Consider the following 57,671-nt stretch of genomic DNA (forward strand, 5'->3'; position numbering starts at 1 on the left):
CTGGTTCTTCGCGGACCCGTCCGGCCCGCGGGGCGGTCCGGCGGAAGGCCCGGTCCCGGACCAGGCGGTGCGGTTCCTCGTCGCGACGTTCGTCGAGGGCAAGGTCTACCTGCTGTTCTCGCTGCTCTTCGGCTACGGCTTCGTGGTGCAGCGGGACTCGACAGCGCCACACACCGTCCGGGTGGTCGGCCGGAGACTCGCCGCCCTGGGCGTCCTCGGGTTCCTGCACGGTCTGACCCTGTTCTACGGGGACATCCTGGTGACCTACGCGCTTGCGGGGACGCTCCTGCTCGCCACCCGCACCATGACGACGAGAGCGAGGTGGGGAACTGCCGCCGCCATCACCGCGGGGGTCTCGCTGCTCATCATCGGATCGGCACTCCTCGTCCTGGCCGCCGGACCTGCGGGAAGCGGGGCGGCCGTCATCGGACCGGGGACCGCGTCGGACACGCCCGGCGAGGCCTTCGTCGCAAACGCCGGCATGTACGGTGCACTCCTGCCGTCCGTCGTCCTGTTCCAGGGGCCCCTCGCCCTCGCCGCATTCCATGCGGGTGCCGCCCTCGCGGAGCGGGGCGTCCTGCGGCCGCACCCACCGTCGCGCCGCGTCCTCGTGCGCGTGGCCGTGGTGGCTCTGCCGCCGGGCCTGGCCGTCTCTGCCCTGCAGGCCCATCTGGGCCGGCAGGGCGGCGAGGGGCTGTCACTGCTCGCCACGGGCCTGTCGGTCGCGGCCTCGCCGCTGGTGACGATCGGATACGCGGCGGCCTTCCTCCTCCTGCTCCGCAGCCGGCCGGGGCGTGCGCTCGGCAGGGCGATGGCCGATGCGGGCCGCATGTCGCTGAGCAACTACCTCGGGCAGTCGGTGATGCTGTGCCTCGTCTTCACGGGCTACGGTTTCGGCCTGGCGGACCGGATCCCCGTTCCGGCGGTGCCGGCGGTCGTCGTCGGGCTCTACGCACTCCAGCTGGGCGCGAGCCACCTCATCCTGGCGCGGTTCGGTACCGGCCCGGTGGAGGCGGTGCTGCGCCGGTTCGTGCGGCGCACCCCGGCGGGCTGAGCACCCGTCGGTGCACGACGGCGACGGCTCCCGATCCGTGGCGGCGGCGTCGGCGATCCGTCGATCTGACGGCGGTGGCAGAGGCGAGCGCCTCCCGATCCGTGGCGGTGGCGGTGGCGGAGGTTCAGCGGGTCAGAGGTTCCAGTGCACGATCGCCGGCGTGCGCTTGTCCCAGCCGAGCGCGCAGACGGCGGCGGTGCCGAGGACGAGGCGGCGTCCCTCGATCGCTCCGAATTGCAGCCACCGTGCAGCGACGATCCGCAGGAAGTGCCCATGGGCCACGAGCAGGGCGTTCTCGATCGGCTTCGCCCCGGGCTCACGGTCGGCGGGAGTACCGCAACCGGCCTGGATCCTGGCGATCACGCGGTCAGCGCGCTCGGACACCTGGTCGAGCGTCTCGCCGTTCGGCACGCCGTCGTCCCAGATGAGGTAGCCCGGATTCTCCTCGCGGACCGTCGCGCTGTTGCGGCCCTCGTTGTCGCCGTAGTCCCACTCATGGGCGAACGGAAGGATCTCGGCATCGGGGAAGCCGGCGAGCTCCGCCGTGCGGGTGGCGCGCTGGAGCGGTGACGTGACCACGAGGTCGAAGTCGACTCCCTCGAGATGCCCACGCGCGGCCAGGGCCTGCTCCTCACCGTGCTCGGTGAGCGGGAGATCCGTCAGGCCGGTGTAGCGGCCGTCCCGGGACCATTCCGTCTCGCCGTGCCGGAGGAGCCACAGCTTCGGCAGGGGCGTCCCGGCCGGGGTGAGATCCGGTGCTGCTGCGCCTGTCATGGGCTTCATGGTGTGCTCTCCTGGGATTCGGGCTGCTCGCTCCACCACCGGCGGAGCTTGGTCTCGGCGGCGGCCGGGTCGTGGGGGCCGTGCTCCATGCGTTCCTCGAGCAGGAACCGGTAGGCGCGGCCCACCACGGGTCCGGGCCGGATGCCGAGCAGATCCATGATCTGCCCGCCGTCGAGGTCGGGGCGGATGGCGTCCAGCTCCTCCTGCTCGGCCAGCGCGGCGATCCGGGTCTCGAGGTCGTCGTAGGCGAAGGCCAGGCGCTCGGCCTTCCGCCGGTTCCGTGTCGTGACGTCGGAGCGCGTCAGGCGGTGGAGGCGCTCCAGCAGGGGGCCGGCGTCGCTCACGTAGCGCCGCACCGCGGAATCGCTCCAGCCGGCCTCTCCGTAGCCGTAGAACCGCATGTGCAGCTCGACCAGACGGGACACGGCCTTGATGGTGTCGTTGTCGAACCGCAGCGCGCGGAGCCTCTTGCCCGTCAGCTTCGCTCCCACGGCGTCGTGATGACGGAAGCTGACCGCACCGCCCGGCTCGAACTTGCGGGTGGCGGGCTTGCCGATGTCGTGCAGGAGCGCGGCGAGGCGCAGGACGACGTCGGGTGCGGGAACCGGTCCGTCGTCGTCCGTCTCCAGCTCGCAGGCCTGCCGCAGCACCGTGAGGGAGTGCTGGTACACGTCCTTGTGGCGGTGGTGCTCATCCGTCTCGAGGCGCAGGGCCGAGACCTCCGGGAGGACATGGTCCGCCAGGCCGGTGCCCACCATGACGTCGATCCCCTCGTCCGGTGCCGCCCCCCGGATCAGCTTCACCAGCTCGTCGCGGACCCGCTCCGCCGAGATGATGGAGATGCGCTCCGCCATGGCGGTCATCGCCTCGGCCACGTCGGGTGCGACGGTGACGCCCAGCTGAGACACGAAACGCGCGGCGCGCATCATGCGCAGCGGGTCGTCGGAGAACGACGACGAGGGCGCGCCGGGTGTCCGGAGGATCCCGGCATGGAGATCACGGACGCCGCCGAAGAGGTCCACGAGCTCCAGGGACGGCAGGCGGAGGGCCATCGCGTTGATCGTGAAGTCACGCCGCACGAGGTCCTCGTCCAGGCTCGTGCCGAAGGCGACGGTGGGATTGCGCGACGCCGGATCATAGGCCTCGGCGCGATAGGTGGTGATCTCGATCTGGAAGCCGTCCTTGCGGAGACCGATGGTGCCGAAGGCGCGGCCGATCTCCCAGTAGGCGTCCGCCCAACGCCTGATGAGGGCGATGGTGCGGTCGGGGTCGGCGTCCGTGGTGAAGTCGAGGTCCGGTGACACGCGGCCGAGGAAGAGGTCCCGCACGGGCCCGCCCACGAGGGAGAGTTCGTGACCCGCAGCGTCGAAGAGCTCGCCGATCTCGAGGACAACGGGAGGAAGCGGTGCGGTGAGTGTCGAGGTGTCCAGCAGGTGCGCCATAGTCCCCTAAGGGTGCCAGATGGGGCGCGGTTTCCCACACCGTGGGCGGGTCCGCGACAGCTGCGGCCCGGGCTCGCCGGCGGCTTCGCACCGGGCTGCGCCGTCATCGCCTCCGCTTAAAGATCGTTAGAGTGGTCGGTATGGACCGGCCCGTTCCGAGTGCTCCGAAGCGCACCCCGTTGACAGTGTCAATGGGAACCACGGGTATGCCTGCCGTGCAGCACCAGCTCCCCACGGTGGAGGAGGTCTCGGCCGGCGGGATCGTCATCGACGCCTCCAGGGAGACCCTCGACGTCGCCATCATCGCCCGGCTCAACCGCGGTGGACGGCTCGAATGGTGCCTGCCGAAGGGCCACCCGGAAGGTGTGGAGAACAACGAGGAAGCGGCGGTCCGCGAGATCGCCGAGGAGACCGGCATCGAGGGCAGGATCGTCTCGGCGCTCGGGAGCATCGACTACTGGTTCACCGTCAGCGGTCACCGCGTGCACAAGACGGTGCACCACTACCTCCTCATCGCGACCGGCGGGTACCTGACGATCGAGAACGATCCGGACCACGAGGCCGTCGACGTCGCCTGGGTACCGCTGCAGGAGCTGGGCCGCCGGCTGTCCTTCCCCAACGAGCGCCGCATCGCCGACCTCGCCCGCGAAGTCCTTCCCGAACACCTCTGAGTCAGCCGCGCCCATACTGCCGCTCCCTGGCGACCCGCCGCGCAGTCGTCGTGCCCTGGGGTGAGACGATGGGAAGCGATGTCTGACACGAACACCGCCTCGATCCCCCTCCAGGACGCCGGAGAGCCTGTCCGCGACGATCCGTCCGCCCCCCGCAGCGGCTCGACCGCCCGGTCGAGCGCCATCATGGCCGCCGGGACGCTCGTCTCCCGGATCCTCGGTCTCGTCCGGGTGGCACTGCTCGCGACGGCCATCGGCGCCTCGGGCCAGGTCTCGGACCTGTTCACCTCGGCCAACAACCTCCCGAACTTCCTCTACCTCATGCTCGCCGGCGGCGTGTTCAACGCCGTCCTGGTCCCGCAGATCATCAGGGCCAGCCGCCAACCAGACCGCGGCGCGGACTACGTCAGCCGGCTCCTGACCCTCGCGGCCATGGCGCTCCTGGTCCTCGCCGTCGTCGCGACCCTCGCGGCCCCCGTCATCGTCGGGGTCACCACGAGCTTCACGGGTGAGAAGCTCGCCCTCGCCACCACCTTCGCGTTCTGGTGCCTGCCGCAGATCTTCTTCTACGGCATGTACGCGGTGACGGGGCAGATCCTCAACGCGAACGGATCCTTCGGTCCGTACATGTGGGCGCCGGTGGTCAACAACATCGTGTCGATCGCCTTCCTGGTGGTCTTCATCCTCCTGATGGGGAGCGAGCAGGCAGAGCGGCACAGTCCCGACACCTGGACGTCGACGCAGACCCTGCTGCTCGCCGGCGGCACCACCCTCGGTATCGTCATCCAGGCCCTCGTGCTGTTCATCCCCCTCAAGCGGCTCGGTCTCGGGCTGCGGCCGAAGTTCGGCCTGCGCGGAACGGGGCTCGGCCGCACCGGCAGGCTCGCTTCCGTCACGATCGTCACGATGCTGATCGGCAACGGCCTCTACCTCGTCAACCAGCGCGTCGCCACGATCGCCACCGATGCCCGCCCTGCCCTGCTCGCGCAGGATCCACCCGTCGAGATCGCCGGTCTGACCAACCTCGAGTTCGGCTCCATGGTGTACCAGCTGCCGCACGCGGTCATCGCCCTGTCCCTGGCCACGGTCATGTTCAACCAGCTGTCCTCCGCACACGCGGACGGCAACCTCCCCGCGGTCCGCGCGACCCTGTCCCAGGGGCTGCGGATCATCGGCGTCGCGACGGTGTTCGGGTCGGCCGCACTGCTGGCCTTCGCGGGACCCCTCGGCGTCCTCTTCAGCGAGTCCGCCGAGAGCGCCGCCCTGAACGGTGTCATCATCGCGATCCTTGCGATCGGGGCACCGTTCCTCAGCGCCAATTTCTTCCTCACCCGGGTCTTCTACGCCGGCGAGGACGTGAAGACTCCCCTGAAGATCCAGCTGGTCCTCTCTGTCGTCGGGGTGGTGCTGGCCCTCGTCGCCGGCATGTTCGACCCACGGCTGATTGTCCCCATGCTGGCCGTCGCCTACTCGCTGGGCAACGTCATCGCGGTCGCCGTGAGTCATACCTTCCTCACGCGGTCCATCGGCCGCTACGGTGCCGGGCACGTCTTCGACGTCCATGTCCGCCTGGCCGTCGCCGGGATCGTCGCCGCAGTCGCCGGTACGGCGCTGTGCTGGGCGTTCGGCGGCTACGACGCCGACGGCTTCCTCTGGCAGTCGAAGCTGAACGCCCTGCTGGTGCTCGCGATCGGCGGTGTGCTGATGGGAGTGGTGTACCTGGGCATGCTGAAACTGCTCCGGGTCCGCGAACTCGACGAATTCGCAGGCCCTCTCCTCGCGCGTTTCCGCCGGAGCGGCGCCTGACCCAGCCGCCCGGAAAACGCCGGGCTGACCGGTAGCATGGGTAAAAATCAGCCATGCTCGCGGGAGGAACACGTGCCAGAAGCAGTAGACGTCGGTTCAGTGCTGGGCGGCCGGTACAAGGTGACCGCCTACGTCCTGGCATCTGCTGAGAAGGATCTCGTGCTCGACGGCGTCGATCAGGTCCTCAACCGGCCCGTCAGTATTCTCGTCGCCTCCTCCGGCAACGCCTCGCAGGTGGCGGCCAGCGCTCGCGACCTGGCCACCGGTGACAGGAACAGTGCCATCCAGGTCCTCGATCTCGGCATCACGGACGCCGGCACCTACCTCGTCACCAACCGCACCCCGGCAGCGGACATGCTGGACCTGATCGTCCAGCAGGATCCCCCGCGGGAGGACCAGCCCTTCGTGGAGCCGTTCTTCACGGACACCCTCGGCTCGGAGATCTTCGGTGGCCCGCGATCCACCGAACCCGAGTCCTACGACGACGACCACGAGGACGACCACGACTCCCGGCACCAGCGAAGGCCACGTCTCTCGGGTCTCCGCGAACGCTTCGCACGCCACGGCGCGGAAGAATCCCGGCAGGACGACACCTCGGACCTTCCGCCCGTCGACGCGGAGCCGGCACCCGACCACCGACCGTCCTCCCACCGCGTCCCGCCGCCGCCGAACCGCCGCCCGGGAGGATCCTCCGTCGACGAGCCGCACCGGCGATCCGAGGACGCAGACCACCCATCGGGCGTCGGAGGAGCAGGTGCCGGAGCGGGAGCGGCAGGCCTGGCAGCCGGAACGGCCGCGGCCTCCTCGTCGCCGTCGTCGTCAGCCCGCGCGGCTTCCCTCTTCCCGCTCTCGGGCGACAGGGATGCCAGGGACGACAGGGACGACAGGGACGACAGGGACGGGCGCGACGGGAGCGACGGGAGCGACGGGAGCGACGGGTACGACGACACCGGTCGGGACGAGTACGACGACGAGGACAGCAACGGCCGCAGGTTCACCCGGGTCCTCGTGGGCGTCGTGCTGACCGTGGTCCTCGTCGTGGCGGTGGTCCTCGCGGCGACGCAGCTCGGATCCATCTTCAACGGCAACCCCGTCGCCGACCCCGCGACGGAGCGCTCCAGCGCCGCTCCCGCTACGGAGGACGCCACAGCGCCGGCCCCGGCAGAGACTGCCACCGCCGAACCCACCCAAGCTCCCGTCACTCCCGTCATCACCGGCATCACCCGTGTGGTGCCCGACAACCCGGGACTCGACGCGGCCAATGATGTCACCCTGCCGTCGATCATCGACGGCAACCCGGCGACCTTCTGGGGCAATCAGGTGTACGCGAGCGACAGCTTCGGCGGACTGGCGACCAATCTGGCACTGGTCGTCCAGCTCGAGGAGGAGTCGACCATCTCCCAGGTGACCATCGAGCAGCTCAACGGAGCGGGCGGGAGTTTCTCCGTGCTCGTCAATGATCAGCCGACGCTCGAGGGAGCGGAGCAGATCGCCCAGGGCGGATTCACGTCCCCTACCGTGTCGCTGCCCATCCCCTCCGGAGCAGACGGACCACCCACCGGACAATTCGTCATCGTGAACTTCACCCAGCTGCCGCGCCTGTCGAACATCCAGGCCCAGTATCCGTTCGGCCTCAGGATCGCCGAGATCCGGGTCAGCTGACCGCGGCGAGCACCGGACCAACCGCTCCCGACAGGGAACCGACGTCGAGCATCGGCCGGCGTCGTCGACGGAATAAGCGTATGTGTGGTTCCGTTGAGGGAAGTGTCCGCAGATGTGACCGGACCGGCCGTATCAGCGATGGAGAAGACAGAAAGGTCTTTCGAGAACGTGACAACCCACACCGAGGTCCAGTTGGACACGCCCACCGCTCACAGCACCGAAGGCGAGCAGAAGATCCACGACGTCATCATCGTCGGGTCAGGACCGTCCGGATACACGGCGGCCGTCTACACGGCGCGTGCGAACCTGAAGCCCGTGATGATCGCCAGCTCCGTCAAGGCCGGCGGTGAACTGATGAACACCACCGATGTGGAGAACTTCCCCGGGTTCCCGGAGGGTGTCATGGGCCCGGACCTCATGGAGCAGTTCGAGAAGCAGGCCCGCCGATTCGGCACCGAGATCCTCTACGAGGACGTCGTGAAGGCCGAACTCTCCGGAGACGTCAAGAAGCTCACCATCGCCACCGGCGAGGAGTTCCTGGCCCGCTCGGTGATCATCTCCACCGGATCCGAATACCGCGAGATCGGCCTGGACGACGAGAAGCGCCTGTCCGGTCACGGTGTCAGCTGGTGTGCCACATGCGACGGCTTCTTCTTCCGTGACCAGGACATCGCCGTCGTTGGCGGCGGTGATTCAGCCATGGAGGAGGCGCTCTTCCTCACCAAGTTCGCGCGGTCCGTGACGGTGGTCCACCGCCGCGACACCCTCCGCGCGTCGAAGATCATGCAGGACCGCGCCTTCGCCCACGAGAAGATCTCCTTCCTGTGGAACTCCGAGGTCGTCGGCATCCATGGATCCGACAAGGTCACCGGACTGAAACTGGCGAACGTCGTCGATGGTACGACGAGCGATATCGACGTGACCGGTGTCTTCGTTGCTATTGGTAACGATCCTCGTGTCGATCTGGTGAAAGACCAGCTCGAGTTGACGGTCGAGGGCACCATCGCGGTCCAGGGCCGGACGTCGAAGACCTCGGTCCCCGGCGTCTTCGCCGCCGGCGATGTCATCGACCCGACGTATCGCCAGGCAATCACCGCATCCGGCAGCGGATGCGTGGCCGCTCTCGACGTCGAGCACTATCTGGCAGACACCGTGAGCGCGTCCCAGACAGCGGCGCGCGTACCCACGCCGCCTGCAGAGGCCGTGTCCGAGAACGTTTCCCTCTGATCGATCAATCACAAGGAGTAATGCAATGAGCAACGCAAAGGATGTGACTGACGCGTCATTCGACGCCGACGTCCTGCAGGCGAGCAAGCCCGTCATCGTGGATTTCTGGGCAGAATGGTGCGGCCCGTGCCGCATGCTGTCGCCCATCCTCGACGACATCGCCGCCGAGCACGCTGAGAAGATCGATGTCGTCAAGGTGAATGTCGACGACAACCCCGCCATCGCTGCGAAGTACGGAATCACCTCGATCCCCGCCGTGTACGTCTTCAAGGGAGGCGAGGTCGCGGCGACTTCCATCGGCGCCAAGCCGAAGCAGGTCCTCGAGCAGGAGTTCGCGGCCTTCATCAACTGATGGCCTGAAGTACCGAGGGACCCGCCGACAGGCGGGTCCCTTTTTCATGCTGCGGAAGACAAGAGGCGTCACGGATGGCTCTCGAGACATACCGTCCACCCTCATCTAGCAGGACCGCCCTGGTACGCCGTCACCTGCCCCGACCCTCGATCGTCCACGTCGTTCACGCCACGCCGCACGTGGTGACAAGAAACCGTCCCCGAGCACGCGAGGAGTGGGGAAATCGGGGAGGGGTGGCGATCAGGAGGGCTAGGCATCCATGCCGACTCGTGGCGACTTTCGGCTCTCCCAGCGCAGCGTTTCATAGTCCATTTCACCCTCGTAATACCCCGGCCATGATCCTTCGTCGGACTGTCCGGTCCGAGCGTGACTGATCCTCCCGCACGAAACTTCCAGCACGTTGAAGACCCTGCGTACGGAGGAACTCGGCTCATGACCCGATGCGAACCCGGGAGAAACGGGCGGTATCACTGTCTCGCACACGTCAGTGCCCTACGCCGATTGCAGCCTCATGGGCCCAATACGGCGATCGCTGAGCCACGTCGATACGGGTCCCTGTCACGACCTGGACAGAGGTTCGTCGGCGGTAATGCTTCAAGATTCTTCTGCCCTGGGAGGCTTCACCACGTAAGGGCCGGACATCGCACTTCTTTCCCACCTCCTGATCGCCTCGAACTCAACACAGCTGTCAATGTTTCACGTGGAACGCATAGGACAGTCACTCGGGAGGAGAACATGAGGAGGTAGTTGGGCACTTGACAACTCTTTTTGTTTTCACCCGGGTATGAGGACGGCCTTCACAGGGGAGAGTCCACGCTATTCCAGCTGTAGACAGGACGTTCTCGTCCCCGACCGCACTCTCACTACAGGGAAGTGCACTGGTAGCGTCGCACCGCTCCACAAGAAATCCGGACTACTCCCACCACTGCATACCGCGACTCCGCGCAGTCGAACCTAGCTCGGAACCACCAATCAGCGTGTACGTTTCACGTGGAACAGAAACGCCCGAGGGCAGCCGATCTGCGTCGTGTCTTCCCTGACGACAGCTCCCGTGGTCTTGTTGACCACGAGGCGCCGTCCTCCGCCGAAGCGGTGCCGCTCTCGACCGGTTGGCCGGCAGCGAAGCCCTGCGAACTTCGGTTTCTCGATCTCACGGTGTCGCGGTCTGACCATTTCGGCTTCCCGCCCCCTCGTTTTCTCGCCCCGTCATCCTCTCGCCGGCTCGCTATCTCACCCCCTGGTTCTCCCGCGCTGTCACCCTATCGCCGTCTCAGACTCTCGACCTGTCACCCTCTCGCAAACTCGCCACCCTGCGAACTCCCAGACTCCCGGACCTACGAACGCTCGGACTCTCGAACTCTCGAACTCTCGAACTCTCGAACTCTCGAACTCTCGAACTCTCGAACTTGCACGAGCCATCCACGCGCGCCGTGCCCCATCATTGGAACCCTTCGCACGGATCGCACGGCGGCGCGACCGACCACTCGACGCATCGACCAAAGGAAAGTGAGCGCAGTCTGCTGAATTGGCGATGAAAAACGACTGCTGCACCACGCACCAAGACCCCCGCAACGGTGTGTGGCCACATCATCAGTCGGATGAGTTCCACCGGCCCTGTTCGTCGACAGTTCGACTCTCGGCTTTCGGCCGTCGTTTCACGTGAAACCGGGGGGCCATAGAAGACAATTCAAGGAGGCGAAGTCCCCAAGGACGTCAGCAGAAGCGCCTCCGTGTCACGTGAGAGACCATGCAGGCCGCAGCTGCCGCGGTCGCGCCTCCAGCGCAAGAGCAACCATCCTGATCAAGCCGACTCGGGGCCGTTGCTCCGCTCCCAGAGGACGAAGAGCTGCGGACCTTTGGCCCACTTCAATCGACTGTGTCATCCTGCAATGGCTGGAGCGCAGCTTCCGAAGCGCCGGCGCCAGCTTCGGTGACGAATAGGCCGCAGAATCGGACATGGATCGGGCTTCGGCGGCCGGAGCTGCCCGACTGCGCCGGCATCCGACGGTATGCGGATCGCTGACCACAGATAGGTGAACGCCCCGAATACCCGATAGTGAGCTGACTTGGAGCCGAGTAAGCTCGTTGTAACTACTTATGCTCCTCGTTTCACGTGAAACACAGCAGTGATGTGGCCTCATAGCAGGACGATCGCGCCAAATGGGGCTCGGCTCCCCTCCAGGTCTTCAAGATGCCAGCGGGGGTCGACCGTGAGCCCTTCCAGCGGGCTCTTCCGCCGTAGGCATGGCGCAGTGTATGGCCGACAGACGGAGATGGTCCCTGCCTCAGCCCGGCGTGGTGACCTTCTGAGCGGCACCCCACACGACCCGACGCTTCCTGACCAGGGCTGTCAGCACGAAATCCTCTTGGCGCCGAAAGGTGTATGAGACCTGCGGACTGATAGGGCTGGAGAAGCCCGGTCGGTCGAAGGAACATTTCTACGATCGCACGATAAAGCTCCTTATGTTCCACGTGAAACGAGGAACACACCCGGCTAACTCCGTCGGGTAGTACCTGCAGACCTGCATGATGCGTGTCCTCGGCTGTACAGGTGACCAGGGTTGAGGCGACAATCAGGCTGTACCACAGCCTGAACGGCGGGGCGAGCCGTCTGCCGACCGGGAGCACGAGGTCTGGAGCCTCTTCCTCCGCATGACTGTTCTCCTATTTCATACTGCGCGGAATCTCAGCAGCCGCCCCGGTGCGAGCAGCTTGTGAGGAGCCCAGACAACGGCGAATGCCGAGCAGCACCTGGTCAGCTCACTTCTGCACTCGCCGTATCAAGCAGAACGAATCCACAGCGCACGGGCTGAAGCCCGGTGCGGATTCTCCAGCGAAAGAACCACCGCCTACCCAAAGATCCGCCCCCCGATGATCGGTAACGGTTCTCCGGCGACGGCGTTTCACGTGAAACACCGCGCACCGCTATCGAGGACCTCGAGCGCCCGTGATTGCGCCGCGCAGATCATCGAACCTGCGACTCAGGGCGGGCGACCAATGCCTACTCAGGAGCCGGGGCGAGAACACCGATAATCCTGTTCAGGTCATCTACACTCGCGAACTCGATGCTGACGCGGCCCTTCTTGGCGCCCAACGTGATCTTCACACTGGTGTCCAACCGATCAGCGAGGGAGGTTGCCAGGTAGTCGAGCCGTTCGTGACGAGCGCTATCCTTCGGCATGGAAGGCTTCGAAGCGCGCCTCAAACCGCCACTGAGGGCAACGATCTCCTCGGTGGACCGAACAGACAACCCTTCGGCAACGATTCTCTGAGCCAGCTTCTCCATATCGGCAGGATCTGCAAGGCCAAGCAGTGCACGGGCGTGACCTGCTGAAAGAACTCCGGCAGCCACCCGACGTTGGACGAGCGGAGGGAGCTTCATCAGCCGCAGTGTGTTGGAGATCTGAGGACGGGACCGTCCCAGACGTCCTGCGAGTTCGTCATGCGAGCACCCGAAATCATCGAGAAGCTGCTGGTACGCCGCTGCCTCTTCCAGTGGATTCAACGCGCTCCGATGAAGGTTCTCCAGAAGAGCATCCCGCAGGAGGTCGTCGTCGAGAGTGACACGGATGATGGCGGGGATCGTGTCCACACCGGCTTCACGCGAAGCTCGCCACCGACGCTCACCCATCACCAGTTCGTACCGGGGTTCTCCTGGCTCCTGCGACGGCCTGACGACGATCGGCTGCAGAACGCCGATTTCGCGGATCGAGTGAACCAGTTCCGAGAGCTCGTCCTCGTTGAACTCGACGCGGGGCTGCTTGCGGTTCGGGTGGATCGCGTCCAGCGGCAGGTCCGCGAAGGTCGCGCCAGGTACCTCGACCAGACCCGCACCCACATCAGCCCCAGCCACGACATCGGCGCTGACGGAACCGGCGGACCGACCGCTACCGGTCGTTTCACGTGGAACAGGGGTGGCAGCTGCGGCGCGACCGCCGGGAACCGATCCCTCTTCCCGGCCAGCGCTTGGTGTGGCCGCCTGCGCCGACCGCTGGTCGTCGTGCGCATGTCCCGTGACCTGGGATATCGTCGTGTCCGTTTCATCGGGGGCATCCCGCTCCGAGACATCGCCCTGTTCCCGGGGCTCAGCCGGCGTTGACATCGATTGCCCGGGGGCCGCGGCCGATGCGGCGTCGTCTCCCGCCTCTGACGTAGATGACCTCTTCGCTCCACCGGACGCAGCTTTACGGGACGTCTTACCAACGCGCTTCGTTTGCGCATCTTGGACATTCTTGTTGATCCCGCTGCGCAGCGCGGAGGAATACGAACGTGGCTGCTCTGCCACGTCTTCCTCGGTCACGCGTTCGAAGAACAGATCGACAGGCCGGCTACCCTGCTTGCGATCACTGCTGTCCGTCTGAGGGACGTCACGGGACGCGCCGACCGGCTCCACTGCAGGCAGAACCTCTGGCTCCTCCTCAGCGGGTGCACTCGGAATCAGAGCACCCAGTCCTCGACCCAATCCGCGCCGTTTCTCAACCATGTCATTCCTTCCGGGTGTGGACCCATGCCCACCAGTACTGTTCAGGGGTTCGGATCACCCGGACCCACAACTCCTATGAACGCGAGGCTATTTCCGCGGCAGCTTCCTGATAGGACAGCGCCCCACTCGAGGACGGATCGTAGGTCATGACGGTCTGCTGGTAGCTGGGGGCTTCGGAGATCCGCACCGAGCGGGGTACCACAGCCTTCAGCACCTGCTCGGGGAAATGCTCCCTCACCTCAGCCGCCACCTGGGCCGCGAGGTTCGTTCTCCCGTCGTACATGGTCAGGAGGATGGTCGAGACGGCGAGATCCGCGTTGAGATGCTTCTGGATCATCTCGATGTTCTTCAGGAGCTGGCTCAGCCCTTCGAGCGCGTAGTACTCGCACTGGATGGGGATGAGCACCTCCTTCGCCGCGACGAAAGCATTGACGGTGAGAAGGCCGAGACTGGGGGGACAGTCGATGAACACGAAATCCAGCCGCGGCTGACCCTTCTCCTCCCGTTCCTTCGCGTAGACGTCGATGGCACGGCGGAGGCGTTGCTCCCTTGCGACCAGGGACACCAGTTCGATCTCAGCCCCAGCAAGGTGGATCGTCGCCGGCGCACAGATGAGGTTGGGAACATCGGGGCAGGGCGCCACCACGTCACCGAGCGGGACGTCGTCGATGAGAACGTCGTAGATGGAATCCACTTCAGCGTGGTGGTCGATGTTGAGTGCAGTGGAGGCGTTGCCCTGAGGGTCGATGTCGATCACGAGAACCTGCAACCCCGCGGTGGCCAGCGCGGCAGCGATGTTGACCGTCGTCGTCGTCTTGCCGACCCCACCCTTCTGGTTGCTGATGGTCATGATGCGGGTACTCCGCGGCTTGGGAAGTTCCTTGCCCAGCAGCTTCTCCCGACGCTTCACCTCGTTCGCCAGCTCCCGGCCGAGAGGCGAGGAGTCGTCCATCGTCTCCATCACGCTTCCGCCCCTGGCCGTCTTCTTCGTCGACGTGTCGACCGCATTGGCTGTCTTGCCACGCGCTGACAGGGCTTCACGTGGAACGACACCTGTATTTACTGGATCTGCAAACTTTCCCGGTTGTATTTCACGCAAGCCGACCGAGGGAGGGTTGCCGAGGGCGCGATGGCCCTCGACCTTCTTCACGGGGGCGTCCTTGATGGTCACTCGGTTGCTCACTCTCACATGCCAGACGTCGTTATCTACAAGGGTAGCCGGAACGCTGCGGGACTCAGCCGCCATCTGACGGGGACGGCAAGGAGCCAACGCGGGCAGGGGAATCAGGATCAGCGGATCCGCACCGGGATCCGCACCACCGTTGTGGGTTCCTCCAGTACTGCATCTCCGATCACGATGATCTCCGGCGTCCCGCCGCCCAATGTGCGGATGACCTTCTTCGCTTTCTCGATCTCCTCCGACGCCCCTCGCCCTTTGATCGCGAGTACCTCTGCGCCGGGACGAGCCAGGGGGATGGTCCATCCTGCCAGCGTCGTGAGGGCGGACACCGCGCGGGCCGTCACGTAGTCACCGGCGACATCGCCGACCAGCTGCTCTGCCCTCGCACGGTGCACCGTCACGTTGTCGAGGCCGAGATCGCGGACGACCTCGTTCAACCAGATGACCCGCCGCTCCAGGGGTTCCACCAGGTGCAACTCGAGATCCGGTCTGGCGATGGCGATCGCGAGACCGGGAAGACCGGCACCACTGCCGACGTCCACGACCGTCGTATCCACCGCCATCAGGTCGGCGACCACCGCACAGTTGAGGACATGGCGTCCCCACAGTCGGGGCACCTCCCGTGGCCCCAGGAGACCCCGTTCGATACCCGACGACGCAAGATGGGCGACGAAGGCGCGGGCGGTCTCGATCCGGCCCCCGAAGATACTCTCGGCGGCGGCGAGCTCGTGCCGGCTCGGCTCAGGAATCGCTCCCGGCGCCTGATCCGGGCTGTCAGTCATCGCTCGGCGACACGACGATGTGTCGCGCCTGACCTTCGCCCTCGGACTCACTGACGAAGCCGAGATCAGCGACGACGTCGTGCACGATCTTCCGTTCGTAGGCGGACATCGGAGCAAGAGCGACATCCTCGCCGCTCTCCTTCACCCGGTCGACGGCTTCCTGCGCCACAGCCGTCAGCTCCCGCCCACGCCTGTCGCGGTAGCCGTCGACGTCCAGAACCAGTCGCGACCGGGCGTCGGTCGCGGTCAGCACGCTGAGTCGGGTGAGCTCCTGCAGCGCCTCGAGAACCTCTCCGTCAGCACCGACGAGGGCACCGAGCCCGGTGTCGGCGGAGCCCTCGGACAGGATGGAGATGTAGGTGCGGCCACTCCTCACCTCGATGTCGATGTCCCCGTCGATATCGGCGATGTCGAGGAGTTCCTCGAGATAGTCCGCTGCTACATCGCCCTCCTCGTCGAGTCTCGACGACCTCGATCCCGCCGGACCGTCGGTCTCCTCGGCAGCATCCGCCTCAGGGGCGTCGACCTCCGGGCCGTCCGCCTCTCCGGGACCGCTCTGGTCCGTCCCGTTCGGGTCGAGCTCGGGAGTCTGCTCTTCGTTGTCTACGCTCATCGCTTCTTCCTCTTCTTGCGCTGGGGCTGGACGCGCTGCACCCGGGCCTCGGGAACCGCCTCGATGGCAGGCTCGGCCTTCCGCTCGCCGAGGAGCGGGACCATGGGCAGACCCTTCTTGGCGCGGCGATCGGCCAGTGCCTTCGCAGCGGGCGATCCCGGCGTCGGCATCCTCCGGATCACGTAGAACTGCTGAGCCATGGTCCACACGTTGGTGGTGGTCCAGTACACGAGGACACCGATCGGGAAGTTGATCCCGCCGATGCCGAAGACCAGCGGGAGGATGTAGAGCATGATCTTCTGCTGACGCATGAAGGGGCTCTGCATGGCCTCCTCGGACATGTTCTTCGCCATGATCTGCTTCTGCGTGATGAACTGCGAGGCCGTCATCGCGATGATCATGATGACGGAGAGGATGATCACGCTGATGTTCCCGTCGGCTCCGAAGCTGCCGAGGAAGGTGGACGAGAGGGGAGCCCCGAAGATGGTGGCATCGTCGAACTGGCGGACGGACTCCGGCGAGAGGGCGCCGATCTCGATGCCCTCCTCGCTCGCGCGGGAGATCCCGTTGAGGACCGTGAAGAGCGCGAAGAAGAACGGCATCTGGATGAGGATCGGCAGGCAGGCAGCGAACGGGTTCGTCCCGTGCTTCTTGTAGAGCGCCATCTGCTCCTGCGTCATGGCCTGGCGCGAGAGCTGGTCGGTCTTGCCCTTGTACTTCTGCTGCAGCTTGCGGAGATCCGGCTGCAGGGCCTGCATCCCGCGCTGCGCCTTGATCTGCTTGACGAAGACCGGGATCAGGGCGGCACGGATGACGACGACGAGTCCGACGATGGAAAGCACCCAGGTCCACCCGGATGCAGGGTCCATCCCGAGGAACGAGAAGCCCTCGTGGAACATGAACATGATCCACGACACGAGCCACCTGAACGGCGCCAGGATCGTCTCAAAAAAACCCACAATCAGTTTGCTCCTCGAGCCGCCGGGCGGCTTTCGTCATCGGCCGGGATGACCGGGTGGTTCAACACAACAATCGAAGGGACCTTCCCGTCCGGAAAGATCCTGGAACCCTCGGGTACGTGATCCACGCCGCCGTCGTTCCATGGGTGGCAGCGGACCACCCGCCGTGCGGCGAGCCACGTTCCCCTCAGGAAGCCGTGGACCGTGACCGCCTCCAGCGCATAGGCGGAGCAGCTCGGGTAGAAACGGCACACCTGGCCGTACAGCGGAGAGACGACCTTCCGGTACGCGATCAGGAGCCAGATCGCAGCGAGACGCGGCAGACCGATGAGGAAGGCCAGCACAGCGACGGCGACCTTCTTCACGATACTCTGCCTTCCTTCTCCGGGACCTGCGACCGCTCCAGCTTCCGAACCACCGCTGCGAGCCCTCCCGTCACGTCCCGGTGCACGTCCTGCCACTCGGCGCCTGCCGATGCGGGAAGTGCGCGGACGACGACGTCGAAACCCTGCGGGTGTGTCCGGATCCACTCCGCCATGACATGGCGAAGCCTTCGCTTAACGAGATTCCGCGCGACGGCGTTCCCCACGTTCTTGCCGACGATGAAACCGACCCGGGAGGGGGCATCCGACGACGTCATGGCCCCGTATAGCACGACGTTCCGGCGCCCTGAACGGACACCGGAACGTACGGTACGTGCGAAATCCGCCGCTGCTCGCACCCGATGGATCACCGGGAGCACAGGTCGGACCAATCCACGGAGGGGAGAGGAGAGCCTGCGCCGGCGCGATCACCCGAGGGCTGCATGGCGGGGAGGGAACCGCTTAGGCCGAGAGTTCGGTACGGCCCTTGCCGCGGCGCGCCGACAGGATGGCGCGGCCTGCGCGGGTGCGCATGCGAAGACGGAAACCGTGCTTCTTGGCACGACGGCGGTTATTCGGCTGAAAGGTCCGCTTGCTCACTGTAGTTACTCCAGAACGATCTTGAGATGCGTCCGGCCCATTGCAACAAGGGGGAAGAACAGACTGACGCGATGAAGGTGTACATCCGACATTCGCGGGAGAGCTGTCACATCCCGAGGCCACTTCGTACCCGGGAACATCTGTGATGGCATGCGAAATGCAGACATGTTGGACTACATCACGTTAGGGGACGCGGCTCAGGGGCGTCAAACTCGCGGTCGGTCGGCTGTGGACCATACTTCTCTACAACCTGTGGACAACCGGTACCCGACCAACAGTACACGGCCACTCCCGAGGCTCCCGTGAAGGTCTCCGCGCCCCCGTCCAGGCCCCGCAGGTCCGCTATCTTCTGTACTTTCCATCCTCTAGTCTTGCCATGGTCCGTTTATCCACGCCTTGTGTACAAGTCTGTGGATGACGGACCTTTTCGAGGGTGGACTGCAGAGCCAAGAGGGGTTTTCCGTGGGTACAGATGAGGTAAACGACGTCGGGAGTTCCTGGCGCAAAGTCATCCGGACCCTCGAGCAGGACGATCGTGTCACTCCCCGGCAGCGGGGCTTCATGGTGCTCGCCCAGGCCCAGGGGCTCATCGGCACCACCATGCTCATCGCTGTTCCGAACGAACTCACCCGTGAAGTCCTGCAGACGCAGTTGAAGAGTGCGCTCGACGAGGCCCTGCACGACGTCTTCCGTGAGGACATCCAGTGCGCCTTCGTCATCGATCCGGAGCTGACCCCCGTCAGGGAGGAGGAACCGGATCCCGAACCGGAGGAATCCTCCCCGGAACCCAAGGGCGAGACGAAGCCGTCACCGACGCCACCGAGCAACTCGCACGAGTTCGGCCGGCTGAACCCGAAATACATCTTCGACACCTTCGTCATCGGATCCTCCAACCGCTTCGCCCACGCTGCCGCCGTGGCCGTCGCCGAAGCACCGGCAAAGGCCTACAACCCCCTGTTCATCTATGGCGACTCGGGCCTCGGGAAGACACACCTCCTGCATGCCATCGGGCACTACGCCCGCCACCTGTACACGGGGATCAGGGTCAGGTACGTGAATTCGGAGGAGTTCACCAACGACTTCATCAACTCGATCCGGGACGACGAGGGGTCGAGCTTCAAGCAGACCTATCGCAACGTGGACATCCTCCTCATCGACGACATCCAGTTCCTCTCCGGCAAGGACCGGACGATGGAGGAGTTCTTCCACACCTTCAACGCGCTGCACAACCACAACAAGCAGGTCGTCATCACGTCGGACCTGCCGCCCAAGCAGCTGATCGGGTTCGAGGAGCGCATGCGGTCCCGCTTCGAATGGGGCCTGCTGACCGACATCCAGCCACCCGAGCTGGAGACCAGGATCGCGATCCTGCGGAAGAAAGCGATCAGCGACAGCCTGAGCGCACCCGACGACGTCCTTGAGTACATCGCCTCGAAGATCGCCACGAACATCCGGGAACTCGAGGGGGCCCTGATCCGGGTGACGGCGTTCGCCAGCCTGAACCGGCAGCAGGTCGACGTCAACCTGGCGGAGATCGTCCTCAAGGACCTCATCTCCGACGACGGCGCCCGGGAGATCACGTCGACGGTGATCATGGCGCAGACGGCTGATTACTTCCAGATCAGCCTGGAGGAACTGTGCAGCAAGTCGCGGACGCGCACCCTCGTCACGGCGCGGCAGATCGCGATGTACCTGTGTCGGGAGTTGACGGACATGTCGCTTCCGAAGATCGGTGCCGAACTCGGCGGTCGTGACCACACCACGGTCATCCACGCGGACCGGAAGATCCGTGAACTCATGGCCGAACGCCGTGCGATCTTCAATCAGGTCACGGAACTGACCAACCGGATCAAGCACAAACAACGCGAAGCCTGAGCACCGCGGACGAGTTCGGCCGCATCCCGTCAGTAATTAACAGGTGTGGACACAGCTGTGGATAAACCCCTCCCTCAGCACGGTCATCCTGAGGACAAACCCCCCTCGCCCTGTGGATCGCTGGAACTACAAGGATCTTGCCCACAGGGGACTCCTGCCGGCCGTTCCGCCGACCCACACCTTGTCCACAGGTCACTTCAGTGCAACCCCGCGGCCGCAGTGGGTTATCCACAGAATCCACAGCAGTTATTAACACTACGAACCTTAAACTTCAAAAGTTCTTCAGATAACATTCCACGTCCCGCTCCGCACCGATCCCCCGGACCTCCGCCCCGCTTCGCGGACCCGATGTCCGGCTAAGCTTTCACCCAGTAGGGTTGTAGTTCCCCGTGCCCGGGCCCCTCCGTGGACGACGTTGGACCCATCACCCGCCGGCTCCGCCGGTGGCTGTTTTTTTGAAAGGCGGCACTGCTCCGTGAAATTCAGAGTTGAGCGGGATGTACTGGCAGAGGCTGTCTCCTGGACCGCACGCTCGCTGTCTCCACGGCCGCCGGTGCCCGTTCTCGCAGGACTGCTGATCAAGGCCGAGGCAGGAACACTCAGTCTTGCGAGCTTCGACTACGAGATCTCCGCGCGTCTCGAGATCGCGGCCGATGTCCTGGAAGAAGGCACGATCCTCGTCTCAGGCCGACTCCTCGCCGACATCTGCCGTAGCCTTCCGTCCGCTCCCGTGGAGGTCGCCACCGACGGCTCCAAAGTCACCCTCACCTGTAGGAACAGCCGCTTCAACCTCGCCACCATGCCGGAGGGTGAGTACCCGGAGCTACCGAAACTCCCCGACGTCAGTGGTGTCGTCGACGGCGACGCGTTCGCCCAGGCCGTCTCCCAGGTGATCATCGCCGCCAGCCGTGATGACACCCTGCCCATCCTGACCGGCGTCCGCATGGAGATCGAGGACGATCTCATCACCCTGCTCGCAACGGACAGATACCGCCTGGCGCTCCGTGAAGTGTCCTGGAGACCGACCACTCCCGGAATCTCGACCAGCGCGCTCGTCAAGGCGAAGACACTCAACGAAGTAGCGAAGACACTCGGTGGGGCCGGAGACCTCAACATCGCCTTCTCTGCGGACTCGGAACTGATCGGCTTCGAATCAGGCGGTCGACGGACGACCTCGCTGCTCGTGGATGGCGACTACCCGAAGATCCGTTCGCTCTTCCCGGAGAAGACCCCGATCCACGCGACGGTCCAGACCAGCACGCTGGTCGAGGCTGTACGTCGTGTCTCCCTCGTCGCCGAGCGGAACACCCCGGTCCGTCTCGCGTTCACCGATGGTCAGGTCACGCTCGACGCCGGCACCGGCGAGGACGCACAGGCATCCGAGGCCATCGAAGCGACGTTGGACGGCGATGACATCACCGTCGCCTTCAACCCGCATTACCTGAGTGAGGGTCTGGGTGCCTTCAGCAGCCCGTATGTGCGTTTCTCCTTTACCTCACCTCCGAAGCCTGCGGTCATGTCCGCCCAGGATGACGTCACGGGTGAGGACAGGGAAGACTACAGGTACCTGCTGATGCCCGTGCGGCTTCCCAACCAGTAGGCCGCCCCCAGGCACAGCGATCGGCCCCACCCTCGGCCGAACTCACCGTCAGAAGGAGAATCTCATGCATATCGGCCTCATCGGACTCGGAAAAATGGGTTTCAACATGAGAGGTCGGTTGCGGGAGAAAGGCATCGAGGTCACCGGATTCGACCGGAGTCCGGACCGCACCGACGTGCCGAGCCTCGAAGAGCTCGTCGCGGCGCTCCCCATCCCGCGGATCATCTGGGTGATGGTTCCCGCGGGGCAGATCACCGACGCGGTGGTGAAGGACCTCTCCGAACTCCTGAGCCCGGGCGACCTGGTGATCGACGGCGGCAACTCGAAATTCACGGACGATCAGATCCACGCGACCCTGCTCGCGCAGAAAGGCGTCAGGTTCCTGGACTGCGGCGTATCCGGCGGGGTGTGGGGCCTGGAGAACGGCTACGGACTCATGGCCGGCGGCACCCAGGAGGACATCGAGCTCGCCATGCCGATCTTTGATGCGCTGCGTCCCGAGGGTGAGCGTTCCGAGAGCTTCGTCCACGTGGGGGACGTCGGTGCCGGTCACTACGCCAAGATGGTCCACAACGGGATCGAGTACGGACTCATGCAGTCGTACGCCGAGGGCTACGAGCTGCTCGAGGCCAAGGACATCGTCAAGGACGTCCACGGCACCTTCGCCGCATGGCAGAAAGGGACCGTCGTACGGTCCTGGCTCCTGGACCTCCTCGTCAAGGCGCTGCAGGAGGACCCGGGACTGTCCAGGATCGCCGGCTACGTCGAGGATTCGGGCGAGGGCCGCTGGACGGTCGAGGAAGCCATCGCCAACTCCGTCCCCGCACCCGCCATAACGGCCGCCCTGTTCGCCCGCTTCGCCTCACGGCAGGACGATGCACCGGCCATGAAAATGGTCGCAGCACTCCGCAACCAGTTCGGCGGCCACGCCGTGAAGCCCGCCCAGCCGACAGCGGAGTGAGTGGTGCCCGGTGTACGTTGAGCACCTCTCGCTCACCGGGTTCCGCAGCTACCCCCAGCTCGACGCGGAGATAGGCCCCGGGACGACGGTCTTCGTGGGACCGAACGGTGTCGGCAAGACCAACATCGTCGAGGCCGTAGGGTATCTGGCCTCGCTCTCCTCCCATCGGGTCAGTACCGACCGGCCCCTGATCTCCTTCGGCGAGGACAGGGCGATCATCCGCGGACGGCTGGTCCGTGGGGACCAGCGGACCACCGTCGAGGTGGAGATCAATGCCGAGACCGCGAACCGTGCCCGGATCAACCGTTCCAACCCGGTAAGGGCACGTGATGCCGCCGGGATCCTGAAGACCGTGCTCTTCGCACCGGAGGACCTCGCACTGGTGAAGGGAGACCCTTCCGGCCGACGACGGTATCTCGACGACGTCATGGTCTCCCTGCTTCCCCATCAGTCGGCCCTCCGCGCCGATTACGAGCGTGTCCTGAAACAGCGGAACGCCCTCCTGAAATCGGGCCGGACCGCCGGGCGGTTCTCGGCCGCCCACGAGTCGACCCTCGACGTCTGGGACCAGCACCTCGCCGAGGCGGGGGCACGCCTGCTGTCCGCTCGGCTGGTGCTCGTCGGGCAACTCCGACCGCTCGTCCAGCGGGCCTATGCGGAGTTGACGGACGGATCGAAGACCGCGGAGCTCGCCTATGCCTCGAGCGTCTCCGTCTCGCCGATGGGCGACTCCGGCGCCGACGACGACGTCCCGATCGCCGTACCCGGTGACGGGACGGAGAACACCCTGCGGGGGCTGGACGCCCCCGCACTGACCCAGCTGTTCGTGGATACCCTGCTGCGGCACCGGAAGAAGGAACTGGAGCGCGGACTCTCCCTCGTGGGACCGCATCGCGATGATCTCGGTTTGGTGCTCGGAGCCGTGCCCGCGAAGGGATACGCCTCCCATGGCGAGACCTGGTCCATGGCACTCGCCCTGAGGCTTGCCTCCTACTACCTGTTGTTGCAGGAGGACCGGACACCCGGGGGTGGTCCCGTCCTGATCCTCGACGACGTCTTCGCGGAGCTGGACGCCGAGCGGCGCCACAGGCTCGCATCGATCGTGGCGCCCGCCGAACAGGTGCTGGTGACCGCCGCCGTGGGCGACGACATCCCCGATGCACTGGTCGGTCGACAGATCCGCGTCGTGTCCGGCGGGATCGATGCAGGGGACGCCCGCCGTGCGTGACCCGGAGCCCGCTGACGATCCCGAGAACATATTGCCGTCGGCATATTCCGATACAGGTATGTCTCTCGGTGATCGCGGCGCTTCGGCCGATGTCGGTCCGGGCGTTGGATTCCCTGAACAGGATGCCCCCCAGGCACTGCTCAATCGCCTGCGGAACGCCTCCGCTTCGCGTGGTACTCCTCGCGAGGCCTCCACACGGAAACCGGCGAAGACGGCCCGGAGGCGCTGGTCCCCGGACCCGGTCTACGGAGGGCGTGATCCGGAGGGACTGGGGAACGTCTTCTCCCGCATGCTCGCCGAGCGGGGGTGGAGGTCTCCGGTCGCCGTCGGATCGGTCCTCTCACGCTGGGACGAGATCGTCGGTGCGGACATCGCGGCCCACTGCGTGCCGGAGAGTTTCGACGCGGACACGGTCCTCGTGAGATGCGATTCGACGGCCTGGGCCACACAGTTGCGCCTCATCACGCCGCAGGTCCTGCAGCGGTTCGAGGCGGAGCTGGGGCCCGGGGTCGTCACGCGCCTCTCCGTCGTCGGGCCGGCAGCGCCCAGCTGGCGCAAGGGCGGGCGGACCGTGAAGGGCCGCGGCCCGCGCGACACCTACGGATGACACGCGGCGAGTTCTGCGTCCTCTGAGCGGGCTGTAGGGCAATCGGGGGTGCCTCACCGGTATCGGTCCTCACGGGACGACCCGCTGTTCGCTCTGACGCCCGTTCAGTGGCCGATGAGGGCCTGTTCGTGCGCGATTGTAGCCCTCCTCAGGGTAGAATGGGGTGAGATTGTTGTTGTCCACCCAGTTGAGGAGCCGTTTGCGCCTGTGGCACACGAGAACGAGTTGAACGCAAGTGATGTGGTAATCGGCGAGGGTGAGTCCCCGATCCTGGAGGCAGCGACGGAGCACGCGTACGGCGCGAGCGAGATCACGGTCCTCGAGGGCCTGGAAGCCGTGCGGAAGCGGCCTGGGATGTACATCGGCTCGACGGGTCCGCGGGGGCTCCACCACCTCGTGTACGAAGTGGTGGACAACTCCGTCGATGAGGCACTGGCCGGGTACTGCGACCACATCGAGGTCACCCTGCAGGCCGACGGCGGCGTGAAGGTCGTGGACAACGGCCGCGGGATCCCCGTGGACATGCACCCTACGGAGGGTCGTCCGACCGTCGAGGTCGTCATGACCATCCTGCACGCCGGCGGGAAGTTCGGCGGCGGCGGCTACGCCGTCTCCGGTGGTCTGCACGGCGTCGGCATCTCCGTGGTCAATGCGCTGTCGAAGCGCGTCGAGACCGAGGTTCGGCGCCAGGGACACGTCTGGCGCCAGACCTTCGCGGACGGTGGGAAGCCCGTCGGCGAGCTGCGCAAGGGCGAGGAGACGAACGAGACGGGGACCACGCAGACGTTCTACCCGGATGCTTCGATCTTCGAGACGACCGAGTTCGACTTCGAAACCCTCCGGGCGCGCTTCCAGCAGATGGCCTTCCTCAACAAGGGCCTCCGTATCACCCTCACGGACGAGCACGCCGACGAGGTCGAGGACGAGGTCACCGCCGAGACCGGCGAGGACGCCACGCCGAAGCACCGCGAGGTCCAGTACCTGTACGAGAACGGCCTGCTCGACTACGTGCAGCACCTGAACTCGTCGAAGCGCGTCGAGGTGGTCCATCCCGATGTGATCGCGTTCGACACGGAGACCGCTGACCGCACCATGTCCGTGGAGATCGCTCTCCAGTGGACCTCGGCGTATTCCGAGAGCGTCCACACGTACGCCAACACGATCAACACGCACGAGGGCGGGACGCACGAAGAGGGCTTCCGTGCTGCCATGACCACCCTGATCAACCGGTACGCGCGCGAGAAGAACATCATCAAGGAGAAGGACGACAACCTCACGGGTGACGACATCCGCGAGGGCCTGACGGCTGTCATCTCCGTCAAGCTCTCCGAGCCCCAGTTCGAGGGCCAGACCAAGACCAAGCTCGGGAACTCCGAGGTGAAGGGGTTCGTCCAGCGCGTGGTCACGGATCAGCTCGGGGACTGGCTGGAGCGCAACCCCGGCCCGGCCCGTGACGTCATCCGCAAGTCGATCCAGGCTTCCCAGGCACGGCTCGCTGCCCGGAAGGCACGGGAGTCCACACGGCGGAAGGGGCTCCTCGAGTCCGGCGGTATGCCGGGCAAGCTCAAGGACTGCCAGTCCAAGGACCCGTCGCGGTCCGAGATCTACATCGTGGAGGGTGACTCGGCAGGCGGTTCCGCGGTCCGGGGGCGCAATCCCGAGACCCAGGCCATCCTGCCGTTGCGCGGGAAGATCCTCAACGTCGAGCGTGCGCGCCTCGACAGGGCGCTCGGCAACAGTGAGGTCCAGGCGATGATCACCGCGTTCGGCGCCGGTATCGGTGAGGACTTCGATGTCGCGAAGGCCAGATACCACAAGATCGTGCTCATGGCCGATGCCGATGTCGACGGGCAGCACATCACCACCCTGCTCCTCACCCTGCTCTTCCGCTACATGCGCCCGCTGATCGAGAACGGGTTCGTCTACCTCGCGCAGCCGCCCCTGTACCGGATCAAATGGTCCAACGCGAAGCACGACTACGTCTTCAGCGACCGGGAGCGCGACGAGGTCATCAAGATGGGCCTGGCGCGGAACCAGCGTCTCCCGAAGGACAACGGGATCCAGCGGTACAAGGGTCTCGGCGAGATGGACTACACAGAACTGTGGGACACCACCATGGATCCTGATCACCGGACGCTGCTGCAGGTGACCATGGACGACGCCGCCGCAGCCGACCAGGTGTTCTCGGTGCTCATGGGCGAGGACGTCGAATCGCGACGCAACTTCATCCAGCAGAACGCCAAGGACGTGCGTTTCCTCGATATCTGACGGGTCGCACCGGCGTTCTGCCGGCGCAACGACCTTCGCTCGTTCCTCGCGAAGATCACAGCGCCTCCACGGAACGCCGGGCCACCCTCGCTCGGATTCGCCAGTACTGCGGGTAAAACATGACGAACGGAACTGATTCATGAGTGACGACATCACCGGCAACGGACCGGACGAGCCCATCGAGGGTGAGGTCCTGACGGACCGCGTGGAGCAGGTCGACCTGCAGACGGAGATGCAGCGGTCCTACCTGGACTACGCCATGGCCGTCATCGTCGGCCGGGCCCTGCCCGACGTCCGGGACGGACTCAAGCCCGTCCACCGTCGCGTGCTCTACGCGATGTTCGACGGTGGCTACCGGCCGGACCGTTCGTTCAACAAGTGTGCCCGCGTGGTCGGTGAGGTCATGGGGCAGTACCACCCCCATGGCGACTCCGCGATCTACGACGCCCTCGTCCGGCTCATCCAGGACTGGACCATGCGGTATCCGTTGGCGCTCGGGCAGGGCAACTTCGGTTCGCCGGGCAACGACGGCGCCGCCGCGCCGCGGTACACCGAGACGAAGATGGCGCCGCTCGCCATGGAGATGGTCCGCGACATCGACGAGGAGACCGTCGACTTCCAGGACAACTACGACGGCAAGAACCAGGAACCGACGATCCTCCCGTCACGGTTCCCGAACCTGCTCGTCAACGGGTCTTCGGGGATCGCCGTCGGCATGGCCACCAACATCCCGCCGCACAACCTGCGCGAGGTCGCGGATGGCGTGCAGTGGTATCTGGAGAACCCCGAGGCATCGAAGGAGGAACTGCTCGAAGCGCTGATCGCCCGGATCAAGGGCCCCGATTTCCCGACCGGTGCGCAGATCCTCGGTCACAAGGGCATCGAGGACGCCTACCGGACCGGCCGCGGCTCCATCACGATGCGCGCCGTCGTCAATGTCGAGGAGATCCAGAACCGCACCTGCCTCGTCGTCACGGAACTTCCCTACCAGGCCAACCCGGACAATCTCGCCATCAAGATCGCCGAGCTGGTCAAGGACGGCAAGGTCAGCGGGATCGCGGACCTGCGGGACGAGACGTCGGGCCGTACGGGGCAGCGCCTCGTGATCGTGCTCAAGCGCGACGCCGTGGCGAAGGTGGTCCTGAACAACCTCTACAAGCACACGCAGCTGCAGGACAACTTCAGCGCCAACATGCTGGCCATCGTCGATGATGTGCCGCGCACGCTGAGCCTCGACGCCTTCATCCGGCACTGGGTGACGCACCAGCTCGAGGTCATCGTCCGTCGCACGCGGTACAGGCTGCGCAAGGCCGAGGAGGAGGCGCACATCCTCCGCGGGCTGCTCAAGGCACTCGATGCGCTGGACGAGGTCATCGCCTTGATCCGTGCGTCGTCGACCACCGAGGAGGCCAGGGACGGACTCATGGGTCTGCTCTCGATCGACGAGCTCCAGGCCACGGCGATCCTGAACATGCAGCTCCGCCGCCTCGCGGCCCTGGAACGGCAGAAGATCCAGGACCGCCATGCGGAACTCGAACAGATGATCACCGAGTTCAACCGGATCCTCGCCTCCGAGGACGTCCAGCGCGGGATCGTCAGCACCGAGCTGTCGGAGATCGTCGCCAAGTTCGGTGACGACCGCCGCACGGAGATCCTCATGGGCTATGACGGTGACATGAGCATGGAGGACCTGATCCCCGAGGAGGAGATGGTCGTCACCATCACCCGCGGTGGATACGTCAAGCGCACGCGCAGCGACAACTACCGTCAGCAGGCGCGCGGCGGCAAGGGGATCAGGGGAGCCCAGCTGCGAGGTGACGACGTCGTCGAGCACTTCTTCGTCACCACGACGCACCACTGGCTCCTGTTCTTCACCAACCTCGGCCGCGTCTACCGCGCCAAGGCGTACGAACTGGTCGAGGCCGCGCGGGATGCCAAGGGTCAGCACGTGGCGAACCTCCTGGCCTTCCAGCCCGACGAGACGATCGCGCAGGTGCTGGACCTCCGGGACTACCAGCAGTCGCCCTACCTGGTGCTGGCCACCAAGCGCGGACTCGTCAAGAAGACGCGGCTCGAGGACTACGACACCAACCGGACGGCCGGCGTGATCGCCATCAACCTCCGGGACAACGACGAACTCGTCTCGGCGCAGCTCGTCTCCGGGGACGATGACATCATGCTGGTTTCCCGCAAGGGTCAGTCGCTGCGGTTCACGGCGGACGACGACGCCCTGCGGCCCATGGGACGTGCCACCTCCGGAGTGACCGGCATGAAGTTCCGCGATGACGACGACCTGCTCGCAGCCAACGTCGTGAGCGACGACTCCTTCGTGTTCATCGTGACCGAGGGAGGATTCGCCAAGCGGACGAAGGTCGAGGACTACCGCGTGCAGGGCCGCGGAGGCCTCGGGATCAAGGTCGCCAAGCTGGCCGAGGAGCGCGGTGACCTCGTCGGTGCCCTCGTCGTCCAGGAGGAGGACGAGGTCCTCGTGGTCATGGGTGGCGGCAAGGTGGTGCGTTCGGCCGTGGCGGGTGTTCCCGCGAAGGGCCGCGACACCATGGGGGTCATCTTTGCGAAGCCGGACAAGACCGACCGCATCATCGCCGTCGCGAGGAACAGTGAGCGGAGCGTCGCGGTGGAGGAAGGGTTGGTCGACGATCCGTCCGAGGCGAGTCCCGATGTCGACGTGATCGATACGGTGACGCCCCAGGAGGAACCTGCGCAGTTCACAGCCGATGAAGTACGGTTGTCGACAGAGGAAACGGCTGAGCCTGACGCTGAGTCGCCCGAACACGGAGGTAGCGAGTGAGCTCGGCCAACACCAACCCGCGCTCGTCGAGCGGACAAGTCCGCACGTCCGGGGCGCCGCCACGGGTGAACGCCCCGGCGCGTCCGACACAGCGTCCAGCCTCCGCAGGCAGCCAGCAGAGCAGGCCGCCGCAGCGTCCCGGGTTGGTCAGGCCGGCCCCGAAGGCCAAGGCCCGCAAGGCTCGGCTCCTCGTCAGCAAGGTGGATCCCTGGTCCGTCCTCAAGATGTCCTTCCTGCTCTCGGTCGCGCTCGGTATCGTCACCGTCGTGGCGTCCTTCGTGATCTGGACCGTCCTCGACCTGACCGGGATCTTCGACGGCGTGAACGAGTTGCTGCGTGAGATCGCCGGCTCGGAGAGCGGTGGGTTCGATCTGCGGCAGTTCGCTTCGCTACCCCAGGTGCTGTCCTTCGCGACCATCATCGCGGTGGTGAACGTGGTGCTCCTGACGGCACTCGCCATGCTCTCGGCCGTGCTCTACAACATCTCCTCGACGCTGGTCGGTGGCATCGGTGTGACCCTGACCGACGACTGAAGTACCGGCCTCTTCGGACCCCCGGGTGCGATTTGAAGAATGCCGAGACACTACTGTAAAGTCGTATCTCGGCCCGAAGAGGTATCGGGGCGTATAGCTCAGGCGGTTAGAGCGCTTCGCTGATAACGAAGAGGTCCCAGGTTCAAGTCCTGGTACGCCCACGGATCCACCACTCGCAGGGAACTGCAAGGAGATTGTCGTGAAGAAGGTGCTGATCGCAGCAGCAGCTGCAGCCGGTCTTCTCGTGTACAAGCGCTGGCAGGATTCGGAGAAGAGCAAGAGTGTCTGGAGCAACGCGACGGACGATGTGATGTAGAACCGCCGGAGGGCGCGACCGTAGAGGTCCACACTCCGATTCGGGGGCATGGCGCAATTGGTAGCGCACCTGCTTTGCAAGCAGGGGGTTCGGGGTTCGAGTCCCCGTGCCTCCACCGAAGGAAAGTCCCGGTCCATGACCGGGACTTTCTGCGTGGAGGGGTCAGGAGCGACGGAGCATGCGGTCATCGGAGCACGTCCGGTGCCATAGTGTTGCCGGGTGATCATCTTCCTCTCGATCCTGGGCGTGATCGGTGTGTCCGCATCCGGCCCGATCATGGCCGCTACGGCGGCGCCCGTCCTCGCCATCGCGTTCTGGCGGAACCTGATCGGCGCGGTCCTCATGGGTGGCCCTGCTGCCGTCTCGAAGCGGGCGGAGTTCGCCGCACTGCGGGGTCCCGACGTGCGTCGGCTCACGATCGCAGCTGTCGCCCTCGCTCTCCACTTCGTCTGCTTCATCTCCGCCCTCAAGCTCACCTCGGTAGCGGCCGCCACCGCCCTCGTGTGCCTGCAGGTCGCGTGGATTGCCCTGTTCAACGCCCTGCTCGGCTCCCGGCCGCAGGGCGCCGTCGTCGCCGGGCTGGGCGTCGCATTCCTCGGCGTCGTGATCATCACCGGCTTCGATCTCTCCCTGTCTCGGGACGCCCTGCTGGGTGACCTCCTGGCGCTGGCAGGAGGAGCACTCGCAGCCGTCTACCAGATGGCCGGCGCAGCAGCCCGGAAGACCATGTCCACGGGAACCTACACCAGCCTCTGCTATGGTGCCTGCGCCGTGATCCTCCTGGTCCTGTGCGCAGTCACGGCGCAGCCGGTCACAGGGTTCAGTCCAGGTGCGTGGGCGGGAATCCTGGGGGTGACCCTCATGGCGCAGATCATGGGTCACTCGGTCTTCAACCACTTGCTGGCCGTGATGAGTCCCCTGGTCGTCTCCATGATCATCCTGCTCGAGATTCCCGGTGCCGCCTTCCTCGCCGCTGTATTCCTGGACGAGAAACTACCCGCAGGGACGTATGGCGGGCTCGTCCTGATCCTCGTGGGGTTGGCGGTGGTCATCAGAGGTCAGCAACGACGCCGGGGGCGTCGTCCGGTCTCCGGATCGACCATCGAGACGCAGCCTCCCGCACTCGGCGGTGATTAGTGTCCGACCTATTTATGTCCAAGAAGGAATGTAACGGAAGGGCACGAAAAAGCCCCCGGGTCTGACCGGGGGCTTCTGCGTGGTGGGGTCTGGATCAGGCCTTGGGCTCATCCGTCGACTTCGCCGCATGCTTGGCAGACTCGGTGACGTCCTTCGCCTTGTCGGCGACCTTCTCGGCGGCTGCTGCCGTGCCGGTCGTCGCCTTCGCCGTCGCGTCCGAGCTCGCGGCACGGTCAGCGGCTTCCTTGATGGTCGCGACGACCTCCTTGGCCTCCTGCGACTTCTGGCTGGAGACGGGAGCGGGAGTTGCCTTGATCGGAGCAGGTGTCTTCCATGGATCCTCGACCGGCTTGGACGCGCGCCACGCGGCTACTCCGGCCACGACGGCGGCTGCGAGGATGCCGAAGATGAGCCAGCCCTTACCCGACCTGCGGGACTGGTTCTTCCTGAGCTCCTTCGATGCCTGGAGAGTGGCGGCCGCGAGTCGCTTCTGGGCCTTCTTCACCGCCTTCTTGTCGCCGGTCACCTTGGTGACGGCCTTTTCCACGACGGGGGGCACGGAAGCGGCCGCGAGGGACCGGGAGGCTGTATCCGCAGCCTCACCGAGACGGTGGGAGAGGGCCGGCAGGTAGCCGTCGACGACCTTCTCCTTCGCCGAGGTGAGTGCAGGGGCTGCCTTGTCCAGCGTTCCCTGAATCTTCGGCGTGGTGTCGTCGATGACCTGCGTGATGCGTGGTCCGACCTTGTCGAGTCCGTCCTGGATCTTCGGGGTCACCACGGCGATGCCGCCCGAGATCCCCTCCGCGGCCTTACGATAGGTGTCCTGAAGAGCGGGACCAGCGGTCTCCACACCCTTCTCCCAGCGGGGCTTCGCCCAGTCATAGGCGTGGGCGACGTGGGGAGTGGCCCAGTCGCGGGCGGCCGCTACTCCCGCAGCGACATTCTCCTCGAGCTCGTGGGTGACGCGTTCGTTCTTCTTCACAAAAACCTCCAGGGGATGGTTACTCGTTTTCCTCAGCCTACGTTGCGTGGCGCGGCGGATGCCATCCACGGGCTCGGCACGGGCCGGTTTGACCGCGCGTTTCACTGTGCGCGGAATGCGTCTCCCCCAGCTTATTGTCAGTACCCGCGTGGAAGAATGACGAGATGACTGCAATTCCGACCGCAAAAGCGACCATCCACACCAACCAGGGCGACATCGAGGTGAACCTCTTCGGCAACCATGCTCCGAAGACGGTGAAGAACTTCGTCGGTCTCGCCACGGGCGAGATCGCCTGGACCCACCCCCAGACGGGTGAGGAGTCGAACTCGCCCCTGTACAGCGGCACCATCTTCCACCGCATCATCAAGGACTTCATGATCCAGGGTGGGGATCCCCTCGGCCAGGGGATCGGTGGGCCGGGCTACAAGTTCGACGACGAGATCAACCCCGACCTCTCCTTCACCGAGCCGTACAAGCTGGCCATGGCCAATGCCGGCCTGCAGGGCGGTCGTGGGACCAACGGATCCCAGTTCTTCATCACCTCGGTCCCCACCACCTGGCTCCAGGGCAAGCACACCATCTTCGGTGACGTCACGGACGAGGAATCCCGCAAGGTCGTCGACAAGCTGAACTCGATCCCGACCGACATGAGGGACAAGCCCCTCGACGACGTCGTCATCGAGAGCATCACCGTGGAACAGCTCTAACCGGATGTCCTACGGAGTCCCCGCGCCCGACGCCGGCAGCCAGCAGGCGCCGGTGTGTCCCCGCCATCCTGATCGCATCAGCTACGTGCGGTGCCAGCGGTGCGGACGACCGGCGTGCGCCGATTGCCAGAGGCCTGCACCCGTAGGCTTCCAGTGCGTCGACTGCATCCGCGAACAGGCAGCCAATGCTCCTGTCCGCAGGAATGCTTTCGGAGGCATCGCGCGCGGGGGCTCACCCATGGTGACCTACACCCTGATCGGTGTCTGCCTGGTGGTCTTCCTCTTCCAGCTCGTCGTTCCGGGCGTCACCCGGGCCTTCTCCTACGCGCCGATCTATACCGCGGGGGCCGGCGGGATCATTCCCGCGGAACCCTGGCGCATGGTGACCGCCGCATTCCTCCACTCGCCGTCCTCCCTCCTGCACATCGCCTTCAATATGTACGCGCTGTACATCCTCGGGAAGGTGCTCGAGCCATCGATGGGGCGGGCGAGGTTCCTTGCGCTCTACCTCGTCTCGGCCGTCGGCGGTTCCGTCGGGGTCCTGCTGCTCAGCAATGTCCAGCAGTCGGTGGTCGGGGCTTCCGGGGCCGTCTTCGGTCTCTTCGGGGCCCTGTTCATCGTCCAGCGCAAGCGCGGCGGTGACGTACGCCAGATCGTCGTCCTGGTCGCCCTCAACGGCGTCCTGGGTTTCGTGGTGCCCGGCATCGCCTGGCAGGCACACCTGGGCGGGCTCCTCACGGGCGCTGCCTGTGCCGCTGTCATCGCCTATGCCCCGAAGGGCGCCCGGCAGGCGGGGCTCCAATGGGCAGGCCTGGCGGGTGTCGTGGTACTCCTGGGCGTCCTGACCTTTGTAGGGGTCACGCTTCTTCCCGTGTGAGGACAGCAGGACGAGGAAGGGCCGATGCTGCAGCATCGGCCCTTCCTCGTTGTCCACAGGACTTGTCCACAGCGGGGATAACTTACACACATGTAATTCCACAGCTGTGGATAAGCGTGGCCCGGATTTCCGGGCTCTTCCGTGAATCATCAACAATTCTGTGCACACCTGTGGATAACGTCATGCACACCGTGTGTACAGCCGCCGGAGATCTCGGACGGCAGGTCAGCTGTGGGTGGAGCAGACAGGATCTGCCCCTCGTCGACGGGGGAGGGCGAGGGAACAGCGGCGATCGCGATCGCCCCCTGACGCAGCATCGCCGCGAACCCGGGTCCGCGGCGATGCTGCTCTGCCCGATGATCGCGGGCTACTGCTCCTCCTGGGTGTCAGCGCCACCTGGTGGTCATCAGGAACCCGATGATCGCGATGCCGAACCCGACCAGGATGTTCAACGAACCCCAGGCCTCCACGGGCAGGGTGGACTCGGAGATGTAGAACGTGATGATCCAGAGCAGGCCGACGATCATCAGGCCGAACATGACGTACTTGTACCAGGCCGGATTCGGCTTGGGCTGCGAGGACTTCGCGGCAGGCGCCGTGGTGCTGGCTCTCTTGCGGGGCTTCGACTCGGGCACGGCTTCTCCTCGACGGGGCGCAGCCGCGGATCAGCTGCACCGATGGTCTCGCTGGCCGCCCGAAGGTGCCGGGCCCCGCAGGATACCCTGAGGGAGAAGCGACACCCGGCGGCCCGGTTCTCCGACGATTCTAGCCAAGAACCGTGGCCGATCAGTGCATCCCGAGCGGCAGGAGCGGCAGTGGCCAGGTCTACGCTCGACGCCGCTCCCATGGCCCGTACCGATCGCGGATCCGTGCGCCGTCGTCGTTCGCCCGTGCAGCTGGTCGTCCAGATCGTCGGTGAGCTGCTCATTACGGCCGGGCTGGTGCTGCTGCTGTTCGTCGCCTGGGAGGTGTGGTGGACGAACATCGACGCGGACATCAAACAGGACCAGGCGCTCGAGGAGTTCTTCTCGGAGGTCCCGGTCCCGCCGGCATCGAGCGGACCTGCCCCGTCGACCGGCTCCGTGCCTCCGACCGGTGAGGACTTCGGGGAGCCCGCCGTGCTCGAGCCGGACGCCCTCACGGGGACGTTCGGTGTGGCCTACATCCCCCGCTTCGGGGAGGACTATTCACGCCCCATCACCGCGGGCGTGGGGACGGATGTGCTCGACAATCTGGGATTGGGCCACTACCCGGGGACCGCCGCTCCCGGCCAGGTGGGTAACATCGCCCTTGCCGGGCATCGTCAGACGCACGGTCAGGTGCTCGACCAGATCCACACCCTCGTCCCCGGGGACCGCATCTACCTGCAGACCCGTGCCGGGTACTACACCTACGTGTTCCGCAACACCGAGATCGTCCTCCCGGACCAGGTCGACGTGATCGCCCCCGTACCGACGGAGCCGGGCGCCGAGCCGGTGGACCGGATCCTCACGCTGACCAGCTGCAATCCGCGTTTCGGGGCGCAGGAGCGTATCATTGCCTACTCGGTGATGGAGTCCTGGCGTCCGACGGAGGCAGGTCCCCCGCCCGAGATCGCGGAGCAGGTCACCCGCACCGCAGGACGTGGATAGGGCTCATGTACGGACTGATCTTCCGGGCACTCCCCGGCCCGCTGTGGATGCGCATCCTGCTGTCGGTGATCCTCGTGGTGGCGGCTGTCGCCGCACTCATGGTCTTCGTCTTCCCCTGGTTCTCGCAGTTCAACCCGCTCACGGATTCAACGATTGGTTCCCCGTAACTCATGGCTGACACCACCCGCATCCTCGTCGTCGACAACTACGACAGCTTCGTCTACACGCTGGTCGGCTACCTCCAGGAACTGGGCGCCGAGACCACCGTGGTCAGGAACGACGACGTCACCCTGGCGGAAGCCGAGGACATGGCGGCCTCACGTGATGGCGTGCTCATCTCGCCGGGCCCCGGCACGCCGTCCGAGGCGGGCGTCTGCGTTGACCTCATCCGCTGGTGCGGCGAGCAGGCGAAGCCGATGCTCGGCGTCTGCCTGGGCCATCAGGCACTCGCGGAGGCGTACGGAGGCCGGGTCACCCATGCGCCCGAGCTCATGCACGGGAAGACGTCGCTGGTCGAGCACGACGGTACGAGCGTGTTCCGCGGCCTGCCGTCGCCGGTCACGGCTACGAGGTACCACTCCCTCGCCGCCGTCAGTGACGACGTCCCGGCGGACCTCGCCGTCACGGCGCGGACCGCCAGCGGCATCATCATGGGCCTCGAGCACCGGACAGCGCCCCTGACGGGTGTGCAGTTCCACCCCGAGTCCGTCCTCACGGAGGGGGGCTACCAGATGCTGGGAACCTGGCTGGAGTCCCTCGGTCTCGAGGGCGCCGCCACCCGGGCCGCAGGGCTCAGTCCGCTCATCGCCCGTTAGGGGCGTAGCGGTCTAAGTGCCGTCCTCCGTGGGGCGGGTCTCGGATCCGCCGTCGTCCGGCCCCTCCGTGGGTTGCCCGCTGGGCTGATCCGTCGGAGTGGGACGCGGTTCCGTCGGTTCCGTCGGTTCCGCCGTCGGGGCGGGGGGCGCCGTGGCAACGGTCAGGATGATCTCCGTCCCCTGGTCCACCTGCGACCGGGCCTCGGCGGACTGCTCCGTGACGATGCCCGCCGCCACCACGCTGTTCTCGGCCTCACGGACGGTGAACGGCAGCTGGACAGCCGGATCCGCCAGAAGGGCCTCCGCCTGCTGCACGGTCAGGTCGGTGAGGAGCGGCACCACCACCTTGCCGTTGGAGAGCACCAGGTCCACGGCACTACCTGCCGGTACCATCTGTCCGGCCTGCGGACTCGTGGTGAGGACCCGGCCCTGCGCGACCTCCGCGCTCGTCTCCTCCGTCACAGTGCCACCCCGCAGGCCGAGCTCCTCGAGCTGGTCACGGGCGGAGGCTTCGGTCAGTCCGGCGAGCGAGTCGGGTACCGCGATGTTCGCGGGTCCCTGGGAGACCGTGATGTTCACGCGTGACTCCGGATCCACGGAGGCGCCCCCGGACGGATCGGACGAGATCACGGTGCCGGCCTCCACCGTGGCGTTGTACTGCTCGTCCGAGGAGGGCACCAGCCCGGCATCGACGATGGCGTCCGTCGCGTCCTCCTCCGTCATCCCGACGAGATCGGGCACGACGACGGTGGTGGCAGTCGGTTCTGTGCGATTCTCCGAGATCGTGGTGAGCAGGGCGTAACCGCCGGCGAGCACCAGCAGCACGGCGACGAAGAACACGGTGAACCACGCGGCCCGGGAGGACCGACGTCGGCGGTCCCCGTGGCGGTCGGGGTCGTTCCCCCGGTCCAGGACGTCGAAGTGATCGTCCTCGGAGTCCTCCACGGTCGCGGTGCGGTCGGGAAGGCCGCGCTCGGCGGGAATGCGGTGCAGGGTCCGGGTCCGCGGGTCAGGGGTGGCCGCCGATGCACCCGCGAGCGACGCTGCGCCGGGACCGGCGGCGGTCGCCGTTCGTCGGGTGACGTCGAGGGCTTCGGTCCGCAGAGTGCCGGTCGCCGCGAGGACGATCCCCCGGCCGGCATCCAGCAAGGCCCTGCGGAAGGCGGCGGCATCCTGGAACCGGTCCTCCCGGTTCTTCTGCAGTGCCTTCGCCAGGACGGAGTCGAGGGCAGGCGTGAGAGCGGGGTTGAAACTGCTCGCCGCGGGTGCCTCCTCACGGACGTGCTGGTACGCCACGGAGACCGGACTGTCACCGACGAACGGTGGCCGTCCCGTGAGCATCTCGAAGAGCAGGCACCCCGCCGAGTACAGGTCGCTCCGCGTGTCGACGATCTCCCCGCGAGCCTGTTCGGGTGAGAGGTACTGGGCGGTCCCGAGGACCGCCTGGGCTTGCGTCATGGTGGCCTGGGAATCAGCCATCGCACGGGCGATCCCGAAGTCCATGACCTTCACGTCGCCATCGGGCGTGATCATGACGTTGGCCGGCTTGATGTCGCGATGCACGATGCCGGCCTTGTGGCTGTACTGCAGTGCGCCGAGCACACCGGCGAGATACGTGATGCTGTCCTCGGGCGTGAGGTCGCCGGCCTTCACATGGTCGCGGAGGGTCCGGCCTTGCACGTACTCCATGACGATGAACGGCACCCGGACCTCGTGCTGCGGTCGGTCCGGGATCTCCTCCTCGCCGGTGTCGTACACGGCGACGATGCTCGGGTTGTTCAACCCGGCGACCGCCTGCGCCTCCCGACGGAACCGCGACTGGAACAGCGGATCCCGCGCGAGGTCCTTGCGGAGCACCTTGATCGCGACGGACCGCCCGAGCCGCAGGTCGCGGCCGAGGTGGACGTCGGCCATGCCGCCGCGGCCGATCAGCTCGAGCACCTCGTAGCGCCCGTTCAGGATCCGGTGATCGGTCATGAGCCGCCGTCCTCCCGGCGACGGTCCGCGGCACAGGTCATGATCCCGAGGCCGCCGTCTCCGTCGGAGCCGGCGTCGAGGTGGCCGGCGCCGGTGTCGTCGGAGCGGGTTCCGGCGCGGCCGGGGGGCCGTCCGAGACCACGTAGTCGACCTGCGTACCCGGATCGAGGGCGGCTCCCGCGCCCGGATCCAGGCGGAGCACGGTACCCGCCGGCTGCTGCGATTCCTCGCTGCCGACGTTGACGGGCCTCAGCCCGAGCTCGACGAGGATGCTCTCGACCTCCGCGGAAGGACGACCCTGCAGGCCACCGGGGACAGTCACCTGTTCGACCGGCTCAGGACCTCGGGAGACGGTCAGGGTGATGTCCGTCCCGGGTCGCTGGAGACCACTGGGATTGATGGCGATGACGGTACCGGGGTCCTGGTCGGCAAATTCCTCCTCGACATTGACGCCGAATCCGAGAGCGATGAGGCGCTGTGTGGCGTCCTGCTGGGATCGTCCGAGGAACTCGCTCGGCGAGATGGTCACCGCTTCGTCGGCCTCGGCCGTACTGGGAGAAGGGGACGCAGAGGTGGTGCTCGGTGTCGCCGACGGGGACCTGCTCGGCGTCCGCGCGGGCGTGGCGCTCGCCGACGTACTGGTGGTCTCGGCGGGGACGTTCTCGGCATCGTCCCCGGCCAGGATGGGCTGCAGGACGAGGAACGCGATCGCTGCAAGGGCGAGCAGCAGCAGGACGATGAGCGGAATCAGCCAGGGGCTGCGCCGGTTCTCCTCCTCGCGGTAGGCCGGGACGGGGTCGACGACGTCCGGGTCCTCCTCCGACCAGTCCTTCGACGCCGCGAGCGCTGCGGCTGTGCCGGCAGCGGCGGGGGCGGCGACGGTGGGCAGGGGCGAGGTCGTGGGCGGCGGGACCGCCGTCGTCGCCCGGGTGTCCTGCCGCGGTACCGCGGCGGTCGGGGTGTCCGTGCCGGCCGCGAAGGCGAGCATGCCGGGTACGGCCGTCTCGGCGGCCCGGACGTCACCGGACCGGATGGCGTCCACGGCGCGCGCCAGCGATTCGGCATCACGCGGCCGGTCGGCGGGATCCTTGGCGAGCATCGAACCGATCAGGGCACGTACGGGCCGCGGGATCGATTCGGGCAGGGGCGGCGGGGCGTCGTTGACCTGCGCGAGGGCGATCGCGATCTGCGACTCGCCGGAGAACGGCCGGCGCCCGGCCAGCAGCTCGTAGCCGATGACGCCGAGCGCGTAGATGTCGGACGACCCCGTGGCCGGCTGTCCCGTGGCCTGCTCGGGAGCGAGGTACTGCGCCGTGCCCATGACCTGGCCGGTCGCGGTCAGAGGGACCTGGTCCGCCAGGCGGGCGATGCCGAAGTCGGTGATCTTCACCCGGCCGTCGGGCATGACGAGGATGTTCCCGGGCTTCACATCGCGGTGGACGAGGCCCTGGCGGTGGGCGACGGCGAGGGCCAGGGCGGTCTGCCCCACGATGGAGAGTGTCCGGTCCGGTGAGAGCACCTGCTCCTTCTCGATGACCGCGGACAGTGGCTGCCCGGGGACGAGCTCCATGACGAGGTAGGCCGACCCGCCCTCCTCGCCGTAGTCGAAGACGTTCGCGATCCCCTCGTGGTTCAGCAGCGCCGTATGGCGTGCTTCGGCGCGGAAGCGGTTGAGGAAGGCGGGATCCCCGGAGTACTCCTCCTTGAGGATCTTGATGGCGACGACGCGGCCGAGGATCTGGTCGCGCGCCTTCCAGACCTCGCCCATGCCGCCGATGGCGATGCGATCGGTCAGCTCGAACCTGCCGCCCAGGGTGATTCCTGTGGTGGGCCTCATCTGTTCAACACCGCCTCTATGAGTCTCTTGGCACTGGGTGAGGTCAATTGCTGACCAGTGGGGATGTCCACGTTCTCCATCACGATCGATATGGCCACCTGCGGATCGTCCGCGGGAGCGAAGCCTGTGAACCATGCGTTGTCCCCGACGTCGGAGAACTCTGCCGTTCCTGTCTTGCCGGCGACGGCGACACCGGGGACCTGGGCCCCGGTCGCGGTGCCGTTGTCCACGACGTTGACCATCCAGTCGGTGAGCTGGTCCGCCGTCTCCTGGCTGACCGACTGCTGCATGAGCTCCGGTTGCGGGGACTCGATGAGCTCGAGGTCGGCCGCGCGGATGGACTTCACGAGCTGCGGCTTCATGAGTTGGCCGTCGTTCGCGATGGCTGCCGCGACCATGGCCATCTGCAGGGGCGTCACACGCGTGTCGAACTGTCCGACGGCGGACTGCGCGAGCTCCGGTTCGGAGAGGTCCGACGGGAAGCTGCTCGCCACCACGTCGGTCGGGATGGCGAACGTCTCGCCGAAGCCGAACCGAGCAGCCTGTTCTTGGATGGCCTCCTCGCCGAGATCCAGGGCGATCTGCGCGAACGCCGTGTTGCAGGACTGCTCGAGTGCGAACTCCAGGTCCGCCGTCGGCCTGCTCGCACAACCACCAGCGACGAAGTTCGGCAGGGAGTACTCGATGCCCGGGAACTCGAGGGCGGGCGGATTCGGGATCTGGGACTCCGCGTCGTAGCGGCCCGATTCCAGGGCAGCTGCGGCGTCGATCAGCTTGAACACCGAACCGGGAGACACGAGGGACTGCGTTGCAGGATTGGTGTAGAAGGACAGTCCGGGCTGTTCGGACAGTGCCGCGGCGTTCTCCGCGATGACGCCCGTGTCGTGACCGGCGAGCAGGTTCGGGTCGTACGTCGGCTTGGAGGCCATCGCGAGGATGTTGCCGGTCGACGGTTCGAGGACCACGATCGACCCACGTTGGCCCTCGGGGATGAGATCGAAGGCGAGCCGCTGGATCTCGGGGTCGATCGTCAGCTCCACGTTCGCGCCCTGGGCATCCACACCGGAGAACAGGCGCACCACGCGGTCGTAGAAGAGGGAGCTGTCCGTCCCGGAGAGGATCTCGGTCTCCGCCAGTTCGAGCTGCGACGACCCGAGCGAGAGCGAGTAGTAGCCCGTGAGGTGTGCGTACAGATCCGGTTCGTTGTACACGCGCTGATAGTTGAACTGGTCGTTGGACGGGACGGACTCCGCGATCGCCCGACCGTCCACCAGGAGGGCGCCGCGCTGGCGGCCGAACTCCTGGTAGAGCTGGCGGCTGTTCCACGGATTTTCCGTCAGATCCTCGGCCTGGAAGAACTGCACGAAGGTCAGGGACCCGAGCACGAGGGCGAACATGCCGATCGCCACGACCCATGCACTGCGGATGGCCTGGTTCATCGGGTGATCTCCTTCGCCGACTTCTTGGGCTTGCCGCTGACACCGAGCGCCTCGGGGAACGAGTCCTTCATCGGAGCGCTGGGTGCGGGCCGGCGTGCTGTCTCGGAGATGAGCAGGATCAGCGCCACGATCAGCCAGTTGGCCAGCAGCGAGGAACCACCCGCGGACATGAAGGGCGTCGTGAGCCCGGTGAGGGGGATCAGTCGCGTGATGCCGCCGATCACGACGAAGCACTGCAGGGCGATCGTGAAGGACAGGCCGCAGGCGAGCAGTTTGCCGAATCCGTCCTTAGTGCCGAGGGCGGCGCGGATGCCACGTGAGACGAGCAGCACGTAGAGCATGACGATCGCGACCACGCCGATCAGCCCGAGCTCCTCGCCTAGAGCTGCGATGATCATGTCGCTGTTGGCATATGTCACCAGGTCCGGGCGTCCTGCCCCCAGTCCGGTGCCGATCAGTCCGCCGTTCGCGAGGCCGAACAAGCCCTGCACCACCTGGGCGCTGCCGCCGGGAGCCCGGTCGTAGACCTCGGGTGCGAAGGCGTTGATCCAGGAGTCGAAGCGGAGGGCCACATGGCTGAAGAGTTCGAGGGCGACGAAGACTCCGACGCCGATCATCGCCAGGCCGATGAGTACCCAGCTGACGCGGCTCGTGGCGACGTAGATCATCACCATGAAGAGTCCGAAGAAGAGGATCGAGGAACCGAGGTCGCGCTGGAAGATCAGCACGCCGATGCTCACGAGCCAGGCGGCCGCCATGGGGGCCAGGTCGCGGAAGCGGGGCAGCTGGAGGGGCCCGATCTTCTTGCCGGCCAGCAGGATCAGATCACGATTGGTCGAGAGGTACCCGGCGAAGAAGATGGCGAGGGTGATCTTCGCGATCTCACCCGGCTGGAACGTCCCGAATCCGACGGAGATCCAGATCCGCGCACCGTTGATCTCGAGGCCGAGCGGGGTCAGCGGCAGCAGCAGCAGGATGGCACTGACGATCAGGGAGATGTAGGTGAACCTGCGCAGGATCCTGTGGTCGCGCAGGACGATCAGCAGGATCGCTGCCGAGCCCATCGCCACGGCGGTCCAGAGCACCTGCTGCGGTGCAACCTGGACGAAGTCGGGGTTCACCTGCGCGGCCGAGAGATCGAGGCGATGGATCATCGCCAGGCCCACCCCGTTGAGGGCGACGACGATGGGAAGGATCACCGGATCGGCATACTTCGCCTTGACCCGCAGGATCAGGTGGATGAACAGGCTCATGACGCCCAGCGTGATGGCCTGCGACCAGAAATAGTCACCGAGCGGTTCCTCGCGCCCGATACCCGCGAGGTAGTTCGCGCCGACGGCGACCGCGAGGGCCAGGAGCAGCAGGAAGAGCTCGACGGTCCGCCGGGACCTCGGGACGGTCAGGACATCACTCATTGGCTGCACCTCCGCAGTCGACGGGGGCCGGAGCCGCGCCCGCGGAGGCGCCGGGGGAAGGGGTCGCGGCAGTGCTCGGGGACGTGCTCGGGGACGCGCCCGCGCTGCCGCCCGCGGTTGCGGTGGCGGAGGGAACCGGCGACGCACCCTGGGAACGCGGCCCGGAGGACGGCGAGGCCGTCGCCGTGGGCCGCGGACCAGCAGGTTCGGACGGCGTCGTGGCTGCCGATCCCGACGGGGAGGGGACGGGCGCCGATCCCGACGGGGAGGGGGCCGGGGTCGAGGGCGATGCCGTACCTGTGCCGGCGGGATCGCAGGACACGGCGCGAAGTTCTCCGCGGAGATCGCCGATGATCCGCTGGGCCTCCTCGAGGCCCGCGGCCGGAAGGGTGTTGGCGACCTGGGACCGCTGGTACTCGGGGAGGTTCGAGACCGGGATGTCCGTCGTCTCGTAGAGCGTGCTGAGGCTGATGGGACCGATCCGCTGGGGGACGCCGGTGAAGATGGCCACGCGGTTGTCCGCCTCGGCGACGTAGTACCGCGTCTGCGTCCACGTGTAGCCGAGGCCGAGGACCGCGACGAGGATCAGGGTCATCAGGGACAGGAAGGCCGGGACGAGCCAGCGCCGCTTCCGTACCGGCTGCTCGTCCTCGTCCTCCTCCACGGCGGCACTTCCGGCACCGTGGGTCAGCATCATCGCGGCCCGGCGTTCGGTGGACCGCTGCGTCACGATCGGGATCTGGCCGGTCTCGGTCGCCAGGGCCGCTGACCCGACGAGGACGTGCGGCCTCGTGAGGAGGTCCTGGCGGATGACGTCGGCCCGGATGGCCGTTCCCGGCAGGTCTCCCTGCGCGTCGATCGCGCGCGAGGCAGCAGCGGAGGAGCCGTCCCGCTCGCCCGCTGCCTGGCGTGCGGGCGGGATGGAGGTGGGCGGCGCGACGTCGCCGTCCGCCTCTGCCACCTCGATGACGGCAATGGTGATGTTGTCCGGGGAGCCACCCGCGAGGGTGAGTTCGACCAGCGTGTCGACGCAGTAACGGAGGTCGGTGGTCTCGCGCATCACCTGCTCGACGACGCGATCCGAGAGGACGGCGTTCAGCCCGTCCGAGCAGAGCAGCCACCGCTCGCCGGGCTCGGCGTCGAACGCGTGGAGGTCCAGTTCCGGGCTCGCATCGACGTCACCGAGGACCCGCATCAGCACGTTCTTGTGCGGATGGACATCGGCTTCCTCGGGCCTGAGGCGGCCCTCGTCGATCAGCCGCTGGACGAAGGTATGGTCCGTGGTGATCTGCTCGAAGACGCCGTTCTTCAGGCGGTAGGCGCGGGAGTCACCGATGTGCGCCAGGTTCAGCGTGCGGTCCTCGAGGAGGACGGCCGTCACCGTGGTGCCCATGCCGGCCAGCTGTGGATTGGTCGCCACGAGTTCGGAGAGCAGCGAGTTCGCGGTCTGGATCTCGTCCGCGAGGTGCGTCCCGGCGTCGCCGTCGTGGCTGCCGTGATCGAGGTGGACGAGATCCAGGACGGTGGACGCGGACGCGACGTTGCCACCTGCGTGCCCGCCCATGCCGTCGGCGACGACGGCGAGGTAGCGGCCCGCGTAGGCCGAATCATCGTTCTTCGCCCGCACCATGCCCACGTCGGAGCGGGCAGCGAACCTCAGGGCAAGCCGCACTCCTACGGCCTCAATTCGATGACCGTCTTGCCGATCCGGATGGGGACGCCCGGTTCGACGGGCAGCGCACGCGTGAGCTGGGCACCGCCGAGGTACGTCCCGTTGGTGGATCCGAGGTCTTCGATGAACCAGCGGCTGCCCTGCGGGAACAGTCGTGCATGGCGGCCGGATGCGTAGTCGTCCTCGAGGACGAGCGTCGCCTCCTGCGCCCGACCGAGCAGGATGGGGCTTGCGGCGAGGTCGAGGGTGGTTCCCGTGAGCGTTCCCTCGGTGACGACCAGTCGATGGGCGGCGGCCCGCGCGGGTGGAGGTTCCTCGACGAGCTCCGGGTTCTTGCGGATCTCCCGAGCGGTGGGCGTACCGACCTTGTTGCGTCGGCCCACCACGAGATCCCGCCGCAGGGCGCCGACCGAACTGAGGACCAGGATCCAGAGGAGGATGAGGAACCCGAAGCGCAGGAGCGTGACGGTGAGCTCGCCGGCTTCGCTCATCGCTGGCCGCCCTCGCTCTGTGCCTGGACGAGCCGGAAGGTCAGACGCGACCGCCCCATGGTGATCATGGAGCCATCCGTCAGTTCGGCCTGGCCGTCGACGCGCTGGCCGTTGACGTAGCTCCCGTTCGTGGATCCGAGGTCGACGGCGTAGGTGCGGCCTCCCTGGCTGCGGATCTCGAGGTGGCGCCGGGACACACCGGTGTCGTCGACGAGGATGTCCGCCTCTGACGAACGTCCGAGCACGATCGACGGGGAGTTGAGGGAGTAGCGCCGGCCGTCGACGTCGAGGACGGCCTGGTATCGGGTGGGCTGGCGCCGCGGCGCGGCCGGAGCGGACGGGGCGACAGGCCGCCGCGCAGCCGCCTCCTTCTCGATGGAGGAATCGATCTCGAAGACGCCCGCCTTCAGATCCTGGTCGTGCTCGAACGAGACGCGGACCGGACCCTGCAGCGTGTACTGCTGACCGTTGACGTGCGCGATCACGACGTCGCACAGTTCCTCGGCCAGGGCCGAGCCCCACTGCTGTGCGCGTTCGAAGTCGGAGTCGGAGAGGCGCGCGGTGAAGACGTTGGGAGCCAGTGTTCGGCCCTGCGCGAGAACGAGGGAGCGGGTGTCCAGTTCCTTGCGGAGCGCACTCGCGATCTCGAGGGGCTGGACCTGGGACTTGGAACCCGTGGCGAAGGCACCGCGGACCAGCTTTTCGAGCCCGCGCTCCACGTTGTCCAGAATGCCCATCGTCCGCCTCCTCCCCTGTGCCGCTCTGTGGCCTCGGCCCTGCCAGCGGTCTGCTGGGGGCTTCACCCGGTCCTTCTGACGGCAGTGTCCAGCCGGGCATGTTCCCTCCGATACTACTGGGAGCCTCCGGGAATGGGCTCCAGGGTGGCGGTGCCCGGATCACTTTGTCCTAACGATCGCCCGGCGCGCGCTCGGGCCCGGTGTCGCCGTGGTTCTCCCTGCTCCGTGCGGTTTAGGTGATTGCGGTGGCGCTCGGCTATGCTTGTCTCTGCTGTTCACAACACCTGCGCCTGGCGCACGGAGTTGGAATCTCGAATTGCGCGAGTGGCGGAACGGCAGACGCGCTGGCTTCAGGTGCCAGTATCCGAAAGGGTGTGGGGGTTCAAATCCCCCCTCGCGCACAGTGCAGTGGTACATCGGGAAGGGCCTCCGCTCAGCGGGGGCCCTTCCTGCGTTCGGGCCAGTGGCCGAAGTCGGCGCCAAGTTGATTGACACAAGCAACGGTCGGTTGTTCACTGAGTGCATCGCACCCACTCAGGAGGAGCTCGATCATGAAGACATCCAGAACAGTCGCCGCCCTGTCGCTCGCAGCGTTGCTTGCGTCCGGAGCTGCCGCCGCTCCGGCGGTAGCCGTCGGTGAAGGCCCGAACTACGGTGGCAACGAGACGATCAACACGTCGATCCTGCGCACGTACGACGAGATGGTCGCGGAACTGAAGAAACAGGATGCACGCCAGCCGGCCATGGAGCTGGAGGTGATCGGGCAGTCGGTCAAGGGACGCGATCTCTATCTCGCGAAGTACATCTCCGACCCGGACAATCCCACCATCCTCTACCTGACCCAGCAGCACGGGAACGAGCAGCTGACCACGGAGGGGGCGCTCGAATACATCAAGCACCTCGGGACCGGCAAGACGAAGGGCGTGCTCGACGGCGTCAACATCCTCGTCGTCCCGATGCTCAACCCGGACGGGGCGATGGGCGACGTCGACTTCCCCCTCGACGGGTACATCGCCGACGGTGGCAGGACCCTGACCCGCGCCAACGCGACCGGGACGGACCTCAACCGCGACCACGTGGCGAAGATCCAGCCGGAGACGCAGGCGCTGCACGAGAACGTGATGGGCGTCTACGGCATCGACTACATGATCGACCTGCACCACCAGGGCACGCAGAGCGAGCGCGACGGCGAGCTGGTCTCGGGGTCGATCCTCTTCCCCACGACGCCGAATGCCGATCCCGACGTGGTCGAGGGGTCGAAGCGTCTGGGCGCCGTCGTGTTCGATGCCGTGGATTCGACGGGCTGGGGCCACCTCGGCCGCTACGTGGGCGGTTCGGCCGAGACGATCAGCCGCAACGGCATCGCCGTCGAGTACGGCATCTCGACGCTGCTGTTCGAGATGCGCGGCATGTCCGACAACACGAACGAGTCCGCGGTCCTCGGGCAGAAGAGCAACGGCTACCTCATCAAGCAGACGGTGACCACGCTCGATGCCACGGCGCGGGCCATCGCTGACGGCTCGATCGACACGGCGGACACCTCGTTCTGGGACACGCTCGCCGAGCAGACCACGCGCGACACCGAGTAGCGGTCCTGCCCCGCGGCTTCCGCCGACCTGCACCGGTCAGCGGAAGTCGCGGGACTTCGTGGTCGCCTTCAGCTGCAGCACCTCGATGCGGTCCGCCACGATGTTGACGATCCCCTCCGAGGACCGCTCGAGCACGCCGCGCACGATCACGCTGCTCGCCTCACGGGCCACCCTGCGGTGCCGCTGCCAGACACCGACCGAGCAGATGACGTTGACCAGGCCGGTCTCGTCCTCGAGATTCATGAAGGTGATGCCGCTCGCCGTCGCGGGGCGCTGCCGGTGCGTGACGACACCCGCCACCTCGACCCGCCGTCCCGACTCGGAGGTCTTCAGTTCGACGGCGGTCAGGGCACCCCGGCGCTTCAGCCGTTCCCTGGCATGGCGTACGGGGTGGTCGTCAGGAGTGATGCCCGTGGACCAGAGATCCGACCCGACCTTGTCGATGTCCGAGAGCTCGGGCATCAGCGGGGGCTGGATGTAGACCGCCGTCCCCTTGATCTGGCCCTCACGTTCCGTGGAGGCGGGTCCGGCGTTCCAGAGCGCCTCCCGGCGGGTCAGACCCATCGAATCGAAGGCGCCCGAGGCAGCAAGGGCCTCGAGCTGGCCCGCATTCGCCCCGGTCCGCCGCGCGAGATCCGGCATGTCCTCGTAGGGCCCGTTGAGCTCCCGTTCGGCGACGATCTTCTCTGCCAGCTTCAGCCCGAGCGTCTCCACGCTCGCGAGCCCCAGGCGGACCGCGTAGTTGCCGTCACGGCGGTGCGGGGTCGAGTCGAAGGGCGTGTCACGGTCGAAGTACCCGACCGGGGGCTGCTCGTCCTCCGTGCAGCAGTCCATGCCGGTGGTCCGCTCCCGGGGGTCCTCCGGCGGCTCGTACCCTTCCAGCGGCTCGAGGTCGGCGTGGACGCCCGAGTGCAGGATGTCCGGGCGCAGGACGACGGCACCGTGCCTCCGCGCATCCGCCACGAGGGTCTGGGGTGAGTAGAACCCCATGGGCTGTGCACGCAGGAGCGCTGCGAGGAAAGCCCCCGGGTAGTGGAGCCGGAGCCAGGCGCTGACGTAGACCAGCAGGGCGAAGCTGATCGAGTGGCTCTCCGCGAAGCCGAAGTTCGCGAAGGCGTGGATCTTGTTGTAGATGGCATCGGCGACGGGGCCGGTGATGCCGTTGGACTCCATGCCCTCGTACAGCTTGGCCTTCAGGGAATCGATCCGCTCCTCGCCGCGCTTGGACCCCATGGCCCGGCGCAGGAGATCGGCGTCCGCTCCGGAGCAGCCACCCACCACCATGGCCATCTGCATGAGTTGCTCCTGGAAGAGGGGCACCCCGAGCGTCCGTTCGAGCACGGGCTTGAGGTCGGGATGGATGTACCGCACCTCCTCCTCGCCCATCTTCCGCTTGATGTAGGGGTGCACGGCACCGCCCTGAATGGGTCCGGGCCGTACGAGTGCCACCTCGATCACGAGGTCGTAGAACTGGCGTGGCAGCAGGCGCGGGAGCATCCCCATCTGGGCGCGGCTCTCCACCTGGAACACCCCGACGGAATCCGCGAAGCACAGCATGTCGTACACGCCCTGCTCCTCCTTGGGGATGGTGTGCAGCTCCCACGTCTCACCGAAGTGCTGCTCCACGAGGTCGAAGTTGTACTGGATCGCAGCGAGGATCCCGAGGCCCAGCAGGTCGAACTTCACGAGTCCCATCCAGGCGCAGTCGTCCTTGTCCCACTGCAGGACGGTTCGGCCCTCCATGCGCCCATGCTCGATAGGGCATACTTCTCCCACCGGTCGATCGGTCAGGACCATCCCGCCCGAGTGGATGCCCATGTGGCGCGGGAATCTGAGGACCTCCTGGGCCAGGCCCACCACCGACTCCGGGATGTCGTGGTCGTCGCTCGAAACGAGCCCGCCCCAACGCTCGATCTGCTTGGACCATGCGTCCTGCTGGCCCGGGCTGTGCCCCAGGGCCTTGGCCATGTCGCGGACCGCGAACTTGGGACGGTAGGTGATGACGTTGGCCACCTGTGCGGCGTTGAACCGTCCGTACTTCCGGTAGACGTACTGGATGACCTCCTCGCGGCGGTCCGAATCGAAGTCGACGTCGATGTCCGGTTCCTCGTCCCGCATGCTGGAGAGGAACCGTTCGAACGGGAGCTGGTACTTGATGGAATCGACAGCCGTGATCTCGAGCAGGTAGCAGACCGCCGAATTGGCGGCCGACCCCCGTCCCTGGCAGAGGATCCCGTTGCGACGCGCGTAGTGCACGAGGTCGTGGACGATCAGGAAGTACCCGGGGAAGTTCTTGTCCTCGATCACCTCGAGCTCGCGCTCGATCCGTTCCCGGACATCCGCACGGTTCCCGTAGAGCTTGTCCGCCCCCTGCCAGACGAGCTCGCGCAGGTAGCTCATCTGGGTATGGCCCTCCGGCAGGTCGATGTTCGGCAGACCGGGTTTCACGCTGCGGAGCGTGAAGGAGAGATCGGCGGCGATCTCCACGGTGCGCTCCACCGCGCCGGGATAGGCCCTGAAGCGGCGCGCCATCTCGACCCCGCTGCGCAGGTGGGCGGCCCCTGCTGCGGGAAGCCAGCCGTCCATCTGGTCCAGGCTCCGCCGTGCGCGGACCGCGGCGAGGGCCGAGGCAAGACGGTGCTGCTTCGGCGTGGCGTAGTGCACGTTGTTGGTGGCCACGGTGGGCAGTGACAGCCGGGCGGCCATCGAGGCCAGCACGTCATTGTGGGCCGTGTCCAGCGGATTGCCCTGATCGGTCAGTTCCACGGCGACGGACTCCTTCCCGAACAGGTCCACGAGCAGCCGGAGCTCCGCTTCTGCTGCGGATTCCCCCGCCGCGACGAGGGCTGAACGCACGGTCCCCTTCCTGCACCCCGTGAGGATCATCCATTGGCCGGCGGCATGGCCCGCAAGGCTCTCCAGGTCGTAGCGGGGCTTGCCCTTCTCCGCATCGGTGGCGAGTTGTGCCTCCGTGATGGCCGTGGACAGGCGGTGGTAGCCCGCGGATCCCCGGGCCAGGACCAGCAGGTGGCGTCCTTCGGGATCGGCCTCCCCGTTCTGCGGCCTGGACAGTTCGAGGGAGAGTTCCGTCCCGTACATGGTGGAGAACCCGGGATACTTCTCGGCGGCCTCGGCGAAGTGGACAGCGCCGTACAGGCCGTCGTGGTCGGTCAGCGCCATGCCGGACAGGCCGAGCCGCTGCGCCTCCTCCGCGAGGTGTTCCGGGCTGGACGCACCGTCGAGGAAGCTGAAGTTGGAGTGGACGTGCAGTTCCGCGTAAGGCACCACGGGACCCTCGGGAGCGGAGGCCTCCACCGGTGAGGTGTAGGGCTGGCGTTTGCGGGACCAGGCGGGGCTGTCACCGCCGTCGGCCCCGAGGGGTGGAGCTCCCGGACGCGTGTCGGACAGGTTCCGCTCGAAGTCCGACCACGGGATGGGTGGGTTGTTCCAGCCCATGGCGTCCCCCTGTCCCGGCTGTGCGTGCTGTGCGTGCTGTGCGTGCTGCGTGGTGTTCTTCGTTGTGGTGCCCCGCCATGCTCCCGCTGGTGTCCGAGGCAGGGCGGGCCGTCAGTCGTAGCCGGCCTCGACCCACCAGGCATGGTCCTCGAGGAGCAGCAGCCAGGCAGATCCTGACTGGTCCACCAACTGGAACCGGTCGAGCACCCGGCCTTTCCGGTCCCACCAGCGTTCGTTGATGGGCCACGGTCCGGCCCAGGAGTGCACCGCGTGCCGGCCGCCGTCCGGACCTGTGCTGAAGAAGGCGGGGTCGGCGCTCAGGAGTCCGCGGGCGTCCACGTCCACCGGGTTGCCGCGGGAGTCGACGACGACCGCGGGAACCGGCTCGGCGTGCACGGTGGCGGGGGCGGGCCCTGGAAGACGGCCGGGCCAGGGCTGATTCCGATCCTTCAGGGGGACTGCGGCCGCCTGCTGCTGACCGGCGGGTGCATCCCCCCAGGGGACGAAGACCCGGCGGTCGGCCAGGAGACGCCCGCCGGCGACGATCGCGGTGAGCACGGCACCATGGCCCAGCATGCTCTGCACCCGGGCCAGGCCGTGATGGATCCCCTCGTCCGGGCCCGTACCCCAGAGCCCGTCGGCGTGGTCGCTGAGGTTCTCCACGATCTCGGGGACGACCTGCACGCGGGTGATGCCGGAGGTGAGGCCGTGGTCGGAGGCATTGGTCCCCTGGAGCTGCCAGCGCACGCGGTCCACGACGTCGTCGGCATCGAACCAGCGCGGGTGCTGCCAGCGGCGCTCGGAAGCCTCACCGGATTCGGTGTGCAGCGAGACGTGCAGCGCGGTGCAGACGAGCCCGGCCTCGCGGAGGGTGTCGACGAACTCGCCCGCCCGTGACCGGAAGGCGAAGGCGAGCTGGTCGATCCGGGCGAGGGGAGGCTCGAAATCAGCAACGGTGTCCAGGTGGGGAGGTGGTGTGCGGGCCACGACACTGCGGTGGTCGAGCCCACTGGCCTGGCGGTGCGCGAGGGCTCCCTCGATGCCGAAGCGGTTGCGGACGTCGGAGGCCCTGAGGGCCGCGAAGTCACCGAGCGAACGGATGCCGAGGCGTTTGAGCAGCACGGTGAGCTTGGGCTGTTCGAGGATCTCCAGCGGGTAGCTGCCGAGGAACCAGGCCGAGCGGCCCGCTGGAATGACGACGAGCTGCTCGACGTCGTCGTCCAGCTGATCGGTGGCCTTGGCCGCCTGTTCGGCAGCGAACGGCCCATCGGCGATCCCGATCCGCACGTCGGTGAGTCCCATGGCGGCGAGGGTCCGGAAGACCACGCGTGCAGCCTCGGACTCGCTACCGTAGTACCGCGACGGGCCCTTGGCCCTGACGGCGCAGAGTCCCGGGCGGACGACCTGGACGCCGGGCATGATCGTTTCCACCGCCGTGGTCACGGGTTCGAAGGTGCGTTCATCGAGCGAGGGGTCGTAGGGCAGGGGGACGAGGTTCGTGCTGCGGGCCTGGGCCTCCCTGATGCGCAGTCCCCGTTTCACGCCGTCCTGCCGCGCGGCAGGGGAACATGCGAACACCTCACCACGGTCCACGAGGGCGAGGGGCGTCTCGGCGGGCAGGGCGTGTTCACGCAGGGCCGCGGTGATGGGCCAGTCGGGGCACCAGAACATCAGGGTCCGGGTGGCGTGGGCCGAACCGGCGGGCAGGGCTGGGAGGGCCGATGTCACGAGGACCTCACCAGCTGGGGTTCGAAGAGGGTGTGGGTGCCGGAGTCCGGTGCTCCCGGTGCTCCCGGTGCTCCCGGTGTGTACGCGGCCGAGGGCGCGGATCCGCCCGTCGGAGTGCCCTGCAGGTCGGCCAGCCCCACATAGGCGTGGCGCAGCCGGCCCGAGGGCTGTGTCGCGGTGATCTTCATGCGCCGCGACCTCAGGTGTCCCGTCCCCGAGCCCAGGCCCTCCCAGGCACTCTCCGCCACGCCGAGTGTCGAATCGCTCTGCTTCCAGGACCCCAGGGTGATCAGTGCTGCGCCTCGCTGGCGGAGCCGTGCCTTCAGCCTGGCCCATTCGGTGGGGGCGAGGTGTTCCGGCGCCCTGGTCAGGACGATCGAGACGACGTCGACGAGGGCAGCCGTGACGGTGAGCCACTGTGATCCCGGGTCCGGCACCAGGATGAGGCGTTCGAGGTTGATGCCGAAGCCCTGGGCCGCCTCGACGCTGAAGTCAGGCAGGCCGATGACGCTGCACCAGGCGCCCGTCGCGGACGGGCCGGCGAGCAGGGCCATGGCGAGGGAGGTGGAGTTGCGGACGGCGTAGGAGCCGCCGGACTGGAGACCTCCGCCCGGCAGGATCCGGGCGAGGGCAGGAACCGTGGGCAGCCGCCGGGAATCGAGCGTGACGGCCTGCATGCTGTTGATGCGGGACTGGAGCCCGAGGGCGATCTCGGCCGCGGACCCACCCTGACGGCCGGTGGGTTCCGGACGTGACGGTCCCCCGAGGTCGGGTGAGGGCTCATCCCATTCGAGGGCATGGCCGGCAGGTGGAGGCGTCACCCGTTAATATTCGAATACGTGTTCGATTAAGTCAATCGGCGCGCCTCCATGGGAATGTGCCTCTCCTATGGTAGGCGCGACTCTCCTCGGGAACGGGTCGGGCCTCCTCGGCAGGGAGGTCCGCAGCGGTTCGGCGGAGAACTCGATGGTAGGAAGGGCCTCTGACGATCCTGCGTCGGCGGCACCCGGGAAGGCCATGGCGACCGTCCGGAGCCGCAGGACAGCAGGACGAGCAGGACGCGCTCATGGGGCTTCCGCTTCCGGAGGCAGAGGGCAAGCGGTCGGGCACGCAGACAGGCAAGCGGTACGAGGTCAGGCGGACAGGCGCCCGGGCACGTAGACAGGCAAGCGGCACGCGGGCAGGCACGAAGGGCAGGCAGGCAAGCGGCACGAGGCCAGGCGGACAGGCGACCGGGCAGGTACGAGGGCACGCAGATGAGCGGGCGAGCAGGAGTCAATGGGCTTCAGCCGACCTGCACCCGATGGCTGGCAGCCATGCAGGCTGGGCAGCCGGGCGGCGTTCGATCCTCACTCCTGGGACACGCCAGGGTCAGGCAGGGCCGCGGTGGTCCCCGCAGGAGGGTCAGGCGTCGGAGGCCGTGCGCGCGGCGTCGCGCTCCTTGACCCGTGCCGCCTCCGCACGCACCGCCGCCTGCGTGGACCGCTCCGAGACCAGCCAGGCCGGCGGCTCCTGCAGCAGGGCGGTGATCTCCTCGCTCGTCAGGGGGTCGGTGATGCCGCCCCGGGCGAGTCCCCCGATCGAGATGCCGAGCTTCTGGGCGACGACGGGGCGCGGATGCGGCCCGGTGCGGCGCAGTTCGGCCAGCCATTCAGGGGGTGTCTGCTGGAGCTCGTTGAACTCCGCGCGCGTCAGCTCGGTCTCCTGGAAGTCCTGGGGCGCGGCGGGCAGGTAGATTCCCAGTTTCTTGGCCGCGGTGGCGGGCTTCAGGGTCTGGGGCGTCTTCGCGGGAGTCATGGATCCAGCTTAACGGTCGTGCGGCAGGCAGCCATGATCGGCCGCTCCCGCCACGCGCTACTGTGATCAGGTGTCCACCGATCAGCCCCGAAACCTCTCCGTGGGCTTCGTGCCGGGCGTCACGCCGGGCAAGTGGGTGGCCCGCTGGCGTGAGCGGCACCCGGCCGTCCCCCTAGACCTGCACCAGCACGACGACGACGCCCTGGTGGCACTCCGGGAGGGGGCCGACGACGTCGTGTTCGTCCGCCTGCCCGTGGACAGGGAGGGGATCCACCTGATCCCCCTGTACGAGGAACAGCCCGTTGCCGTGATGTCCCGGGAGAACGAGCTGTCCCTCTACGAGGACATCCCCGCCGGGGAGCTCGACGGGGAGACCCTGCTCGACGTCGCGGAGTGCGGCGGTCCGAGGACGGCGGTGGAGGTCGCGGCCTCGGGCGCCGGCGTCGTGATCCTCCCGATGTCCCTCGCCCGCCTCCACGCGCGGAAGGACGCCGTGCACCGCCCGGTGGAGGGCGTCGCGACCACCACGATCGGGATCGCGTGGCGTGTGGAGGACGAGTCCGACGACGTCGAGGAGTTCATCGGGATCGTCCGCGGCAGGACGGCCCGCAGTTCCCGCCAGCCATCCCAGCGGGAGGCGCCGAAGAAGTCGGCGTCCAAGAAGGCCGCTGAGAAGTCGGCGAAGAACGCCGGCACCGCCTCGAAGACCACCGGAGGGGGAACGGCGCGGAAGGGCGGGTCCGTGCAGAAGGGCGGCAGGACACCGCAGAACAAGCAGTCCCGGCCATCGGGCTCCCGGGGGAAGCGCCGCTAGCAGGCGGGTCCGCCCCGCTCCCGGTCAGGCCTGCGCGGGCTGTCCGTTGCTGGCCATGGTGCCGCCGTCCACCGGGAGGACGACGCCGGTGATGAACCGGGCGTCGTCACTCGCGAGGAAGGTGATGGCTGCTGCCACCTCGTCAGGGAGCCCTCCGCGCCCGAGGGCGATGCGTCGGGCGAATTCGTCGTCGAGCTCGTGCGGCTCGCCGTCCTCGCTGGTGAGCTCCGTCCAGACGAAACCGGGGGCCACGGCATTGACGCGGACGCCGTCGCGCCCATGGTCGAGGGCCACGGCGCGCGTGAAATTGCTGACGCCTCCCTTGGCGGCGTTGTAGGCGCTCATGCGCCAGTCGGCGGCGAGTCCGGACACGGAGGAGACGTTCACGATGCAGCCCCTGCTGTCGAGCAGGTGGGCCAAAGCCGCCTTCGTCCCGTAGAACACGCCGGAGAGGTCGGTACCGAGCACGCGGTGCCAGTCCTCGACGCTCGTGTCCTGCACCGTGCCCTGCGTGATGGTCCCTGCGTTGTTGACGAGGACGTCGAGCTGTCCGAAGCGATCCACGGTGGCCTGCACCATGGCCGCGACCTGGTCGTAGTCCGAGGAGTCCGCGGGAAGTGACACCGCCCGGCCCTCGGGCAGCGAGGCCACGACGGCGTCGATCTTCTCGGCGACCGAATCGGTGAGCACCACCCGGGCGCCCTCGGCGACGAACCGCCGTGCCGTCGCCTCGCCGATGCCGGATCCGGCCCCGGTCACGATGACCACCCTTTCCTCGAACCGCTGCATCGCGGCTCCTGCCCCCGGTGCATCCATGGGTCATCCACTCCTCGTCCGCTCGTCACGCATCGGCCACCGGTCCGCCGTCGGGATCGCTCCCGCCCAGACCGTACGGGTCCTGATGACCCGTCATCGACGGTGGCAGCCGTCCGTCCACGCGCACAAGGCGTCGATCCGTCCCCCGATCCGCGGTATCACCTGCTACGCGGACGGCACGACGACGTGACAGGGGCCCGCCCGCAGGTCGCGGACGGGCCCCTGTCGACGTCGTTCGCGCGTCAGCCGAGGGAGGCGAGGGAGAAGACCGCTGCAGCGATGGCGAAGCCCATGACGCCGATGGTCGTCTCCATCACCGTCCAGGTCTTCAGGGTGGTCTTGACGTCCATGTTGAGGAATCGGCCCACGAGCCAGAAACCGGAGTCGTTGACGTGGCTCGCCACGACCGACCCGCCGGCCACGGCGACCACGAGGGCTGCGAGTTGCAGCGCGTTGTAGTCGCCGGCGAGGATCGCGGGCGAGATCAGTCCTGCCGCCGTGGTCAGGGCCACGGTCGCGGAGCCCTGGGCGATGCGGAGGATGGCGGCGATGAGGAACCCGGCGACGATCAACGGGATGCCGAGGTCCCCGAGGACGTCGGCGAGGGCGTCACCGATACCGCTCGTCCGGAGTACTCCACCGAACATGCCGCCGGCCCCGGTGATGAGGATGACGGAGCAGACGGGACCGAGTGCGGCCTCGAGCGTGCTCTCGAGCACCGTCTTGTCGATCCCGCGCCTGCGCCCGAGGACGTAGGAGGCGACCAGCAGCGAGATGAGCAGGGCCACGGGGGTCTCCCCGATGGTACGGAGGACCTGGAACCAGGCCTGGTCGGTGAGGCTCTCGTCGAAGGCGCCGGAGCGGGCCGCCGTATTGAGTCCCGTGTTGAGGAAGATCAGGACGAGTGGGAGCAGGAGGATCCCCACGACGGTGCCGAACTTCGGGGGGTTCGCCTCGGCGTGCTCGTCCGCGGTGCCGAGGAGCTCGGGCACGGGGAGCACGTACTTCTTCCCGGCCCAGATCCCGTAGAGGTAGGAGGTGACGTACCAGGTCGGGATGGCCGCGACGAGGCCCACCATGATCACGATGCCCACGTTCGCTCCGAAGAACTCGGACGCCGCGACCGGTCCCGGGTGCGGCGGCACGAAGATGTGCATCACGGAGAAGGCACCCGCTGCGGGCAGGCCGTACCGCAGGACACCCCCGCCGAGCCGGCGTGCGACGGAGAAGACGATGGGCAGCATGACCACGAGCCCGGCGTCGAAGAAGATGGGGAAGCCGAAGATCAGGGAGGCGACGCCGAGCGCGAAGGGCGCACGATTCTCGCCGAAGACGCGGATCAGGTAGTCCGCGAGGACCTTCGCCCCGCCACTGGTCTCGACGAGGCGGCCGAGCATGGCGCCGAGTCCCACGAGGAGCGCGACGGCGCCCAGGGTCGAGCCGAAGCTCCCCACGAGGACGGTGACGATCTGCGAGGTGGGGATCCCGGTCGCGAAGGCCGTCACGAGGCTGATGATGATCAGCGAGACGAACGCGTGGATCCGGAGCTTGATGATCAGGAACAGCAGGACGACGATCGCG

49 protein-coding genes and 3 tRNA genes (1 of these 52 running past the window's edge) are annotated in these 57,671 nt (G+C 66.9%); 27 read left to right on the forward strand and 25 right to left on the reverse strand.

Annotation, left to right across the window (positions count from 1 at the left end; all coding sequences use genetic code 11):
* Positions 1–1,054: DUF418 domain-containing protein (locus ACTIMO_RS03305; RefSeq protein ID WP_448181491.1), on the forward strand; the 1,054-nt coding region annotated here is incomplete at its 5' end.
* A gap of 132 nt (positions 1,055–1,186) precedes the next feature.
* Here ACTIMO_RS03305 and ACTIMO_RS03310 read toward each other — a convergent pair.
* Positions 1,187–1,837: a histidine phosphatase family protein gene (locus ACTIMO_RS03310; RefSeq protein ID WP_235498627.1), complete on the reverse strand. Its 651-nt coding sequence runs from the start codon at positions 1,835–1,837 to the stop codon at positions 1,187–1,189.
* Complete coding sequence (locus ACTIMO_RS03315) at positions 1,834–3,279, reverse strand: CCA tRNA nucleotidyltransferase (RefSeq protein ID WP_055766201.1); 1,446 nt, start codon at positions 3,277–3,279, stop codon at positions 1,834–1,836. Before ACTIMO_RS03315 ends, ACTIMO_RS03310 begins: the two co-directional genes overlap by 4 nt.
* Before the next feature lie 191 nt (positions 3,280–3,470).
* Here ACTIMO_RS03315 and ACTIMO_RS03320 point away from each other — a divergent pair, with 191 nt between their 5' ends.
* The 5 genes from ACTIMO_RS03320 to trxA all read left to right on the forward strand — a co-directional run bounded on the left by ACTIMO_RS03320 (position 3,471) and on the right by trxA (position 8,997).
* Positions 3,471–3,950, forward strand: a complete 480-nt coding sequence (locus tag ACTIMO_RS03320) for an NUDIX hydrolase (protein WP_055766198.1) — start codon at positions 3,471–3,473, stop codon at positions 3,948–3,950.
* Between the two features lie 78 nt (positions 3,951–4,028).
* The gene (murJ, locus tag ACTIMO_RS03325; protein WP_082471170.1) at positions 4,029–5,756 is read left to right on the forward strand and encodes a murein biosynthesis integral membrane protein MurJ; all 1,728 of its coding nucleotides are present in this window, start codon (positions 4,029–4,031) and stop codon (positions 5,754–5,756) included.
* 72 nt (positions 5,757–5,828) lie between these two features.
* Positions 5,829–7,418 (forward strand): ABC transporter substrate-binding protein, encoded by a 1,590-nt coding sequence (locus ACTIMO_RS03330; protein WP_448181492.1) that lies wholly within the window; start codon positions 5,829–5,831, stop codon positions 7,416–7,418.
* A gap of 192 nt (positions 7,419–7,610) precedes the next feature.
* Positions 7,611–8,645, forward strand: a complete 1,035-nt coding sequence (gene trxB / locus ACTIMO_RS03335; protein ID WP_448181695.1) for a thioredoxin-disulfide reductase — start codon at positions 7,611–7,613, stop codon at positions 8,643–8,645.
* Positions 8,646–8,670: 25 nt separating this feature from the next.
* Positions 8,671–8,997, forward strand: coding sequence for a thioredoxin (trxA, locus tag ACTIMO_RS03340; RefSeq protein ID WP_055766189.1), 327 nt, complete (start codon positions 8,671–8,673; stop codon positions 8,995–8,997).
* Positions 8,998–11,998: 3,001 nt separating this feature from the next.
* Here trxA and ACTIMO_RS03345 read toward each other — a convergent pair.
* The 8 genes from ACTIMO_RS03345 to rpmH form a co-directional block, all read right to left on the reverse strand.
* Entirely contained in the window at positions 11,999–13,480 is a 1,482-nt protein-coding gene (locus ACTIMO_RS03345; RefSeq protein WP_448181493.1) for a ParB/RepB/Spo0J family partition protein, read from the reverse strand.
* A gap of 73 nt (positions 13,481–13,553) precedes the next feature.
* Positions 13,554–14,441, reverse strand: a complete 888-nt coding sequence (locus ACTIMO_RS03350) for a ParA family protein (protein ID WP_448181696.1) — start codon at positions 14,439–14,441, stop codon at positions 13,554–13,556.
* Between the two features lie 329 nt (positions 14,442–14,770).
* The gene (gene rsmG / locus ACTIMO_RS03355; RefSeq protein ID WP_422390937.1) at positions 14,771–15,442 is read right to left on the reverse strand and encodes a 16S rRNA (guanine(527)-N(7))-methyltransferase RsmG; all 672 of its coding nucleotides are present in this window, start codon (positions 15,440–15,442) and stop codon (positions 14,771–14,773) included.
* On the reverse strand, positions 15,435–16,055 hold the full coding sequence (locus ACTIMO_RS03360; protein WP_448181494.1) for a Jag family protein: 621 nt from the start codon (positions 16,053–16,055) through the stop codon (positions 15,435–15,437). Before ACTIMO_RS03360 ends, rsmG begins: the two co-directional genes overlap by 8 nt.
* Positions 16,052–17,014: a membrane protein insertase YidC gene (gene yidC, locus ACTIMO_RS03365; RefSeq protein ID WP_422390938.1), complete on the reverse strand. Its 963-nt coding sequence runs from the start codon at positions 17,012–17,014 to the stop codon at positions 16,052–16,054. The genes ACTIMO_RS03360 and yidC overlap by 4 nt, the downstream gene beginning before the upstream one ends.
* 2 nt (positions 17,015–17,016) lie before the next feature.
* Complete coding sequence (yidD, locus tag ACTIMO_RS03370; RefSeq protein ID WP_414826592.1) at positions 17,017–17,379, reverse strand: membrane protein insertion efficiency factor YidD; 363 nt, start codon at positions 17,377–17,379, stop codon at positions 17,017–17,019.
* A complete protein-coding gene (rnpA, locus tag ACTIMO_RS03375; protein WP_055766179.1) occupies positions 17,376–17,756 on the reverse strand; it encodes a ribonuclease P protein component in 381 nt (126 codons plus the stop codon). Before rnpA ends, yidD begins: the two co-directional genes overlap by 4 nt.
* A gap of 82 nt (positions 17,757–17,838) precedes the next feature.
* The gene (gene rpmH / locus ACTIMO_RS03380) at positions 17,839–17,976 is read right to left on the reverse strand and encodes a 50S ribosomal protein L34 (RefSeq protein WP_022892375.1); all 138 of its coding nucleotides are present in this window, start codon (positions 17,974–17,976) and stop codon (positions 17,839–17,841) included.
* A 414-nt stretch (positions 17,977–18,390) separates the two neighbouring features.
* Between rpmH and dnaA the strand changes: the two genes are divergently transcribed.
* The 12 genes from dnaA to ACTIMO_RS03440 all read left to right on the forward strand — a co-directional run bounded on the left by dnaA (position 18,391) and on the right by ACTIMO_RS03440 (position 31,310).
* A complete protein-coding gene (dnaA, locus tag ACTIMO_RS03385) occupies positions 18,391–19,851 on the forward strand; it encodes a chromosomal replication initiator protein DnaA (protein ID WP_082471166.1) in 1,461 nt (486 codons plus the stop codon).
* A gap of 475 nt (positions 19,852–20,326) precedes the next feature.
* Positions 20,327–21,451 carry a DNA polymerase III subunit beta gene (gene dnaN / locus ACTIMO_RS03390; RefSeq protein WP_448181495.1) on the forward strand — a complete coding sequence of 375 codons (1,125 nt, stop codon included), beginning with the start codon at positions 20,327–20,329 and terminating at the stop codon, positions 21,449–21,451.
* Between the two features lie 64 nt (positions 21,452–21,515).
* Positions 21,516–22,412, forward strand: coding sequence for a phosphogluconate dehydrogenase (NAD(+)-dependent, decarboxylating) (gene gnd, locus ACTIMO_RS03395; RefSeq protein ID WP_055766170.1), 897 nt, complete (start codon positions 21,516–21,518; stop codon positions 22,410–22,412).
* A 10-nt stretch (positions 22,413–22,422) separates the two neighbouring features.
* Entirely contained in the window at positions 22,423–23,640 is a 1,218-nt protein-coding gene (gene recF / locus ACTIMO_RS03400; protein ID WP_055766167.1) for a DNA replication/repair protein RecF, read from the forward strand.
* A 58-nt stretch (positions 23,641–23,698) separates the two neighbouring features.
* On the forward strand, positions 23,699–24,247 hold the full coding sequence (locus ACTIMO_RS03405; RefSeq protein WP_055766164.1) for a DUF721 domain-containing protein: 549 nt from the start codon (positions 23,699–23,701) through the stop codon (positions 24,245–24,247).
* A gap of 240 nt (positions 24,248–24,487) precedes the next feature.
* Positions 24,488–26,515 carry a DNA topoisomerase (ATP-hydrolyzing) subunit B gene (gyrB, locus tag ACTIMO_RS03410; RefSeq protein ID WP_414826612.1) on the forward strand — a complete coding sequence of 676 codons (2,028 nt, stop codon included), beginning with the start codon at positions 24,488–24,490 and terminating at the stop codon, positions 26,513–26,515.
* Positions 26,516–26,654: 139 nt separating this feature from the next.
* A complete protein-coding gene (gyrA, locus tag ACTIMO_RS03415) occupies positions 26,655–29,324 on the forward strand; it encodes a DNA gyrase subunit A (protein WP_448181496.1) in 2,670 nt (889 codons plus the stop codon).
* Positions 29,321–29,857, forward strand: a complete 537-nt coding sequence (locus ACTIMO_RS03420; RefSeq protein WP_055766154.1) for a DUF3566 domain-containing protein — start codon at positions 29,321–29,323, stop codon at positions 29,855–29,857. Before gyrA ends, ACTIMO_RS03420 begins: the two co-directional genes overlap by 4 nt.
* Positions 29,858–29,944: 87 nt before the next feature.
* Positions 29,945–30,018 (forward strand) — tRNA-Ile (locus ACTIMO_RS03425).
* Positions 30,019–30,056: 38 nt separating this feature from the next.
* Positions 30,057–30,173, forward strand: a complete 117-nt coding sequence (locus ACTIMO_RS03430; RefSeq protein ID WP_235498625.1) for a DLW-39 family protein — start codon at positions 30,057–30,059, stop codon at positions 30,171–30,173.
* Positions 30,174–30,215: 42 nt separating this feature from the next.
* A tRNA-Ala gene (locus tag ACTIMO_RS03435) sits at positions 30,216–30,288 on the forward strand.
* Between the two features lie 104 nt (positions 30,289–30,392).
* Positions 30,393–31,310 (forward strand): DMT family transporter, encoded by a 918-nt coding sequence (locus ACTIMO_RS03440; protein WP_055766151.1) that lies wholly within the window; start codon positions 30,393–30,395, stop codon positions 31,308–31,310.
* Positions 31,311–31,404: 94 nt separating this feature from the next.
* On the opposite strand, the gene ACTIMO_RS03445 is transcribed toward ACTIMO_RS03440, so the two are convergent.
* Positions 31,405–32,292: a hypothetical protein gene (locus tag ACTIMO_RS03445; protein WP_055766148.1), complete on the reverse strand. Its 888-nt coding sequence runs from the start codon at positions 32,290–32,292 to the stop codon at positions 31,405–31,407.
* A gap of 164 nt (positions 32,293–32,456) precedes the next feature.
* Here ACTIMO_RS03445 and ACTIMO_RS03450 point away from each other — a divergent pair, with 164 nt between their 5' ends.
* Positions 32,457–32,999: a peptidylprolyl isomerase gene (locus ACTIMO_RS03450; protein ID WP_055766145.1), complete on the forward strand. Its 543-nt coding sequence runs from the start codon at positions 32,457–32,459 to the stop codon at positions 32,997–32,999.
* Positions 33,000–33,237: 238 nt separating this feature from the next.
* On the forward strand, positions 33,238–33,876 hold the full coding sequence (locus tag ACTIMO_RS03455) for a rhomboid family intramembrane serine protease (RefSeq protein ID WP_448181497.1): 639 nt from the start codon (positions 33,238–33,240) through the stop codon (positions 33,874–33,876).
* A 386-nt stretch (positions 33,877–34,262) separates the two neighbouring features.
* Here ACTIMO_RS03455 and ACTIMO_RS03460 read toward each other — a convergent pair whose 3' ends face one another.
* Positions 34,263–34,511, reverse strand: coding sequence for a cell division protein CrgA (locus ACTIMO_RS03460; protein ID WP_055766139.1), 249 nt, complete (start codon positions 34,509–34,511; stop codon positions 34,263–34,265).
* Between the two features lie 210 nt (positions 34,512–34,721).
* On the opposite strand from ACTIMO_RS03460, the gene ACTIMO_RS03465 reads away from it, so the two are divergent.
* The 3 genes from ACTIMO_RS03465 to ACTIMO_RS03475 are packed head-to-tail and all read left to right on the forward strand — an operon-like array spanning position 34,722 to position 36,322.
* Positions 34,722–35,507 carry a class E sortase gene (locus tag ACTIMO_RS03465; protein ID WP_235498689.1) on the forward strand — a complete coding sequence of 262 codons (786 nt, stop codon included), beginning with the start codon at positions 34,722–34,724 and terminating at the stop codon, positions 35,505–35,507.
* Between the two features lie 5 nt (positions 35,508–35,512).
* A complete protein-coding gene (locus tag ACTIMO_RS03470) occupies positions 35,513–35,674 on the forward strand; it encodes a hypothetical protein (protein WP_200914763.1) in 162 nt (53 codons plus the stop codon).
* A gap of 3 nt (positions 35,675–35,677) precedes the next feature.
* Positions 35,678–36,322: an aminodeoxychorismate/anthranilate synthase component II gene (locus tag ACTIMO_RS03475; RefSeq protein WP_422390948.1), complete on the forward strand. Its 645-nt coding sequence runs from the start codon at positions 35,678–35,680 to the stop codon at positions 36,320–36,322.
* A gap of 12 nt (positions 36,323–36,334) precedes the next feature.
* Here the strand turns inward: ACTIMO_RS03475 and pknB are convergent, their stop codons facing one another.
* From pknB to ACTIMO_RS03510, 7 genes are read right to left on the reverse strand one after another with little or no spacing between them, the layout of a single operon-like run.
* On the reverse strand, positions 36,335–38,299 hold the full coding sequence (gene pknB, locus ACTIMO_RS03480) for a Stk1 family PASTA domain-containing Ser/Thr kinase (protein WP_448181498.1): 1,965 nt from the start codon (positions 38,297–38,299) through the stop codon (positions 36,335–36,337).
* Between the two features lie 37 nt (positions 38,300–38,336).
* Complete coding sequence (locus ACTIMO_RS03485) at positions 38,337–40,136, reverse strand: protein kinase domain-containing protein (protein ID WP_448181499.1); 1,800 nt, start codon at positions 40,134–40,136, stop codon at positions 38,337–38,339.
* Entirely contained in the window at positions 40,133–41,575 is a 1,443-nt protein-coding gene (locus tag ACTIMO_RS03490; protein ID WP_422390951.1) for a peptidoglycan D,D-transpeptidase FtsI family protein, read from the reverse strand. Before ACTIMO_RS03490 ends, ACTIMO_RS03485 begins: the two co-directional genes overlap by 4 nt.
* On the reverse strand, positions 41,572–42,990 hold the full coding sequence (locus ACTIMO_RS03495) for an FtsW/RodA/SpoVE family cell cycle protein (RefSeq protein WP_448181500.1): 1,419 nt from the start codon (positions 42,988–42,990) through the stop codon (positions 41,572–41,574). The genes ACTIMO_RS03490 and ACTIMO_RS03495 overlap by 4 nt, the downstream gene beginning before the upstream one ends.
* On the reverse strand, positions 42,983–44,620 hold the full coding sequence (locus tag ACTIMO_RS03500) for a protein phosphatase 2C domain-containing protein (RefSeq protein ID WP_448181697.1): 1,638 nt from the start codon (positions 44,618–44,620) through the stop codon (positions 42,983–42,985). Before ACTIMO_RS03500 ends, ACTIMO_RS03495 begins: the two co-directional genes overlap by 8 nt.
* A gap of 44 nt (positions 44,621–44,664) precedes the next feature.
* The gene (locus tag ACTIMO_RS03505; protein ID WP_448181501.1) at positions 44,665–45,153 is read right to left on the reverse strand and encodes an FHA domain-containing protein FhaB/FipA; all 489 of its coding nucleotides are present in this window, start codon (positions 45,151–45,153) and stop codon (positions 44,665–44,667) included.
* Positions 45,150–45,890: an FhaA domain-containing protein gene (locus ACTIMO_RS03510; protein ID WP_448181502.1), complete on the reverse strand. Its 741-nt coding sequence runs from the start codon at positions 45,888–45,890 to the stop codon at positions 45,150–45,152. Before ACTIMO_RS03510 ends, ACTIMO_RS03505 begins: the two co-directional genes overlap by 4 nt.
* A gap of 318 nt (positions 45,891–46,208) precedes the next feature.
* Here ACTIMO_RS03510 and ACTIMO_RS03515 point away from each other — a divergent pair.
* Both ACTIMO_RS03515 and ACTIMO_RS03520 read left to right on the forward strand, forming a co-directional pair.
* Positions 46,209–46,291 (forward strand) — tRNA-Leu (locus ACTIMO_RS03515).
* A 150-nt stretch (positions 46,292–46,441) separates the two neighbouring features.
* A complete protein-coding gene (locus ACTIMO_RS03520) occupies positions 46,442–47,479 on the forward strand; it encodes a M14 family zinc carboxypeptidase (protein ID WP_448181503.1) in 1,038 nt (345 codons plus the stop codon).
* A 36-nt stretch (positions 47,480–47,515) separates the two neighbouring features.
* Here the strand turns inward: ACTIMO_RS03520 and ACTIMO_RS03525 are convergent, their stop codons facing one another.
* From ACTIMO_RS03525 to ACTIMO_RS03540, 4 genes are all read right to left on the reverse strand, one after another.
* On the reverse strand, positions 47,516–50,935 hold the full coding sequence (locus ACTIMO_RS03525; RefSeq protein ID WP_448181504.1) for an error-prone DNA polymerase: 3,420 nt from the start codon (positions 50,933–50,935) through the stop codon (positions 47,516–47,518).
* Positions 50,936–51,046: 111 nt separating this feature from the next.
* On the reverse strand, positions 51,047–52,663 hold the full coding sequence (locus ACTIMO_RS03530; RefSeq protein ID WP_448181505.1) for a DNA polymerase Y family protein: 1,617 nt from the start codon (positions 52,661–52,663) through the stop codon (positions 51,047–51,049).
* On the reverse strand, positions 52,660–53,484 hold the full coding sequence (locus tag ACTIMO_RS03535) for a hypothetical protein (RefSeq protein ID WP_448181506.1): 825 nt from the start codon (positions 53,482–53,484) through the stop codon (positions 52,660–52,662). The genes ACTIMO_RS03530 and ACTIMO_RS03535 overlap by 4 nt, the downstream gene beginning before the upstream one ends.
* A gap of 583 nt (positions 53,485–54,067) precedes the next feature.
* Entirely contained in the window at positions 54,068–54,460 is a 393-nt protein-coding gene (locus tag ACTIMO_RS03540) for a DUF5997 family protein (protein WP_448181507.1), read from the reverse strand.
* Between the two features lie 70 nt (positions 54,461–54,530).
* Between ACTIMO_RS03540 and ACTIMO_RS03545 the strand changes: the two genes are divergently transcribed.
* Positions 54,531–55,274 carry a LysR family transcriptional regulator substrate-binding protein gene (locus tag ACTIMO_RS03545; protein ID WP_422390957.1) on the forward strand — a complete coding sequence of 248 codons (744 nt, stop codon included), beginning with the start codon at positions 54,531–54,533 and terminating at the stop codon, positions 55,272–55,274.
* A gap of 24 nt (positions 55,275–55,298) precedes the next feature.
* On the opposite strand, the gene ACTIMO_RS03550 is transcribed toward ACTIMO_RS03545, so the two are convergent.
* On the reverse strand, positions 55,299–56,090 hold the full coding sequence (locus ACTIMO_RS03550; protein ID WP_448181508.1) for an SDR family NAD(P)-dependent oxidoreductase: 792 nt from the start codon (positions 56,088–56,090) through the stop codon (positions 55,299–55,301).
* On the opposite strand from ACTIMO_RS03550, the gene ACTIMO_RS03555 reads away from it, so the two are divergent.
* Complete coding sequence (locus ACTIMO_RS03555; protein ID WP_448181509.1) at positions 56,089–56,280, forward strand: hypothetical protein; 192 nt, start codon at positions 56,089–56,091, stop codon at positions 56,278–56,280. The genes ACTIMO_RS03550 and ACTIMO_RS03555 overlap by 2 nt on opposite strands.
* A gap of 52 nt (positions 56,281–56,332) precedes the next feature.
* On the opposite strand, the gene ACTIMO_RS03560 is transcribed toward ACTIMO_RS03555, so the two are convergent.
* A protein-coding gene (locus ACTIMO_RS03560) for a GntP family permease (protein ID WP_055766091.1) crosses the window boundary here: on the reverse strand, positions 56,333–57,671 show its 3' portion. 62 nt of this gene lie beyond the right edge of the window; 1,339 of the gene's 1,401 nt are visible here — the last part of the coding sequence; the start codon falls outside the window, past its right edge — the gene reads right to left on this strand; the stop codon is at positions 56,333–56,335.

Source organism: Arthrobacter sp. CP30 (assembly GCF_053470025.1).

What these genes read in the sequence shown, in the direction of transcription:
- ACTIMO_RS03310 (WP_235498627.1), bottom strand. Translation starts at nt 1,837, where the DNA reads ATGAAGCCCATGACAGGCGCAGCAGCACCGGATCTCACCCCGGCCGGG.
- ACTIMO_RS03315 (WP_055766201.1), bottom strand. Translation starts at nt 3,279, where the DNA reads ATGGCGCACCTGCTGGACACCTCGACACTCACCGCACCGCTTCCTCCC.
- ACTIMO_RS03320 (WP_055766198.1), top strand. Translation starts at nt 3,471, where the DNA reads ATGGGAACCACGGGTATGCCTGCCGTGCAGCACCAGCTCCCCACGGTG.
- murJ (WP_082471170.1), top strand. Translation starts at nt 4,029, where the DNA reads ATGTCTGACACGAACACCGCCTCGATCCCCCTCCAGGACGCCGGAGAG.
- trxA (WP_055766189.1), top strand. Translation starts at nt 8,671, where the DNA reads ATGAGCAACGCAAAGGATGTGACTGACGCGTCATTCGACGCCGACGTC.
- ACTIMO_RS03345 (WP_448181493.1), bottom strand. Translation starts at nt 13,480, where the DNA reads ATGGTTGAGAAACGGCGCGGATTGGGTCGAGGACTGGGTGCTCTGATT.
- ACTIMO_RS03350 (WP_448181696.1), bottom strand. Translation starts at nt 14,441, where the DNA reads ATGGAGACGATGGACGACTCCTCGCCTCTCGGCCGGGAGCTGGCGAAC.
- rsmG (WP_422390937.1), bottom strand. Translation starts at nt 15,442, where the DNA reads ATGACTGACAGCCCGGATCAGGCGCCGGGAGCGATTCCTGAGCCGAGC.
- ACTIMO_RS03360 (WP_448181494.1), bottom strand. Translation starts at nt 16,055, where the DNA reads ATGAGCGTAGACAACGAAGAGCAGACTCCCGAGCTCGACCCGAACGGG.
- dnaA (WP_082471166.1), top strand. Translation starts at nt 18,391, where the DNA reads ATGACGGACCTTTTCGAGGGTGGACTGCAGAGCCAAGAGGGGTTTTCC.
- gnd (WP_055766170.1), top strand. Translation starts at nt 21,516, where the DNA reads ATGCATATCGGCCTCATCGGACTCGGAAAAATGGGTTTCAACATGAGA.
- ACTIMO_RS03405 (WP_055766164.1), top strand. Translation starts at nt 23,699, where the DNA reads ATGTCTCTCGGTGATCGCGGCGCTTCGGCCGATGTCGGTCCGGGCGTT.
- gyrA (WP_448181496.1), top strand. Translation starts at nt 26,655, where the DNA reads ATGAGTGACGACATCACCGGCAACGGACCGGACGAGCCCATCGAGGGT.
- ACTIMO_RS03450 (WP_055766145.1), top strand. Translation starts at nt 32,457, where the DNA reads ATGACTGCAATTCCGACCGCAAAAGCGACCATCCACACCAACCAGGGC.
- ACTIMO_RS03455 (WP_448181497.1), top strand. Translation starts at nt 33,238, where the DNA reads ATGGTGACCTACACCCTGATCGGTGTCTGCCTGGTGGTCTTCCTCTTC.
- ACTIMO_RS03465 (WP_235498689.1), top strand. Translation starts at nt 34,722, where the DNA reads ATGGCCCGTACCGATCGCGGATCCGTGCGCCGTCGTCGTTCGCCCGTG.
- ACTIMO_RS03470 (WP_200914763.1), top strand. Translation starts at nt 35,513, where the DNA reads ATGTACGGACTGATCTTCCGGGCACTCCCCGGCCCGCTGTGGATGCGC.
- ACTIMO_RS03475 (WP_422390948.1), top strand. Translation starts at nt 35,678, where the DNA reads ATGGCTGACACCACCCGCATCCTCGTCGTCGACAACTACGACAGCTTC.
- pknB (WP_448181498.1), bottom strand. Translation starts at nt 38,299, where the DNA reads ATGACCGATCACCGGATCCTGAACGGGCGCTACGAGGTGCTCGAGCTG.
- ACTIMO_RS03485 (WP_448181499.1), bottom strand. Translation starts at nt 40,136, where the DNA reads ATGAGGCCCACCACAGGAATCACCCTGGGCGGCAGGTTCGAGCTGACC.
- ACTIMO_RS03490 (WP_422390951.1), bottom strand. Translation starts at nt 41,575, where the DNA reads ATGAACCAGGCCATCCGCAGTGCATGGGTCGTGGCGATCGGCATGTTC.
- ACTIMO_RS03495 (WP_448181500.1), bottom strand. Translation starts at nt 42,990, where the DNA reads ATGAGTGATGTCCTGACCGTCCCGAGGTCCCGGCGGACCGTCGAGCTC.
- ACTIMO_RS03500 (WP_448181697.1), bottom strand. Translation starts at nt 44,620, where the DNA reads ATGGTGCGGGCGAAGAACGATGATTCGGCCTACGCGGGCCGCTACCTC.
- ACTIMO_RS03505 (WP_448181501.1), bottom strand. Translation starts at nt 45,153, where the DNA reads ATGAGCGAAGCCGGCGAGCTCACCGTCACGCTCCTGCGCTTCGGGTTC.
- ACTIMO_RS03510 (WP_448181502.1), bottom strand. Translation starts at nt 45,890, where the DNA reads ATGGGCATTCTGGACAACGTGGAGCGCGGGCTCGAAAAGCTGGTCCGC.
- ACTIMO_RS03520 (WP_448181503.1), top strand. Translation starts at nt 46,442, where the DNA reads ATGAAGACATCCAGAACAGTCGCCGCCCTGTCGCTCGCAGCGTTGCTT.
- ACTIMO_RS03525 (WP_448181504.1), bottom strand. Translation starts at nt 50,935, where the DNA reads ATGGGCTGGAACAACCCACCCATCCCGTGGTCGGACTTCGAGCGGAAC.
- ACTIMO_RS03540 (WP_448181507.1), bottom strand. Translation starts at nt 54,460, where the DNA reads ATGACTCCCGCGAAGACGCCCCAGACCCTGAAGCCCGCCACCGCGGCC.
- ACTIMO_RS03555 (WP_448181509.1), top strand. Translation starts at nt 56,089, where the DNA reads ATGGGTCATCCACTCCTCGTCCGCTCGTCACGCATCGGCCACCGGTCC.
- ACTIMO_RS03550 (WP_448181508.1), bottom strand. Translation starts at nt 56,090, where the DNA reads ATGGATGCACCGGGGGCAGGAGCCGCGATGCAGCGGTTCGAGGAAAGG.